Origin of the sequence: Propionibacterium ruminifibrarum (genome assembly GCF_900289195.1) — a bacterium.
GTDB classification, from domain to species: domain Bacteria; phylum Actinomycetota; class Actinomycetes; order Propionibacteriales; family Propionibacteriaceae; genus Propionibacterium; species Propionibacterium ruminifibrarum.
The window spans coordinates 1-49,487 of the sequence record NZ_OMOH01000014.1 but is presented as its reverse complement, the minus strand read 5'-3'; the positions used below and the strand labels follow the sequence as shown (position 1 = coordinate 49,487).

General features: G+C 68.5%; 44 protein-coding genes and 1 tRNA gene. 23 read left to right on the top strand and 22 right to left on the bottom strand.

Features of this window, described 5'->3' with window-relative positions:
- Positions 1–615: 615 nt before the first annotated feature.
- Together groL and PROPJV5_RS11850 are read right to left on the bottom strand one after the other, a co-directional pair.
- Positions 616–2,238 carry a chaperonin GroEL gene (gene groL, locus PROPJV5_RS11855; RefSeq protein ID WP_119716572.1) on the bottom strand — a complete coding sequence of 541 codons (1,623 nt, stop codon included), beginning with the start codon at positions 2,236–2,238 and terminating at the stop codon, positions 616–618.
- Between the two features lie 368 nt (positions 2,239–2,606).
- On the bottom strand, positions 2,607–2,885 hold the full coding sequence (locus tag PROPJV5_RS11850; protein ID WP_119716571.1) for a DUF3263 domain-containing protein: 279 nt from the start codon (positions 2,883–2,885) through the stop codon (positions 2,607–2,609).
- A gap of 188 nt (positions 2,886–3,073) precedes the next feature.
- Between PROPJV5_RS11850 and manA the strand changes: the two genes are divergently transcribed.
- The 3 genes from manA (at position 3,074) to PROPJV5_RS11835 (ending at position 7,132) form a co-directional block, all read left to right on the top strand.
- Complete coding sequence (gene manA, locus PROPJV5_RS11845; protein WP_119716570.1) at positions 3,074–4,264, top strand: mannose-6-phosphate isomerase, class I; 1,191 nt, start codon at positions 3,074–3,076, stop codon at positions 4,262–4,264.
- Positions 4,265–4,376: 112 nt separating this feature from the next.
- Positions 4,377–4,452 (top strand) — tRNA-Thr (locus PROPJV5_RS11840).
- A 418-nt stretch (positions 4,453–4,870) separates the two neighbouring features.
- Positions 4,871–7,132, top strand: coding sequence for an MMPL family transporter (locus tag PROPJV5_RS11835; protein ID WP_119716569.1), 2,262 nt, complete (start codon positions 4,871–4,873; stop codon positions 7,130–7,132).
- Between the two features lie 129 nt (positions 7,133–7,261).
- Here PROPJV5_RS11835 and PROPJV5_RS11830 read toward each other — a convergent pair whose 3' ends face one another.
- On the bottom strand, positions 7,262–9,004 hold the full coding sequence (locus PROPJV5_RS11830; protein WP_119716568.1) for a potassium channel family protein: 1,743 nt from the start codon (positions 9,002–9,004) through the stop codon (positions 7,262–7,264).
- A 7-nt stretch (positions 9,005–9,011) separates the two neighbouring features.
- Positions 9,012–9,395 carry a DUF6394 family protein gene (locus PROPJV5_RS11825; RefSeq protein ID WP_119716567.1) on the bottom strand — a complete coding sequence of 128 codons (384 nt, stop codon included), beginning with the start codon at positions 9,393–9,395 and terminating at the stop codon, positions 9,012–9,014.
- An 83-nt stretch (positions 9,396–9,478) separates the two neighbouring features.
- Between PROPJV5_RS11825 and PROPJV5_RS11820 the strand changes: the two genes are divergently transcribed.
- Complete coding sequence (locus tag PROPJV5_RS11820) at positions 9,479–9,997, top strand: O-acetyl-ADP-ribose deacetylase (RefSeq protein WP_119716566.1); 519 nt, start codon at positions 9,479–9,481, stop codon at positions 9,995–9,997.
- Between the two features lie 23 nt (positions 9,998–10,020).
- Here the strand turns inward: PROPJV5_RS11820 and PROPJV5_RS11815 are convergent, their stop codons facing one another.
- Positions 10,021–10,884: a DedA family protein gene (locus PROPJV5_RS11815; protein ID WP_239018497.1), complete on the bottom strand. Its 864-nt coding sequence runs from the start codon at positions 10,882–10,884 to the stop codon at positions 10,021–10,023.
- A gap of 245 nt (positions 10,885–11,129) precedes the next feature.
- On the opposite strand from PROPJV5_RS11815, the gene PROPJV5_RS11810 reads away from it, so the two are divergent.
- Genes PROPJV5_RS11810 through PROPJV5_RS11790 form a run of 5 tightly spaced genes read left to right on the top strand, consistent with a single transcriptional unit; the run spans position 11,130 to position 17,552 of the window.
- Positions 11,130–11,888 carry an energy-coupling factor transporter transmembrane component T gene (locus PROPJV5_RS11810; RefSeq protein WP_119716564.1) on the top strand — a complete coding sequence of 253 codons (759 nt, stop codon included), beginning with the start codon at positions 11,130–11,132 and terminating at the stop codon, positions 11,886–11,888.
- A gap of 1 nt (position 11,889) precedes the next feature.
- On the top strand, positions 11,890–13,374 hold the full coding sequence (locus tag PROPJV5_RS11805; RefSeq protein ID WP_119716563.1) for an ABC transporter ATP-binding protein: 1,485 nt from the start codon (positions 11,890–11,892) through the stop codon (positions 13,372–13,374).
- On the top strand, positions 13,371–14,015 hold the full coding sequence (locus PROPJV5_RS11800) for an MptD family putative ECF transporter S component (protein WP_119716562.1): 645 nt from the start codon (positions 13,371–13,373) through the stop codon (positions 14,013–14,015). Before PROPJV5_RS11805 ends, PROPJV5_RS11800 begins: the two co-directional genes overlap by 4 nt.
- Before the next feature lie 32 nt (positions 14,016–14,047).
- Positions 14,048–15,820 carry an ABC transporter ATP-binding protein gene (locus tag PROPJV5_RS11795; protein ID WP_119716561.1) on the top strand — a complete coding sequence of 591 codons (1,773 nt, stop codon included), beginning with the start codon at positions 14,048–14,050 and terminating at the stop codon, positions 15,818–15,820.
- On the top strand, positions 15,813–17,552 hold the full coding sequence (locus PROPJV5_RS11790; protein ID WP_119716560.1) for an ABC transporter ATP-binding protein: 1,740 nt from the start codon (positions 15,813–15,815) through the stop codon (positions 17,550–17,552). Before PROPJV5_RS11795 ends, PROPJV5_RS11790 begins: the two co-directional genes overlap by 8 nt.
- A gap of 84 nt (positions 17,553–17,636) precedes the next feature.
- Here PROPJV5_RS11790 and PROPJV5_RS11785 read toward each other — a convergent pair whose 3' ends face one another.
- From PROPJV5_RS11785 to PROPJV5_RS11765, 5 genes are all read right to left on the bottom strand, one after another.
- A complete protein-coding gene (locus PROPJV5_RS11785; RefSeq protein WP_119716559.1) occupies positions 17,637–18,827 on the bottom strand; it encodes a M20 metallopeptidase family protein in 1,191 nt (396 codons plus the stop codon).
- Positions 18,828–18,907: 80 nt separating this feature from the next.
- Positions 18,908–19,774, bottom strand: a complete 867-nt coding sequence (locus tag PROPJV5_RS11780) for a MetQ/NlpA family ABC transporter substrate-binding protein (RefSeq protein ID WP_119716558.1) — start codon at positions 19,772–19,774, stop codon at positions 18,908–18,910.
- A 114-nt stretch (positions 19,775–19,888) separates the two neighbouring features.
- Entirely contained in the window at positions 19,889–20,770 is an 882-nt protein-coding gene (locus PROPJV5_RS11775) for a MetQ/NlpA family ABC transporter substrate-binding protein (RefSeq protein WP_119716557.1), read from the bottom strand.
- A 35-nt stretch (positions 20,771–20,805) separates the two neighbouring features.
- A complete protein-coding gene (locus PROPJV5_RS11770; RefSeq protein ID WP_119716556.1) occupies positions 20,806–21,498 on the bottom strand; it encodes a methionine ABC transporter permease in 693 nt (230 codons plus the stop codon).
- A complete protein-coding gene (locus PROPJV5_RS11765; protein ID WP_239018496.1) occupies positions 21,495–22,607 on the bottom strand; it encodes a methionine ABC transporter ATP-binding protein in 1,113 nt (370 codons plus the stop codon). The genes PROPJV5_RS11770 and PROPJV5_RS11765 overlap by 4 nt, the downstream gene beginning before the upstream one ends.
- A 441-nt stretch (positions 22,608–23,048) precedes the next feature.
- Between PROPJV5_RS11765 and PROPJV5_RS11760 the strand changes: the two genes are divergently transcribed.
- From PROPJV5_RS11760 to PROPJV5_RS11750, 3 genes are all read left to right on the top strand, one after another.
- Positions 23,049–24,128, top strand: coding sequence for an ABC transporter ATP-binding protein (locus tag PROPJV5_RS11760; protein WP_119716554.1), 1,080 nt, complete (start codon positions 23,049–23,051; stop codon positions 24,126–24,128).
- Positions 24,129–24,291: 163 nt separating this feature from the next.
- Positions 24,292–25,479, top strand: a complete 1,188-nt coding sequence (locus PROPJV5_RS11755) for a trans-sulfuration enzyme family protein (RefSeq protein WP_220474431.1) — start codon at positions 24,292–24,294, stop codon at positions 25,477–25,479.
- A 22-nt stretch (positions 25,480–25,501) separates the two neighbouring features.
- The gene (locus PROPJV5_RS11750; RefSeq protein ID WP_119716552.1) at positions 25,502–26,947 is read left to right on the top strand and encodes a DUF4032 domain-containing protein; all 1,446 of its coding nucleotides are present in this window, start codon (positions 25,502–25,504) and stop codon (positions 26,945–26,947) included.
- Between the two features lie 32 nt (positions 26,948–26,979).
- Here PROPJV5_RS11750 and PROPJV5_RS11745 read toward each other — a convergent pair whose 3' ends face one another.
- The 5 genes from PROPJV5_RS11745 to PROPJV5_RS11725 all read right to left on the bottom strand — a co-directional run bounded on the left by PROPJV5_RS11745 (position 26,980) and on the right by PROPJV5_RS11725 (position 32,230).
- The gene (locus PROPJV5_RS11745) at positions 26,980–27,330 is read right to left on the bottom strand and encodes a hypothetical protein (protein WP_119716551.1); all 351 of its coding nucleotides are present in this window, start codon (positions 27,328–27,330) and stop codon (positions 26,980–26,982) included.
- Between the two features lie 177 nt (positions 27,331–27,507).
- Positions 27,508–28,164 (bottom strand): LutC/YkgG family protein, encoded by a 657-nt coding sequence (locus tag PROPJV5_RS11740; protein WP_119716550.1) that lies wholly within the window; start codon positions 28,162–28,164, stop codon positions 27,508–27,510.
- 2 nt (positions 28,165–28,166) lie between these two features.
- On the bottom strand, positions 28,167–29,699 hold the full coding sequence (locus PROPJV5_RS11735) for a LutB/LldF family L-lactate oxidation iron-sulfur protein (RefSeq protein WP_119716549.1): 1,533 nt from the start codon (positions 29,697–29,699) through the stop codon (positions 28,167–28,169).
- A 5-nt stretch (positions 29,700–29,704) separates the two neighbouring features.
- The gene (locus PROPJV5_RS11730; RefSeq protein ID WP_119716548.1) at positions 29,705–30,499 is read right to left on the bottom strand and encodes a (Fe-S)-binding protein; all 795 of its coding nucleotides are present in this window, start codon (positions 30,497–30,499) and stop codon (positions 29,705–29,707) included.
- A gap of 42 nt (positions 30,500–30,541) precedes the next feature.
- A complete protein-coding gene (locus tag PROPJV5_RS11725; protein ID WP_119716547.1) occupies positions 30,542–32,230 on the bottom strand; it encodes an L-lactate permease in 1,689 nt (562 codons plus the stop codon).
- Between the two features lie 213 nt (positions 32,231–32,443).
- Between PROPJV5_RS11725 and PROPJV5_RS11720 the strand changes: the two genes are divergently transcribed.
- The 5 genes from PROPJV5_RS11720 (at position 32,444) to PROPJV5_RS11700 (ending at position 38,348) form a co-directional block, all read left to right on the top strand.
- A complete protein-coding gene (locus tag PROPJV5_RS11720) occupies positions 32,444–33,238 on the top strand; it encodes a FadR/GntR family transcriptional regulator (RefSeq protein ID WP_239018495.1) in 795 nt (264 codons plus the stop codon).
- 85 nt (positions 33,239–33,323) lie between these two features.
- Positions 33,324–34,727, top strand: a complete 1,404-nt coding sequence (cysS, locus tag PROPJV5_RS11715; protein WP_119716546.1) for a cysteine--tRNA ligase — start codon at positions 33,324–33,326, stop codon at positions 34,725–34,727.
- Complete coding sequence (gene rlmB, locus PROPJV5_RS11710; RefSeq protein ID WP_119716545.1) at positions 34,724–35,650, top strand: 23S rRNA (guanosine(2251)-2'-O)-methyltransferase RlmB; 927 nt, start codon at positions 34,724–34,726, stop codon at positions 35,648–35,650. Before cysS ends, rlmB begins: the two co-directional genes overlap by 4 nt.
- Before the next feature lie 253 nt (positions 35,651–35,903).
- Complete coding sequence (locus PROPJV5_RS11705; RefSeq protein ID WP_119716544.1) at positions 35,904–37,352, top strand: amino acid permease; 1,449 nt, start codon at positions 35,904–35,906, stop codon at positions 37,350–37,352.
- 42 nt (positions 37,353–37,394) lie between these two features.
- Positions 37,395–38,348 (top strand): asparaginase, encoded by a 954-nt coding sequence (locus PROPJV5_RS11700; protein WP_239018498.1) that lies wholly within the window; start codon positions 37,395–37,397, stop codon positions 38,346–38,348.
- A 20-nt stretch (positions 38,349–38,368) separates the two neighbouring features.
- Here PROPJV5_RS11700 and PROPJV5_RS11695 read toward each other — a convergent pair whose 3' ends face one another.
- Positions 38,369–39,016 carry a class II aldolase/adducin family protein gene (locus tag PROPJV5_RS11695; protein ID WP_119716542.1) on the bottom strand — a complete coding sequence of 216 codons (648 nt, stop codon included), beginning with the start codon at positions 39,014–39,016 and terminating at the stop codon, positions 38,369–38,371.
- A gap of 16 nt (positions 39,017–39,032) precedes the next feature.
- A complete protein-coding gene (locus tag PROPJV5_RS11690) occupies positions 39,033–40,952 on the bottom strand; it encodes a BglG family transcription antiterminator (RefSeq protein WP_119716541.1) in 1,920 nt (639 codons plus the stop codon).
- Between the two features lie 255 nt (positions 40,953–41,207).
- Here PROPJV5_RS11690 and PROPJV5_RS11685 point away from each other — a divergent pair, with 255 nt between their 5' ends.
- The 6 genes from PROPJV5_RS11685 (at position 41,208) to PROPJV5_RS11660 (ending at position 46,843) form a co-directional block, all read left to right on the top strand.
- Entirely contained in the window at positions 41,208–42,266 is a 1,059-nt protein-coding gene (locus PROPJV5_RS11685; RefSeq protein ID WP_119716540.1) for an alcohol dehydrogenase catalytic domain-containing protein, read from the top strand.
- Positions 42,267–42,270: 4 nt separating this feature from the next.
- Positions 42,271–42,570 carry a PTS sugar transporter subunit IIB gene (locus tag PROPJV5_RS11680; protein ID WP_119716539.1) on the top strand — a complete coding sequence of 100 codons (300 nt, stop codon included), beginning with the start codon at positions 42,271–42,273 and terminating at the stop codon, positions 42,568–42,570.
- Between the two features lie 43 nt (positions 42,571–42,613).
- On the top strand, positions 42,614–43,864 hold the full coding sequence (locus PROPJV5_RS11675; RefSeq protein ID WP_119716538.1) for a PTS transporter subunit IIC: 1,251 nt from the start codon (positions 42,614–42,616) through the stop codon (positions 43,862–43,864).
- 74 nt (positions 43,865–43,938) lie between these two features.
- Positions 43,939–44,397: a PTS sugar transporter subunit IIA gene (locus PROPJV5_RS11670; protein WP_119716537.1), complete on the top strand. Its 459-nt coding sequence runs from the start codon at positions 43,939–43,941 to the stop codon at positions 44,395–44,397.
- 120 nt (positions 44,398–44,517) lie between these two features.
- Complete coding sequence (locus tag PROPJV5_RS11665; protein ID WP_119716536.1) at positions 44,518–45,078, top strand: PadR family transcriptional regulator; 561 nt, start codon at positions 44,518–44,520, stop codon at positions 45,076–45,078.
- 70 nt (positions 45,079–45,148) lie between these two features.
- On the top strand, positions 45,149–46,843 hold the full coding sequence (locus PROPJV5_RS11660; RefSeq protein WP_119716535.1) for an ABC1 kinase family protein: 1,695 nt from the start codon (positions 45,149–45,151) through the stop codon (positions 46,841–46,843).
- A gap of 23 nt (positions 46,844–46,866) precedes the next feature.
- On the opposite strand, the gene PROPJV5_RS11655 is transcribed toward PROPJV5_RS11660, so the two are convergent.
- The 5 genes from PROPJV5_RS11655 to PROPJV5_RS12760 form a co-directional block, all read right to left on the bottom strand.
- Entirely contained in the window at positions 46,867–47,760 is an 894-nt protein-coding gene (locus tag PROPJV5_RS11655) for a T6SS immunity protein Tdi1 domain-containing protein (RefSeq protein WP_182858711.1), read from the bottom strand.
- Positions 47,761–47,919: 159 nt separating this feature from the next.
- Positions 47,920–48,279: a hypothetical protein gene (locus PROPJV5_RS11650; protein ID WP_147385448.1), complete on the bottom strand. Its 360-nt coding sequence runs from the start codon at positions 48,277–48,279 to the stop codon at positions 47,920–47,922.
- A gap of 86 nt (positions 48,280–48,365) precedes the next feature.
- The gene (locus PROPJV5_RS12620) at positions 48,366–48,524 is read right to left on the bottom strand and encodes a hypothetical protein (protein WP_182858710.1); all 159 of its coding nucleotides are present in this window, start codon (positions 48,522–48,524) and stop codon (positions 48,366–48,368) included.
- Between the two features lie 327 nt (positions 48,525–48,851).
- The gene (locus PROPJV5_RS11645) at positions 48,852–49,157 is read right to left on the bottom strand and encodes a polymorphic toxin type 15 domain-containing protein (protein WP_119716532.1); all 306 of its coding nucleotides are present in this window, start codon (positions 49,155–49,157) and stop codon (positions 48,852–48,854) included.
- 44 nt (positions 49,158–49,201) lie between these two features.
- Positions 49,202–49,487: hypothetical protein (locus PROPJV5_RS12760; protein ID WP_220474430.1), on the bottom strand; the 286-nt coding region annotated here is incomplete at its 5' end.

Genomic DNA, 49,487 nt, shown 5'->3' with positions numbered 1-49,487 from the left:
CAAAAAGATTGGCACCCAATCAAAACAAAAAACTAGAAGCACGCTGTTGAGTTATCAAGAAACAACCACACACCACAACACCAGCACAAAACCAGCACCACGGCGGCAGCCCATTCATTGTAGACCTCGCGCAGCCGATTTCAAAATCGGATCTACCCGAGATCCAGCAGGACGACCAGCTCGAGATCAGCAGCCGAGAGGCACCTGAAACCCTTGCCGGAAGCCCTTCTTGAGTTGTCACACTGCCTTGCGGCAGCTCGGAGAACATTACCCCGATCACCACCGGGACGCAAGCCGAGTCCTCCATCAGCACCCCGGCCCACTGCAACAACCCAGCCAATACCCTAGTCAACCACCACTTTGTTGCCATCGCGGGCAAGGGTACGTGCCACGCGAGGCGGTCACGAACCGGCGTCCCTCCCGTGCCTCCCGGTCCAGGCCCTGCGCCCATCCACCCCGAGCCGCTGCCGCCCTCGACGACCGGGCGTCGAGAGTGGTCCTGCATCCAGCCGTCTGGGCTCGACCGATTCCCCGCCCGGTGAAACGCGTGAGAGACCGGCCCGCAGGCGGGCCGGCCTCTCACAAGGACTCAGCGAGTCATCTCAGGGTGGCGGATCAGTACATGCCACCCATGCCGTCGTCAGGGGCCGGAGTGGCGGGCTTCGGCTCGGGCTTGATGGCAATGACGGCCTCGGTCGTCAGGAAGAGCCCGGCGATGGAGGCGGCGTTCTGCAGCGCGGAACGAGTCACCTTGGCCGGGTCAATGATGCCCGCGGCGACCATGTCGACGTACTCCTCCGTCGCGGCGTTCAGGCCCTGGCCCTTGGGGAGGCTCTTGACCTTCTCCGCCACGACACCTCCCTCAAGACCGGCGTTCACGGCGATCTGCTTCAGCGGGGCCTCGACGGCGGTGAAGACGATCTGCGCACCGATCTCCTCGTCACTCGTGAGACCGGCGGGCAGCCCGGCGGCCGCTGCGGCCTGGATGAGGGCGACACCACCACCGGGGAGGATGCCCTCCTCCACAGCGGCCTTGGCGTTGCGGACGGCGTCCTCGATGCGGTGCTTGAGCTCGGAGGCCTCGACCTCGGTGGCGGCACCGACCTTGATGACGGCGACACCGCCGGCGAGCTTGGCCAGACGCTCCTGGAGCTTCTCGCGGTCGTAATCGGAGTCGGAGTTCTCGATCTCGACACGGATCTGCTTGATGCGCCCCTGGATCTGGTCCTTGTCACCGGCGCCGTCGACGATGGTCGTGGCGTCCTTGGTGACGTTGACGGAGCGGGCGCGGCCGAGCATCTCGATCGGCAGGGTGTCGAGCGAGAGACCGACGGTGTCGGAGACGACCTGACCACCGGTGAGGGTGGCGATGTCACCGAGCATGGCACGACGACGGTCGCCAAAGGCCGGGGCCTTGACGGCGACGGACTTGAAGGTGCCGCGGATCTTGTTGACGACCAGGCCGGCAAGGGCCTCGCCGTCGACGTCCTCTGCGATCACCAGGAGCGGCTTGCCGGTCTGCTGAACCTTCTCGAGGATGGGCAGCAGGTCCTTCAGGGACGAGACCTTGCCGTCGACGATGAGCACGTAGGGGTCGTCGAGGACGGCCTCCATGCGCTCGGTGTCGGTGACGAAGTAGGGGCTGATGTAGCCCTTGTCGAAGTTCATGCCCTCGGTGAGCTCGAGTTCGAGGCCGAAGGTGTTGGAGTCCTCGACGGTGATGACACCTTCCTTGCCGACCTTGTCCATGGCCTCGGCGATCTGGTCGCCGACAGCCGGGTCGCCGGCGGAGATGGAGGCGGTCTGAGCGATCTGCTCGCGCGTCTCGACGTCGATGGCCAGCTTGCTCAGCTCGGCAGAGATGGCCTCGGTCGCCTTCTCGATGCCGCGCTTGAGCTCGATCGGGTTGGCCCCGGCGGTGACGTTGCGCAGGCCCTCGTGCACCATAGCCTGGGCGATGACAGTGGCGGTGGTGGTGCCGTCACCGGCGATGTCGTCCGTCTTCTTGGCGACCTCCTTCACCAGCTCGGCGCCGATCTTCTCGTACGGATCGGAGAGTTCGATCTCCTTGGCGATGGAGACGCCGTCGTTGGTGATCGTCGGGGCGCCCCACGACTTCTCCAGGACGACGTTGCGGCCCTTGGGGCCGAGCGTCACCTTCACCGCATTGGCGAGGGTGTTCATGCCCTCTTCGAGGCCGCGGCGAGCCTCGCTGTCGAATTCAATGAGCTTTGCCATGTTCGGTGGGAATCCTCCCGCGCCGGTCGCCCGGCGCTTCGTTGTCCGCGTCGGCCGGGCCGGCGCTTCGTTGTCAATGTGAGACGGATCGACGATGCCCGCGACGGACGGCTCTTGCGAGCCTCACCCCCGATCCTCGGGTGGCACTCAGCCACACCGAGTGCTGACCACATTTTTAGCACTCGAACATGGCGAGTGCAAAAGTTTTTGATCGCAGAGTTGAGCCTCCTTGACTCAATCCGCAGAAGCCTAGTGGGCGCAGGGGATGAGACAGATGAGTCTGGCCCCCGGCGCCGCTGCTCGCGCAGACGCGCGGGACCCCGCCGACAGGGGAGCGACCAGGAGCCGGGAGAAAGGAAGAGGAGGGGTCAGCGAGCCAGCCGGTGAGCCGAGCGATCACGGTGACGCTGTTCACGCAGGCGACGCAGGCGCTTGACCAGCAGGGGGTCGTGCTCGAGGGCCTCGGGGCGGTCGATGAGGGCGTTGAGGATCTGGTAGTAGCGGGCCGATGACAGACCGAAGCGGTCGCGGATCTCCTGCTCCTTGGAGACACGGGCCGTCCACCAGGACTTCTCGAAGTCGAGGATGGCGGCGTCGCGCTCGGACAGGACGCCGGCCCGGTCGGTCTCGTGCATCACCTGGGACATGCCCCGATTCTAGCCCACCGGAATGACACCGCTGTCATTCATGGCTGCCCTGGCAATGCCCCCCGCATGGGCGTCCCGCATGGCGAAGCAAGTGGGTCCGTGACACTATAAGCGGGAAGACCTGACACAGGCGGTCCAAGGGGGTCGGTCGGTCTGTGACTGCGCGCCACATCAAGGAAGGACCACTCATGCGACCACTGACGGGCGTCGTGAAGAACTACGCCTGGGGTTCCCCTGACGCCATCCCGGCGATTCTCTGCAGGGAACCCGACGGCATGCCTCAGGCCGAGTACTGGCTGGGCGCTCACCCCACCAGTCCGGCGGTCGTCGGCGACACGACACTCGACCAGGTCGTCGCCGCCAGACCCGAGGTCCTCGGGGCGGCCCGGGAACGCTTCGACGGGCAGTTCCCCTATCTGCTGAAGATCCTGGCGGCGGCCCGTCCGCTGAGCCTCCAGGCCCATCCCTCGCACGACCAGGCACTCGCCGGTTTCGCGGCCGAGGAGGCCCTGGGCATCCCGATCGACGACCCCACGCGTACCTACAAGGACACCTGGCCCAAGCCGGAACTGCTCGTCGCGCTCGGTCCCTTCGAGGCCCTGTGGGGCTTCCGTGACCCGCTCAGGACGGCCGAGCTCTTCGACGCCCTCAAGCCACGCGAGTCGCTGGAGCCGCTGATCGGTCCCCTGCGCCATCGTGGCGCCGAGGCCGGCCTGGCCGAGGTCTTCCTGGAGTGCCTGTGCCCCGACGAGGCGCACCAGGCCATGATCAACGGCGTACTCAGCGCGGCGCTCGACCACGCCGACGACAAGGGGCCGACGGGGGACTTCGCGCGCCTGGCCATCCACCTAGACGAGTTCTACCCCAGCGATCCGACGATCCTCGCCGCGCTCCTGCTCAACCACGTGCACCTGAGCGCCGGACAGGGGCTGCACGTCCCGGCCGGCGTGCTGCACGCCTACCTGAACGGCACCGGAATCGAGATCATGGCGAGTTCGGACAACGTCGTGCGCGGCGGCCTGACCCCGAAGCACATCGATGTCGACGCCCTCGTCTCGCTGCTGCGTTTCATGCCGGGAGAGCCCGACATCATCACGGCATCCCCCATCGGAGCCGGCATCGCGTACTACCCGACCGACGACCCCGAGTTCTCGCTGTGGCGGGCCGAACTGGCGCTGGACCGCCCGGCCGAGCTGCCCGGCGCCGGCCGCGCGCGGATCCTGCTCGTCATCGAGGGCCACGTCATGATCCAGGACGGACAGGGCGGCGACCTCGGCGAGATACACCAGGGACAGTCGGTCTTCTTCGAGGCCGACGAGCAGATCCGCCTGCGCGGCAACTGCCTGGCCTTCATCGCGGCCTCCGGCGAACCCGACTGAGCAGGACCCCGCACGGCCGTAGCCGTCGGCGATTGGCCGGATCCGGTGCGGGACGGCACAATGGTTCTTGCTCGCCGGCCCCGCCGAGCGGGCAGCCGGCCAGTCCGGCGACGCCTCCGTAGCTCAGCGGCCAGAGCATTCGCCTTGTAAGCGAAGGGTCGAGGGTTCGACTCCCTCCGGGGGCTCCACGACATGGGACGGCCCCATCGCTGGGATGCCTGCTCGGATGAGACGCCCTTCATCGAGCACAAGATCTGGTCCGCACCCCGCACAGTGTGCGCTCGATGGGCGATGATGTTTCGGTCGCCGGTACTTGCTTCAACCTGGGTGGCCGCCGTCGCCCTGGCAGCCCTCGCACGCCAACGCATCACCGGCACCCAACCCCCACACTGACCGCTGTCCGAGACATGAGGCCTCGGTGCTGCGGACCGGTGTGAGCCTGCCCAGGTGCAGCGCACTCTCCGGCCCGGTTTCGGGACTCACGGCGGGCAGGCCGGACGCCCAAGCCGTCGTGCCCGGGAACCGGGCACGACGAGACCTAAGGGGCAGCGATCCTGCGCCCTGGCCGCTGCGATAATGCTCGGGTAGCCAGACAAGGGAGCCGCCATGTTCACCCGTATCGGCCGCGTCGTGTCCGGTCACCCGGTGGGTTTCGTCATCGGGTGGGCGGTGCTGCTGGCGGTCATGACCACCCTGGCCGTCCAGGGGTTGGGCACCGGTGGTCTCTTCGACCGGCTGGCGAGCACGGAGGCCACGACGCCCGACAGCGACTCCGAGGTCGTCTACTCGCTGACCCTCTCCGACGACGACAGCGGCGAGACGGTCATCGTCGTCGCCGGCGGGGTCGACGTGGCGGGCGACTGGCCGGGGGTCGCGGCGGCGGCCACCGCGGCCCGCGGCGAGCTGGCCGGCATCGACGGCGTCGCCTCCGTCCATGACGCCTTCATGCTGCCCGACCCCACATCGCAGGAGGCCCTGGCGCTGCTGTCGAGCAACGGCGACGGCTTCGCCACGCTCGTCACCCTCGACGAGGGGCTCGGCGACCACGAGTCCCAGGACGCCAACGAACGGGTCGCCGAGGCCGCCCAGGGGGCCTGGCTCGACGCGCTGCACGAGTACGACGCCACGGCGAACGCGCACACCGTGTCGACCACCCTCATCGCCGACTCCATCACCGACCTGGTGCAGGAGGACCTCGTGCGAGGTGAGTCGGTGAGCCTGCCGGTGGCGCTCGTCCTGCTGGTGATCGTCTTCGGCGGCCTGCTCGCCGCGGGGCTGCCGCTGGTCGGGGCGGTCGTCTCGATCCTCGTCGGTCTGGGCGCACTGTGGTGCCTCACCTTCGTCCAGGACGTCAACTCCTTCATCCTCAACGTCATCTCGATCATCGGACTGGCCCTGTCGATCGACTACGGCCTGCTGCTCGTCAGCCGTTACCGCGAGGAGGCGGCCGCCCAGCTGGCCGGGGCGGGCGGCGAACTGCCCGCCGGGGACGAGATGAAGGCCCTCGTGAGGGCCACCGTCGTGCGCACGGTCGCCACCGCGGGCCGCACCGTCTCGTTCTCGGCGCTGACCATCGCCTGCTCGATCGCCGGCCTGTTCGTCATGCGCTCCCCCATCCTCAGGACGATCGGCGCCGGCGCGGTCATCGTCACCCTGCTCGCCGTGTCGTGCACGCTCACGCTCGTGCCGGCGATCATCACGCTGCTCGGCGCCCGCCTCGTCCGCCCCAGCGCCCTGAGCCGGGTGCCGGGGCTGCGGCGCGTGCTCGCCGCAGTGGGCGACAGCTCGTCCGACGACGGCGTGTTCAGCCGCCTGTCGCGCCGCGTCGTGGCGCACCCGTGGATCGTCATGCTCGCCGTCGTCGCGCTGCTGGCCGCCATGGCCTCCCCCATCGGCTCGCTGCGCCTGCGCACCAACTTCGCCGAGTACATGCCCGCCGGCTCCGACGTGCACGCCGGCTACGACATCCTCCAGGAGGACTACCCGGCGCTGGCCAGCCCGACGATCAGCATCGTCGCGCAGACCGACCCGCCCGACACGGCCGGGTTCGTGTCAGACCTCGGCGCCATGGACGGCGTCACCCACGTCACGGCCACCGATCTTGCCGACCACGAGCACATGACGCTCATCAGCGTCCTCATGGACGTGGACGACCCGGTCGGCCCGCGAGCCACCGACGCCGTCGACCAGATCCGCGCGATGGACCCCGGCTACCGGGTCTGGGTGGGCGGACAGGCAGCCCAGCAGACCGACTTCACCGACTCGATCGCACAGGGCGCGCCCTGGGCGGCGCTCATCGTCGTCGCGGCCGTCCTCGTGCTGCTGTTCTGCATGACCGGCTCGTTCGTCGTCCCGCTGAAGGCGCTCATCATCAACACCTTCTCGCTGGTCGCCTCACTGGGGGCGACGGCCTGGCTGTTCGAGGGCGGCCACCTGGGGCTGCCGCGCACCGCAGGTCTGGAGACCTTCATCGTGGCCTGCCTCATGGCCTTCGGCTTCGGCCTGGCGATGGACTACGAGGTCTTCCTGCTGGCCCGCATCGCCGAGTACTGGCAGGCCGGCTACGACAACGACGAGGCAGTCGCCCGCGGCCTGCAGCGCTCGGGGCGGATCATCACCTCGGCGGCCGCCATCATCATCGCCGTCTTCCTGGGTTTCGTCTCGGGCGAGATGATCGCCATCAAGCAGATCGGGGTGGGACTGGCCATCATGGTCGCCGCCGACGCCACCCTCGTGAGGCTGCTGCTCGTGCCGGCGACGATGACGGTGCTCGGGCAGTGGAACTGGTGGGCCCCCGAGCCGCTGGCCAGGCTGTACCGGCGCCTCGGCGGGCAGGACCGGGTGAAGGACGGCGCGGCGCAGCAGTGACATCCCTCGCCCGGCCCCGCCGGGGACGGCCGGGACTTACCACGGCGAACACCAGGAGAGGAGAGCGACAGCCCCCCGCCCCGAGCGGGGCGGCCGGGGCAAGGACGTCATCGCAGCAGCGATGTCCCGTCAGCCGTTGCGCCTGCGGCGGGCCTGGCTGATCCTCCGCCACAGGGCACCGCCGGTGCCCTCCTGCCCGGTCTGCACGTAGCAGAGCGCGTTGGGGTTGCGCAGCACGACCTCGACGTCGATGCGCCCGCGCACCGAGCCGGCGACGAGCAGCCGGTCGCCGGTCTTCAGTTCGAACTCGGGACCCGGCCGGTCGATCGTCTTGGCGCCGCGCCGGATCATGAGGACGACGGCCTCGCTGCGCCAGCCGCGCGAGGTCGGATCCGTCAGCAGGTGCTCCACCGTGACGGTGCGGCCCTGAGCCAGCACCTCGCAGACCGCCTCGGCGCCGTGGTGGCGCAGTACGACGTCCCACAGCTCCGGGATGCGGCCGCGCCCGTAACGGGCCAGCCGGTCGCACAGCAGCTTGCACTCCTTCTCGGAGTACTGGCTGATGCGCTTGAGGTACTGGCCGAGCAGGGGCGTGGTGATGCGCGCCAGGAACTCCTGGGCGACGATGTGGCTCGGCACCATGGACAGGTCATCGGTGAAGGCGTCGAACAGCGGTGCGTTGGCGGTCTGGTTCTGGCGGGTGACGATGAAGATGTCGGGGTTAAGGTCGCGGGCGGTCACGGCGATGGCGAGGTTCTTCGTGTCGGACGCGTTGCCGGCGACGAGGCCGTCGGCCTCCTTGACGCCGGCGGCGAGTAGCGACTCGGAGTCGATGCCCGAACCGCGCACGTCCACGCCGCCCTCGTCGTAGTGGGCGATGTCGATGACCGACACCTCGATGCCCGAACCGCGCAGCTCCTCGACCATGGCGTGGCCGAAGCGCCCGAACCCGCACATGATCCACTTGCCGCGCGGCGGCTGGCGGGGTTCTGGCATCGGCTCGCCCTTGAGCCCGACGAGGGTCTCGCGGAGCCGGTAGCGCTCGGGGGTCGTGATGGCGGCGGTGAGCTGGCGCGCGAACCGTTCGAAGGGGTTGACGACCAGGTCGCCGCCGAAGACACCGACATGGGTCTCGGTCTCCTGGTTGCGGATGCGCGCCAGGACGGCGACGCGCGGGGCGAGCAGCCGGGTGGTGACGGCGATGGCCTGGTTCTTCTCGTCGTCGTCGGTCAGGGCCATGACGCCGCGGCAGTGCGGTGCGAGCAGGCCCGCGTTCGCCAGCACCTGCGGCTGGGAGGCGTCGGCGGCGATGAGCGGCGGGTCCTGGTGGAACTCCTCCAGCCGCAGCCGGGCCAGCCGTTCATCGTCGCGTTCGATGACGACGAACCGCAGGTTGAGACGGTCGAGGCCGTGGCAGACGAGCGTGCCGGTCTCGCCGGCGCCGACGACGATGTAGAAGGGCTCGCGGATCGAGTAGATCTTGCGGACGCCGCGGGACTGGCGCACGGCGTTCTGGAAGGAGTTCTCCTGCAGCAGGGCCAGGATGCTCACCAGCGAGTAGTACCAGCCGATGACGGTCGCGTAGATCGTGCCGAGCATCCACAGTCGCTGGGCCGTGGAGTAGGCCTCCGGGATCTCGCCGAGCCCGATCGTCGTGCCGGTGAAGCTCACGACGTAGAAGGCCGTGAACATGTCCATCGGCTCGGTGGGATTGCCCTGTGCGTCGACGCCGGGGATGAGGCTCAGCCCGATGGTGCACACCGCGTAGATCCCGACGAGCAAGAGCAGCGGGAACCGCATCCTTCGCAGGATGAGGAAGAAGACGTCGGTCAACGCCCCTTGGCGGCGCGTCCGCGTTGAGCTTGCGGGCATGGCGGACTCAACGCCTGATCTGGATGATCTCGCTGATCAGGAGGACGACCGAGATGAGATTGGCCAGCAGGGCGCCGCCCGACATCGAGACGATGAGGGAGATGTGCTCGGACGTCATCGTCGTCGCGGCGATCTGGGTCGCCCACACCCAGATGATCGCGGCGGCCGCCAGCTGAAGGTCCGCGACCAGCGAGGTGGCCAGGTGGACGGCGCCCAACTGGGTGCGGTCGCCGAACTTCAGCACGGTGGTGATGAGGCTCACGACCAGTGCCGCTGCCAGCTCATAGCCGTTGTGCTGGGCCGGGTCGTCGATCCGCCCCAGGAAGAAGCCGAGGTTCAGTGTGGCGGCAAGGGTGACGAAGAAGCCGAAGACGACTTTTTCCAGGTTCATGACACTCCGATCCTGACGCTCTCGCCCACATTATTACCGACCCGCGTCGTGACCAATCGATCCCTCCGCGTCACAATGACCTCATGGACATTCAGGTCGTGCGCGCAGACATCACCACGGTAGCGGCCGATGCCATCGTCAACGCCGCGAACCCATCGCTGCTGGGCGGCGGCGGGGTGGACGGCGCCATCCACCGGGCAGGCGGCCCGGCCGTGCTGGAGGCCTGCCGAGAGTTACGGGCGACGAGCCTGCCCGACGGGCTGCCGCGCGGGCAGGCCGTGGCGACGACGGCCGGGCGGTTGCCGGCGCGCTGGGTGATCCACACCGCCGGCCCGGTCTTCTCCCGCACCCAGGACCGTGCGCAGGTCCTCGCCGACTGCTACCGCAACTGCCTGGCAGTGGCCGACGAGCTGGGCGCGGCCAGTGTCGCCTTCCCCACGATCTCGGCCGGTGTCTACGGGTGGCCGACGGCGGACGCGACCCGCATCGCGGTGGACACGCTCGCCGAGACGCCCACGCGGGTGGGCACGGCGATCCTCGTGGCCTTCGGCGACGAGGCGTACGAGGGCTACCTACGGGCGCTGGCGGAACGCCGGGGCTGAGGACGGGCGGCGCCGGGGCGGCGTCAGGCCCGCGCCGCTTCCCTGCTCTTGCGCCAGGAGCTGCCGAAGGCGACGACGAAGACGACCACGACGAGGGCGATCGCCACGTAGTTGGCGATCCTGGAGTAGACATCGAGCACCGCGGTGATGGGTGCGCCGACCAGGTAGCCGATGCCGGTGCAGCCGAGCAGCCAGATGAGGCAGACGGTGCAGTCCATGGCGAGGAAGCGCCGCACGCTCATCCGGTTGGCCCCGGCCAGGACGAAGACGACGGCCATGAGCGGCAGCGGGATGGGCACGTAGGCCAGGAACATGCCGAGCCAGCCGGCCTTGTCGGCCCAGCGTTCGACCCTCTCGTAGCGGCGCCGGGCGCGTTCGGAGCGGCCGGCCCAGACCTCGATCATGCCGCGGCCCCACAGCTTGCCGGCCCACCAATACACCCAGTCGAACTTGCAACTCGTGACGGTGCCGGCCACCAGGACGAGCACCCAGGGGATCATCGAGCGGTAGCCGCCCTCGCTCATCACGGCGCCGAACGTGGCGGCGCCAGTGCGTGAGCCGGTGACGGCCACCAGCACGGGGATGCGGCCGACGGCGCCGAGCAGCCAGGCCCGCAGCGGCATCATGGCGAGGCCGACGACACCGATGACGCCCATCCAGGCGAGACAGGCGATGTCGGACCTGCCGGGTTTGTGCCGCCAGGGCATGGCGGGGTCGTCCCACCAGTCCTTCTCCTCATCGGCCGGGACGGCGGCCAGGGCATCACCCGGCGCCCCGGCGGCCCGGGTGGAGGCTCCGGGATGCTCGTCGGCGGCGCCATGCGGGGCGAGAAGGTCGGCGGGCGCATCCTGGACGGGCTCGGCGGCGCGCCTGGGCTCATGACTCACGTGGCCTAGGCTACCTGCGCGCCGGAGCACGATGACGGGTTCCAGCTGCTGGGCACGGCTCCGTCCAACTCTGACGGGGCGGGCCCCGGGCATCGCTTTCGCCCGCGGGATCGTCTCCCGGCCACCAGAACGGGGATTACCCGGCGAACAAGGTCTTACGCCCGGTCACGACAGTAGCCACGCCGACATTGAGCAATACGACATGCATATAGCGAAGGCTCACCTAAGAAGGTAACGTCGGATCGGTGGATCTGATAACCAGCACAGCGCAGGCGCTGTCGCCCACTCACCGCGACACCACCCAGGCCGCGGCCCCTGCCAAGCCCGATCTGAGGGCCGGCCTCGTGATGATCGCGGCGATGGCCGTCGAGTCGGCCGTCGTCCGCACCGGCCTCGGCTCGGTGCTTGCCACCCTCTTCGCGCTCACCCTGTGCCTCCTGCTCGGCGCGGCCCGGGGCGCCTGGAAGCTGGGCGCCGTCTACGCGCTCCTGCTGATCGCCCAGCGGCTGTGCACCATCGGCGGCGCCATCCCCCTGGTGCCCTTCCTCGGCATCGCACTCACCCTCGTCGTCAAGGCCTACCCGATCTACGTCACCGGTTGGCTCGTGTTCCGCTCGCTCCCGATGGGCGAGGTCATGGCGGCGATGCAGAAACTGCTCGTGCCCGGAACGCTCCTGGTCGTCCTCATCGTCGTCTACCGCTACGTGCCCACCCTCGTGGGCGAGATCCGCGTGATCCGCTCCGGCGCACGGCTGCGCCACGCCCAGCCCGCCTGGCGGCGCTGGGTGCGGCACCCGGTCACCCAGTGCGAGCATCTCGTCGTCCCGGTGCTCATGCGCACCGGCCGGATCGCCGACGAGCTGGCGGCCGTCGCAGTCTGCAAGGGGCTCGACCCAGACGCCCGCCGCACCGCCCTGGTCGCGCCGCGCGTCCAGCCCGTCGACGTGGCGCTGGCGGGCGCCTGCGTCGCGGCCGTCGCCGGGCTGAAGGTGCTGGTCGGCTGAGATGGGCATCGAGTTCCAGCAGTTCCGCGTCGCCTACCTGGGCGACGACGGCCCCCTGCCGCCGGCCCTGGAGGGCATCGACCTGCTGATCCCCGACGGGCAGACCGTCCTGCTCACCGGCCCCTCGGGGTGCGGCAAGACCACCGCCCTGCGCTCGATCAACGGGCTCGTTCCCGGGTTCCATGAGGCGCAGACACGCGGCGGGGTACTCGTCGACGGCTCGCCGGTGGCGCAGTACACCACGGCCGAGCTGGCGTCCCGTGTCGGCTACGTCTTCCAGGACCCCCGCTCGGAATTCTTCACCTTCGACGTGCGCAGCGAGCTGGCCTTCCCCTGCGAGAACGCGGGCATCGAGCCGGCCGAGATCACCCGGCGGATCGACGAGACTGCGGCGGCGGTGGGCCTCGAACACCTGCTGGGACGGGGGCTCGCGAGACTGTCCAGCGGCGAGAAGCAGAAGGTCGCCATCGGCGCCGCCCTCATGATGCGCCCGCGCATCCTGCTCTTCGACGAGCCCTCGGCCAACCTCGACACCGAGGCCCTGGCGATGCTCACCGGGGTGATCGGCTCGCTCAGGGCCCGCGGGGTGACGGTGGTTGTCGCCGACCACCGCCTCGGCTACCTGGACGGCGTCCTCGACCGTGTCGTCGTCATGGACCACGGCCGTGTCGTCACCGACCTGGGCGCCGACGACATCGCCGCCCGGGACGCCCAGTGGTTCACCGACCGGGGCCTGCGCCGGCTGCACCCGCCCGCCCTCGAGTCGCGCCCGTGCACCGGGCCGATCCCGGACGGCGGCCTGCACATCGCCTCGGCCCGCTTCGCCCACCCCGGCCACGACGTGCTGTGGAGCATCGACGACCTTCACCTGCCCGCCCGCGGCGTGGTGGGCGTCACCGGCGCCAACGGCTGCGGCAAGACGACGCTCGTCAGGTTCGTCCTCGGCCTGCTCGCCTGCCGGGGCGCCCGTGTCCGGCTCGGCGGCTCCGACTGGCCGCGCCGCCGGCGCACCCGCCAGTGCGCCTACGTCATGCAGGACGTCGAGTACCAGCTGCTCGGCGAATCGGTGCGCGCCGAACTGCTCATCGGCCCCGAACCGGGCGAGCGGACCCGACGGCGGGCCGACGAGCTGCTCGCCCGGATGGGGCTCGACGCGCTGGCCGGGCAGCACCCCCTGACCCTCTCCGGCGGCCAGAAGCAGCGCGTGGGCATCGCCCTGGCCTGCATGAAACAGGCCCCGGTCATCTGCCTCGACGAACCCACCAGCGGCCTCGACGCAGCCGCCATGCGCGCCCTCTCGGGACTGCTGCGGCAGGTCGCCGAGGAGGGCGCGCTCGTGCTCGTCATCACCCACGACACCGAGTTCGCCGCCGAGACCTTCGACCACGTGATCCGCATCGGCGACCGCCGGATGCGGCTGGAAGCCGTCACCTGCGGCCCGCACGGCGGCACCCGGCAACCCTCGACAGAACGGAGACATCCATGAGCCAGACCGAACCCGACACCGCCCAGGGCCGCACGGCGCCCCAGGAGCGGGCCCGGTACAAGAACTCGGCGGTCCGCGACTACGTGACGATGGGCGTGTTCATCGCCCTGTACATCGTGCTGTTCATGCTGTGCGGCATGGTCATGGCCGCCGTGCCGATCATCATGGTGCTGCTGCCGGTGATCTTCGGCCTGTTCGGCGGCCTGGTCTTCACCGTCCTGCTCGGCAAGGTGCAGCGCCCCGGCTCGTTCCTCATCACCGGCCTCATCCTCGGCCTGTGCCTCATCACGATGGCCCCCGGCGGCTCCATGTGCTACATGACGATCCTCGGCGGTGTCGTCGCCGAACTCATCTACTCCCGGCTCGGGCGCCGCTCCTTCCGCGCGATGACCGTCGCCTACAGCGCCTTCATCGCCTGCTACGCGATCGGCGAGTACATCCCCTTCGTCTGGATGAAGCAGGCCTACCTGGACCAGTACGCCGACAACGCCGCCCTCGAGGTGGCCCGCGCGGGCACGGAGCTGCTGAACCCGCTGACGATGGCCGTGTTCTGCGTGCTCGGCGTCGTGGCCGCGGTCATCGGCTGCCACTGGGGCCGCGCGCTGACGAGGAAGCAGTTCAAGCGGGCCGGCATCGTCTGACCGGCCCCGCCCGTCGAGGAGGGAAGCGTTCCATGAGCACACCACCACCTGCGGCCGGCAGGCCGCCGAAGAACGTCTGGGAGCTGACCGCCGGCGCGCACCGCTCGATGCTGCTCGGCGGCCTGGCCGCCTTCATCGGCTCGGCCCTGAAGATCGTGCCGTACATCGGGCTGGTCGAGATCGCCCGGGGGCTCTGGTCGGGCGCGCCACGGGCCCACCTGTGGGGCTGGGTCGTGGCGTCCGCCGCCGCCATGGTCGTGCACGGGGTCGCCTACACGGGCGCCGTCGGCGCGAACCACCGCACCGAGGCGGCGCTGCGCTACGAGCTGCGGCTGCGCCTGGTCGACAAGCTCAAGCACGTGCCGCTCGGCTGGTTCAACGACCGGTCCAGCGGCGTGGTCCGCAAGGCGATCACCTCGGACACCAGCTCGATCCACTCACTCGTCACGCACCTGTCGGGCGACCTGGCGAACACCCTGGGGGTCGTCGTCGTGGGCTTCGGCTATCTGCTGTGGCTGGACGCCCGCCTCGCCGGGGCGCTCATCGCCGGCTGGCTGCTGCTGCTCGCCCTGTGCATGCTGCCGAGCCTGCGGGCCATGGGCAGGAGCTTCGAGGACTACTCGGCCGCCGAACGCGAACTCGCCGCGGTGACCGTCGAGATGGTCGACGGCATCAAGGAGGTCAAGAACTTCGGCATGACCGCCACGGTGTTCGGCCGTTTCGACGCCGCCCGCAGGCGGCACGCCGACGTCTCAATGGAGTGGATGAACTCCTCGGGAATCGGGGTGGCGATCGTCGGCGCGGCCATGCAGCCGGCCACGATCCTGGCCCTCACCACCGGCATCGGCTACTGGTTCGTCCGCATGGGATGGACCCAGCCCCTCACGGTGCTCGCCTTCGCCCTCGTCTGGGTGGGCATCCCCGAGGGCCTCATGGCGCTGGTGCAGATCTTCCAGCAGGTCTACGCGGCGGCCGAGGCGGCGCGGTCAACCCTCGACGTACTGTCAGCCGAGGAACTGCCCGAGCCGGCCGCCCCGGCCGTGTACACCGCCGACCGCTCCCTCATCGAGCTGGAGCACGTGTCCTTCTCGTACGAGCCCGGCACACCGGTCATCAAGGACGTCAGCCTCACCTGCCGTCCCGGCACAGTGACCGCGCTCGTCGGCCCCTCCGGCGGTGGCAAGTCGACGCTGGCCAAACTCATCGCCCGCTTCTGGGACGTCGACTCGGGCCGGATCAAAATCGGCGGCGTCGACGTGCGCGACCAGACGAACCAGCAGCTCATGAGCTCGATGTCGCTCGTCTTCCAGGAGATCATGACCGCCACCGACACGGTCGCCCAAAACATCGCCCTGGGCAGGCCCGATGCCACCCGCGATGAGATCGTCGAGGCAGCCCGGGCGGCGCACATCCACGAGAGGATCATGACGCTGCCCGACGGCTACGACACGATGCTCGGGGAGGGCGCCGGTTTCCTGTCCGGCGGCGAGGCGCAGCGCCTGACCATCGCCCGCGCCTTCCTGGCCGCTCCCCCGATCCTCATCCTCGACGAGGCCACGGCCCAGGCCGACGCCCACTCCGAGCTGGAGATCCAGCGGGCCATCACCGCCCTGGCCCGGGGCAGGACGGTCGTGATGATCGCCCACCGGCTGTCGACCATCCGCAGCGCCGACCAGATCGCCGTCGTGGACGGCGGGCGAGTCGCCGAGGTCGGCACCCACGACCAGCTGCTGGCGGCCGGCGGGCAGTACGCCGAGCTGTGGGCCGCGCAGAACCAGACGATGACAGGAGCCCGGCATGCTTAGACGCTTCAACACCTTCTTCGACCGGCCCTCGACGATCTACCTGCTGATCGCCGGCTACGTCGTCGCGGCCGTCCTGCAGGGCATCGCCTTCAGCGCGTTCATCGGTTTCCTGCGCGCCTTCCTCGGACCCGACCCCTCCCGGGCGTGGGGCCCGATGTGGGTACTCATCGGGTTCGGCGCGGCCTCCTTCGTCGTCCAAGCCGCCACCCTGATCCGTGCGAACAGGGTGAGCGCCTACGACGTCTGCGGCAACGCCGTCGCACGGATCGGTTCGCGCGTCGTGCGGCTGCCGCTGGGCTGGTTCGACTCGGGTTCGGTCGGGCGGGTCTCCTCGGCCATCTCGACAGAGACCGACAACCTGTCGCACCTGGCCCCCGTCGTGCTGCCGCAGTTCATCTCGGGAATCGTCACCCCGCTCACGGTGATGGTCGTCACCTTCTGCTACGAGTGGCGTCTCGGCCTCATCATGGCCCTCGTGGTGCCGGTCGTCGTCCTGCTGTGGAACTGGGCCTCGCGGCTGCTCATGACAGAGCACCAGGAGGCGCCCGCCATCGCCGCACGGACCGCCTCGGCAACCATCGAGCACGCCCACCTGCAGCCGGTGCTGCGCGCCCAGGGCATCTCGGGCACCGCCTGGCCGCCCCTCGCGAAGGCCCTCGACGACGAGAACCGCGGGCTGGACGCGATCATGACGGCCCAGGGACGCCCGGCCATCGCCTTCGGCCTGCTCGGCCAGGCCTTCTTCGCCGCAGTACTGGCCGCCGGCCTGGGCGTCGTGCTGGGCGGCGGGCTCGACGTCGCCGCCTTCGTCGCCATCGGCGTCATGGCGGCCCGATTCACCACGCCCATCTCGCAGTCGGTGTTCTACGCCGCCGCCCTGCAGCAGGACATGGTGAGCCTCGACACGATCGAACAGATCGTCCAGACCCCGGCCCTGCCCGAGCCGGCGCACCCCCGGCACCCGTCGGGCACCGGCATCGTCCTGGACGATGTGGGTTTCGGCTACGAGGCCGACGACACGCTCTTCGAGCACCTGTCACTGCGCGCCGACGAGGGCCGGATCACCGCGCTGGTGGGCCCGTCGGGCTGCGGCAAGTCGACGATCGTCAAGCTCATCGCCCGCTTCTGGGACGTCGGCTCGGGCTCGATCAGTGTCGGCGGCGTCGACGTGCGGCGCATCGACTCCGCCGAGCTCATGGGCATGGTCTCGATGGTCTTCCAGGACGTCTACCTGTTCGACACGACGATCGCCGAGAACGTGCGCCTGTCCCGCCCGGACGCGAGCGAGGCGGAGCTGGCCGCAGCCATCTCGAGGGCCGGGCTGGACGCCGTCGTCGCCGCCCTGCCCGACGGCCTCGACACCCGGGTCGGTGAGGGCGGGCTGCGGCTGTCGGGGGGCGAGCGGCAGCGGGTCTCGATCGCCCGCGCCTTCCTGAAGGACTCCCCCATCCTGCTGCTGGACGAGATCACCTCGGCGCTGGACGCCGAGAACGAGTCGGCCATCACGCAGACGCTGGCCGAGCTGGCGGCCGGGCGGACGGTCGTCGTCATCGCCCACCGCCTGTCGACGATCATGAACGCCGACCAGGTCTACGTCCTGTCCGGGCGCGAGCACGGCGGCCCGACCCGCATCGTCGAGCAGGGCTCCCCGGCCGAGCTCGCCGCAGGTGACGGCATGTTCGCCGCGCTGGTGCAGGACTTCTGGCGGACCGCCCGCTGGAGCGTGCGCTGAGCGTCTCGCCCCTGGGGTGCGCGAGGCCCCGCTACCCGTCGGATTGTCGGGTGCGGGGCCTCGATCGGTTCGGTACGGGGCGGGTCAGCCCTCGTAGCCGCCGGCCAGCCAGCGCAGCGTGTAGCCGGCGTGCAGCTCTGCGGCGATCGGCAGGGCCGCCTCGTCGAGCGCGAACTCGTAGGTGTGGTGCGGGTGGCTCGTGGCGGGGGTGCCGCCGGAACCGACCCGGGCGTAGACGCCTGGCGCATGGTGCAGGAAGACCGCGAAGTCGTCGCCGCCTGCGCTCTTGGGGCTGTTGGTGACGACCTGCTCGACGCCCGGCACCTCGAGGGCCACCCGGGCGGCGAAGCGCGCCGCCTCGGGGTCGTTGTCGAGGACGTCGGCGTAGACGGTGCGGGTGAACTCGGCGGTCGTGTTGTGGGCACGGGCCGTGGCGTCGGCGATGCGTTCGAGCGAGGCCAGCACGGTGGCGCGCACCTGCTCGTCGAAGGCGCGCACGGTGCCCTCGATGTGCGCCGACGAGGCGATGATGTTGTAGTTCTCGCCCGAGGTGAACGTGCCGATGCCCACGACGGCCTCGGCGAAGGGGTCGAGTTCGCGGGACACGATCTGCTGGGCCTCGACGACGATCGAGGCGCCCGCGACGAGCGCGTCACGGCACAGGTGCGGCCTGGAGACGTGGCCGCCCTTGCCGTGCACGTCGATCGAGAAGTGGTCGACGCTGGCCCACTGGGGGCCGGCGGTCGCGCTGACCGTGCCCACCGGGAGTTCGGAGGACAGGTGGAGGCCGAAGACCTGGTCGAGGCCTTCGAGGACGCCCTGCTTCTCGAAGATGAGGCCGCCGGCTCCGATCTCCTCGGCCTGCTGGAAGGCGAACTTGATGGTGCCGTTGAAGTCGGCGCGGTGCGCCGCGAGCACCTCGGCGGCGGCCAGCAGGGCGCTGACGTGGCCGTCGTGTCCGCAGGCGTGGTTGGCCTCGCTGGTCGTGTTGGCCCACTCGGCGCCGCACCCGTCGCGCAGCGGCAGGGCGTCGATGTCGGCGCGCAGCATGAGCGTCCTGCCCGGGCCGGCGCCCTCGAGGGTGCCGAGCACGCCGGTCTCGCCGACCTTGACGTGGCCGATGCCCAGCTCATCGAGACGGTCGGCGATGTACTTCGCCGTGCCGAACTCCTTCAGGCTCGTCTCGGCGTGCTGGTGAAGATGACGCCGGTCGGCGATGATGCGCCCGGTGAGCGCCTCGATCTCGGCGTGGATGCCCTGCTGGGTGAAACTCATGGTGTCTTCCGTTGCTGTGGTGACCCGGGCCTGCGGGGCTCCCGCCGGCCCGGGCCGCCGGATGGTTGTGAACGCGCCGGTCAGGCCGCCGTGCTCTGCGCGGCGCTCGGGCTGAGGGACGGGGCGCCCTCCCACACGGGGAACTGCGAGCCCTTGTAGGCGTCGGCGATGGTCTGGGCCACCTCCTCGGTCTGGAAGTACTCCACGACCTTCTTGTAGGTCTCGTTGTCGGTGTCCTCGGCGCGGGCCGCGATGACGTTGTAGTACGGCGCCGACTCCTCACCGACCTCCTCGCGCAGCAGCGCGTCCTCGCTGGGCAGCAGGCCGGCGTCGACCGCGATGTCCGCGTTGATGGCGGCCAGGTCGCTGTCGCTCAGGGAGCGGGCGGTCTGCGCGGCGTCGAGCTCGGTGATCTGCAGGTTCTTCGGGTTGTCGGTGATGTCCTCCTTCGTGCCGGTCACGCCGGCCTCGGGATCAACGGTGATGAGCCCGGCCTTCTCGAGCAGCTTGAGGGCCCGGCCCCCGTTGGAGACGTCGTTCGGGATGGTCACGGTGGCCCCGTCGGGCAGCGCGTCGAGGTCGTCGTAGGTGTTCGAGTACAGGCCCATGGGCTCGATGATCGTGTAGCCGATGGAGGTGAGGTCGGTGCCGTGCTCGGAGTTGTAGGTCTCCAGGTAGATCTGGGTCTGGAAGCTGTTCAGGTCGACCGAACCGTCCGACAGGGCCTGGTTCGGCTGCACGTAGTCGGAGAACTTCACCAGCTCGATCTCGATGTTCTCGTTCTCCTCCAGGTTCGCCGCGGCGGTCTCCCACGGCTCGTTGTTGTCACCGTAGACACCGACCTTGACGGTGGTGGTCTCCTCACTGTCCGAGGACGATCCGGAGCAGCCGACCAGGCTGACGGACAGGACGGCGGCCAACCCTGCGGCCGCGAGCTTGAGCTTCATGACGGTTCCTTCCCTGCGATGTGCTGTTCGGTTTCGTGCGATGCGATGTCCCGGGTGACGGGCCCGCCGCGGATCCGCTGGGCGACGAGCCGGTCACGTGCGGGACGAGTCGTGTCAGGCCGCTGTGCTCTGCGCGGCGCTCGGGGAGGCCGACGGGGCACCGTCCCAGACGGCGATCTGGGAGCCCTTGGTGGACTCGGTGATGGTCTGGGCGACCGCGTCACTCTGGTAGTACTCCACGACCTTCTTGTAGGTCTCGTTGTCGGTGTCCTCGGCGCGGGCCGCGATGACGTTGTAGTACGGCGTGGACTCCTCACCGACCTCCTCGATGAAGATCGAATCGGTGCTCGGGATCAGCCCCGCGTCGACGGCCATGCCGGAGTTGATGACCGCGGCGTCCACGTCCTCCAGCGAGCGGGCGGTCTGCGCGGCGTCGAGCTCGGTGATCTGCAGGTTCTTCGGGTTGTCGGTGATGTCATCGGTGGTCGGGGTCAACCCCGCGGCGGGGTCGACGGTGATGAGCCCCGCCTTCTCGAGCAGCTTGAGGGCCCGGCCCCCGTTGGAGGCGTCGTCCGGGATGGACACGGTGGCCCCGTCGGGCAGCTCGTCGACCGAGTCGACCTCGTTGGAGTAGATGCCGAGCGGGGCCATGAGGGTGTAGCCGATGGAGGTGAGGTCGGTGCCGTGCTCGGAGTTGTAGGTCTCCAGGTAGATCTGGGTCTGGAAGCTGTTCAGGTCGACCGAACCGTCACTCAGCGCCTGGTTCGGCTGCACGTAGTCGGAGAACTTCACCAGCTCGATCTCGATGTTCTCGTTCTCCTCCAGCGCCTCGGCGGCGGTCTCCCACGGTTCGTTGTTGTCACCGACGACACCGACCTTCACGGTGACCCGCTCCTGGTCCGCCCCGGACGAGGAGTCCGAGGACGAGCCGGAGCAGCCGACCAGGCCGACGGACAGGACGGCGGCCAACCCGGCGGCCGCGAGCTTGAGCTTCATGAGTTCTCCTTCACGATAGAAGTTGTCGAGTGTGTTCAGTGGGTGACGCGCTTGACCAGGAAGTCGGCGATCGCCTGGGAGACGTAGACGAGGACGAGGATGACGAGCGTGCAGACGATGGTGACGTCGGTCTGGAATCGGTTGTAGCCGCGGGAGATCGCCAGATCGCCCAGGCCGCCGCCGCCGACGATGCCGGCCATCGTCGTGAGTCCGATGAGGCTGATGATCGTCAGCGCCGAGACGCGGATGATGCCGGGCCGGGCCTCGCGCAGGTAGACGCGGAAGATGATCTCCATCGGGCCGGAGCCCATCGCCTGGGCCGCCTCGATGACGCCCGGGTCGACCTCGAGCACCGCGTTCTGGATCTGGCGGGCGTAGAACGGCACCGTGCCGATGACGAGCGGGACGAGGGCGGCCGTGGTGCCGATCGTCGTGCCCGTCAGGATGCGGGTGAGCGGGCCGACCAGGGCGATGAGGATGACGAACGGGATCGAGCGGAACAGGTTCACGAGCTTGTCGAGCACCCAGTACAGCACCGGGTGCGGCAGGATGCCGCGCCGGTCGACGACGACCAGGAGCGTGCCCAGGATGATGCCCAGCACGCCGGCGATGAGCGCCGAGACGGCCGTCATGTAGCAGGTCTCGACGGTGGCGTCCCACAGGTCGCCGGGTCTGCTCGAAACGTTCGGCAGGAGGACGTGCGCCGCGTTGGTGAGCCAGTCGATCATCGCTGTTCCTCCTGGTCGTCGCCGGGGGTTCCGGGTTCATCGGTGGCGCGGCGCCGGATGGATTCGATCTCGGCCTCGCTGTAGTTGTGGACGCGCACGCCGGAACGGGCCAGCCAGGCCTCCGCCGCGTCCAGGTCGGGCTGGGCGCCCGACAGGCTGAGCAGCAGATTCCCCACCGGCGTGCCCGCGATGACCTCGACGTTGGCGAACAGGATGTTCGCGTTGACGTTGTAGTCGCGGGCCAGCGTGGCGACCATCGGGTCGCCGGTGGAGCCACCGGCGAACTGCAGGGAGACGAGACGGTCGCCGTTGCCGAGCCGGATCAGGTCGGGGTGGGTGATGACCGTCGTGATGCCGGCGTCGACGTGGTTCGCGGTGTCGATGAAGTCGCGGGTGAGCGGCTGCTGCGGGTTCGTGAAGACGTCGACGGCCGAGCCCCGCTCGATGATGCGGCCGTCCTCCATGACGGCCACGTCGGAGCAGATCTGCTTGATGACGCCCATCTCGTGGGTGATGAGGACGATCGTCAGCCCGGTCCGGGCGTTGAGCCGGCCGAGCAGGTCGAGGATTCCGCTGGTGGTCTTCGGGTCGAGGGCGCTGGTGGCCTCGTCGCAGAGCAGCACCGTGGGATCGTTCGCCAGGGCGCGGGCGATGGCCACGCGCTGGCGCTGGCCGCCGGACAGCTGACTCGGGTAGGCGCCGACCCGGTCGGCCATGCCGACCAGGTCGAGCAGGTCCATGACGCGGGCGTGGATCTCGCTCTTCGTCCGGCCGTTGCCCCTGAGCGGGTAGGCGACGTTGTCGAACAGGGTGCGCGATCCCAACAGGTTGAAGTGCTGGAAGATCATGCCGATGCGTTTGCGGGCGGTGCGCAGCTGGGTCGGCGTGAGCATGGTCATCTCCTGCCCGTCGACCCTGACCGAACCCGACGTGGGGCGCTGCAGCAGGTTGATCGTCCGTACGAGGGTGGACTTGCCTGCCCCTGAGTAGCCGACGATGCCGTAGACGTCACCGTCGTTGACGGTCAGATCGACGTCGCGTACCGCGTGGATCCGCTCCCCGGGACTGTGCCCGGGGAAGGTCACGTTGACGCCGGTGAGTTCGATCACCTGTACTACCTCCCGTTGAGGCCACACTGCGGCCGTGATGGATTGTCGAAGAAGGGATGTGGGACGGCCCGCAGCCGCACTCGTCCTTGGGCAGGGGATCGGCAGGGGCGGATGCCTCTGGGCCTTGACGCCATGTGTCAACGCGCCGGTCGGCCCGACCAGGCGCGACAGCCGGGTCAGCAGATGTGACACATGGCGCTGGTCATTCGACAACCAGCGGCGAAGGTGCGCATCAGAGGAAATTCCACGGGACAATGATGCCCGAGAGCGACGGATGTGGCAAGAAAGCTCTGGGTGAGGGGTGGGGGGACCGAGCGCCGCAGCTCTCATGACCGGCCGCCCGCCGTATGCGAGAATACGGGTGCGGACGAAGACGTCCTTCGTCCTGCTCTACTACGGATCGTCGGGCACGTTCCTGCCCGTGGAAAGGTGTGGTGGCTCATGGCCACTGTCAGTTACAAGGACGCTACCCGTATCTATCCCGGCGCCGACCATGCGGCGGTCGACAAGCTCAACCTCGAGATCGGGGACGGCGAGTTCATGGTGCTCGTCGGCCCGTCCGGCTGCGGGAAGTCGACATCGCTGCGCATGCTCGCCGGGCTGGAAGAGGTCAACTCCGGCTCGGTGTGGATCGGCGACCAGGACGTCACCGGTCTGGCACCGAAGGACCGCGACGTCGCCATGGTCTTCCAGAACTACGCGCTCTACCCGCACATGACCGTCGCGGACAACATGGGTTTCGCGCTCAAGATGAAGGGCGTGGCCAAGGACGAGCGCGAGAGCCGGGTGCTCGAGGCCGCCAAGCTGCTCGGACTCGAGGACCTGCTCACCCGCAAGCCGAAGAACCTGTCAGGCGGCCAGCGCCAGCGCGTCGCCATGGGCCGCGCGATCGTCCGCGACCCGCAGGTCTTCCTCATGGACGAGCCGCTCAGCAATCTCGACGCCAGGCTCCGCGTGCAGACCCGCACCCAGATCGCCGCCCTGCAGACCCGTCTGGGCGTCACCACCGTCTACGTCACCCACGATCAGGTCGAGGCCATGACGATGGGCGATCGTGTCGCGGTCATGAAGGACGGCAAGCTGCAGCAGGTCGACCGCCCGCTCGCCCTGTACGACAGCCCGAAGAACCTCTTCGTGGCCGGTTTCATCGGCTCGCCCGCGATGAATCTGCTCCCGGCCAGGGTCGTCGACGGCGGCGTCGAGCTCGGCGATCTTGTGCTCCCCGTTCCGCGGGAGACCACCGAGCGCGCCACCGGCGCCGATGTGGTCCTGGGGGTGAGGCCGGAGAACTTCGAGCTCTCGCCCACCGGCGAGGGGCTCACGATGACGGTCAATGCGGTCGAGGAGACCGGCGCCGACTCGTACCTGTACGGCTCGCTGACCGGCGTCCCCCACGACCAGCAGGTCGTCGCCCGGGTCACGACCCGCACTCCCCCGTCCCGTGGCGAGCGGGTCCTCCTGCACATCGACCCCGCGAAGGTGCACGTCTTCGACAAGACGACCACCGAGAGGATCTCCTGATCCCCGACACAACAACTCGCCCGGCCGCATGAGGGGCGGGCCCGCTTGGTCCGGGCCCGCCCCTCATGCTGTCCTCCTGGTGAACCCGTCGGCGCGGCGGGGGCCGGGCGGCTATCGTCGGATCAGGGCGTCGGCAGCGCCCATGCACGACCAGGAGGCACCCATGAGCCAGGAAGAGCCCGCACTGTCCCCCCTCGCCCGCGCCGTGCGCGCCGGCTTCGACACGGACACCCAATACGGTTCGGTGACCCCCGTCCTGTACCCGAGCACCAACTACCGTTTCCCCTGCCTCGGCCAGGGGAAACCGCCCTTCGACTACGCCCGCACGACCAACCCGACCCGCTCCCTGCTGGCCCGCGCGCTCGCCGACCTGGAGCACGGCGTCGACGCCACCGTCACCGCCTCGGGTCTGGGCGCGATCACCACCACCATTGAGGCGCTCGTCGGGCCGCGGGGACGCGTCGTCGCCCCCGCCGACTGCTACGGCGGCACGTGGCGGCTGCTCGACCACCTGGCCTCCCGCGAACGGATCGAGATCGACTTCATCGACATGGCCGATCCCGGCCAGGTCCAGGCCGCCCTGGCCGCCCCGGCCGAGCTGGTCCTGGTCGAGACGCCCTCGAACCCGCTCCTGCGCATCACCGACATCGCCGCCACCGCCGAACTCGCCCACGCCCACGGCGCGCTCCTCGTGGCCGACAACACCTTCTGCTCGCCGCTGCTGTCGAACCCCATCGACCTGGGGGCCGACGTCGTGCTGCACTCCACGACGAAGTTCATCAACGGCCATTCCGACGTGGTCGGCGGCGTGGTCGTCTCCTCGACCACCGAGCTCGGTGAGCAGGTGCAGCACTGGGCCGGCACCCTCGGGCTGACCGGCGGCTCCTGGGATTCGTGGCTGACCCTGCGCGGGCTGAGGACGATCGACGCGCGCCTGCGCGTCCACCAGGAGAACACGGCCGCCGTCGTCGAGCTGCTGCAGGCCAGCGACATGGTGCCGGTCGTCAACTACCCGGGCCTGCCCGATCATCCGGGCCATGAGCTGGCCGCCCGCCAGCAGAACGGTTTCGGCTCGCTGCTCAGCTTCGAGCTGGACGGCGGCTTCGAGGCGGTCAAGGCCTTCGCCGAGGGCCTGGTCGCCATCGACCTGGCGGAGTCCCTCGGCGGCACCGAGTCACTGCTGGCCCACCCGGCGACCATGACCCATGTGGGCATGACGCCCGAGGCGAGGGCGGCGGCGGGTATCAGCGACTCCCTGCTGAGGCTGTCGGTCGGCATCGAGCCCATCGGTGATCTCACGGCCGACCTGACCGCCGCCCTCGAGCGCGCGGCACGGGCCGCGCAGGCCTGACCGGGGCCATGACCCTGCGCTGATGCGGCGTCCAGCGGGGCGAAACGCCCCGCTGGACGCCGCCGGGTGGCACACTGGTCCCGTGCCACGATTTCTGTCAGCGAAGCCGGATGCCCGGCTCATTCCCCTGCCCTGGGGCACACCGCTGGCTGAATGGCCGGTTGAGCATCTCGTCGCGCTTCCGCGCGGCATCTCACGCCACGTCGTGCGGTTCATCAAGGTGGGTGACCAGGTCTACGGCGCCAAGGAGGTCGTCGAGCACGTGGCCATCCACGAGTACCGTCTGCTACACGATCTGAGGCGTCTCGGCACCCCCTCGGTGGAACCCGTCGCCGTGGTCAGCGGACGCGTCGACGCCGACGGCGTCCCGCTCGACCCCGTTCTCATCACGAGACACCTGGACTTCGCGTTGCCCTACCGCTCACTGTTCAGCCCCGGCGTGCGCCACGACACCGTCATGCGCCTGCTCGACGCCATGGTCGTCCTGCTGGCCCGCCTCCACCTGCTGGGCTTCATGTGGGGGGACGTCTCCCTGTCGAACATCCTCTTCCGCCGCGACGCGGACACCTTCGCCGCCTACCTCGTCGACGCGGAGACCGGTGAGCTGCACGACCAGCTCACCGACGGTCAGCGCTCCCACGACCTCGAGATCGCGCGCGTCAACATCTTCGGCGACTTCTGCGATCTCGAGGCCGGCGGCCTGCTGGACGAGTCGCTCGACCCGCTCAGCCTCGTCGAGACGATCGAGTCGCGGTACCACGAGTTGTGGGACGAGTTGACCGGTCTCGAGGAGTTCTCCGACTCGGAGCTGTACCGCATCGAGTCCCGCGTGCGCCGCCTCAACGCCCTGGGCTTCGACGTCGCCGAGCTCGACATCCAGACCAGCCCCGACGGCCGGACGATCTCGATCCAGCCGAAGGTCGTCGACGCGGGACACCACTCCCGGCGCCTCATGCGCCTGACCGGGCTCGACACGGAGGAGAACCAGGCCAGGCGGCTGCTCAACGACCTGGACACCTTCCGGGCGCGGATGCAGTTGCAGGACGCCGACGAGTCCGTCGTGGCCCACCAGTGGCTCACCGAATGCTTCGAACCGGTCATCAGCGCGATTCCGCCCGAGCTGAGCGGCAAACGCGACCCCGCCCAGATCTACCACGAGGTCCTCGACTACCGCTGGTACATGTCCCAGCGGGAGGACCGCGAGGCGCCCCTGGTCAAGGCGACCAAGGGCTACGTCCGCGATGTGCTGAACACGCTGCCGGACGAGGCGATGAGCAGGGACGTGCTCGTGACGGTCGACGGCGGCGATCACCGGCTGATCAACCCCTACGACCCCTCCCTGGGATTCGTCGATGACCTGGAGGGGGACGAGGGCCCCGTCCACGATCCGTGGGAGGAGGCCGCCGAGGGCATCGACGCCGGCCAGGCGGAGGTCTTGGACGTCGACGCGTTGCGCAGGCGGGGCTGAGCCCCTCGGCCGTCACGCGCCAGGCGCGCCGGTCAGGGTTCGATGTCCTCGTCGTCCCAGAACTCGTCGTCCTCGTCCCCGTCACCGGGGGCGTCCTCGGTGCGGATGACCCTGGCCAGCCGGCCCAGCTGGTCGGCGCCGAGCGTGATGAGTCCCGGCTGGTCACCGGCACGCAGCGTGTACCCGCCCATCGGGTCGGCGGCGGCACCGATGATCGGGGCCTCGTCGAGTTCGGGTTCCGGAGCGGTCACGAAGGGGTCGTCGCCGGCGGCGGGGCTCTCGTCGTGGTCCGGAGGGTTCACGCGCGGCACCCCGCCGATGGCCTCCCTCACCCGCTCGCCGATGCTGCTGGTGCGGGGGTTGTGCTTGCGTGTCTCGGCCATGGACGGGGGCTCCTTGCGTGATTGATCGGGGCGGTGGCACCGGACCGTGCCGTTCCCGGACGGGCGTCATTCAACCCTAACCAAGGCGGCGCGGACGCGCATGTCCGACAACGCGGCGGGGCCGGCACGCCCAGTGGGTGTGTCGGCCCCGCCGCGGTCGGTTGGTGTGAGGAAGGCTCAGTCCTCGACGAGCACCACGTAGAGGGTGCGGGGACCGTGCACGCCGTCCACGCGGGACAGCTCGATGTCGCTCGTGGCCGAGCCGCCGGAGATGAAGGTCAGCGGGTGGCCGGCCTCGACCGAGGGGCGCAGGTTCTGCACCGACTCGGGGACGTCGGAGACCACCTGCGAGGCCTTGACCACGCAGACGTGCCGGTCGGGTACCAGGGACAGGGCGCGGCGGCCCTGGTCCTCGGTGTGGTCGAGCACGATGGTGCCGGTGTCGGCGATGCCGGAGGCGGCTGCCGTGACGACGGCGTCGGTCTGGTCGAGGGTCTCGTGGGAGAGCTGCGGCTCGTCGACACGGACCTCGAAACCGGCGGCGGTCATGGCGTCCTGCCAGGACTTCTCCAGCCCGGCGGGGACGACGACCGAGTCCGTGGCGCCGGTGGCCTTCAGCCCGGCGACGACGGCCTCCGGCACGCCGGCCGGCTTCGACCGCACGACGGTGGCGGAGTAGTCGATGACCTTCTGCTCGAAGGTGCCCACGACGTCATCCATCTCGATGCCCAGGCCGTAGGTCCAGTTGACGGGCTGGTCCTTGACCGGGTCCTTCTCGGTGACGTCCACCGTGGCCCGGCGGATGCGAGCGAGAATCTCCTGCTTGGCGTCCATGGTCACTTCTCCTCTCCGCGGTTGGCCTTCCACCAGTCGCGGAACGTCTGGCTGGGAATGTGATCGACGTTGCGGTAGTCGAGCCACCGGTTGGCGACCGGCACGGGCAGCGGGCCGATCTTGTGCTTGCCCACCACGCGGCCGGCGGCGCGGGTGGCGTACATCGTCGTCTCCCAGTGCTTGTAGTCGCCGAGCACCCAGGCCGCGGCCTTCATGAGGGCCTTCTCGGCGGCAACCTCGACATCGGTCGAGAACTCCTTGCGCTCGGCGTCGGCGACGCGGTTGCGCAGGTGGACGATGATGTCGGTGAACGGGATCTTGACCGGGCAGACCTCGACGCAGGCCGCGCACAGGGTGCAGGCATAGGGCATGCCGCGGTCGACCGGGTCATCGATGCCGCGCAGCTGCGGGGTCAGCGTGATGCCGATCGGGCCCGGGTAGACCGAACCGTAGGCGTGGCCGCCGGCCCGCTCGTAGACCGGGCAGACGTTGATGCAGGACGCGCAGCGGATGCAGCGCAGCACCTCGCGGCCGACCGGATCGGCGAGCACGTTCGTGCGGCCGTTGTCCATGAAGACCACGTGCTGCTCCTGCGGGCCGTCGTTCGGGGTGACGCCGCTCCACACGGAGTTGTACGGGTTCATGCGCTCACCGGTGGCCGAGCGCGGCAGCAGCTTGAGGAAGATCTCGAGGTCGTCATAGCTCGGCAGGACCTTCTCGATGCCGACGAGCGAGATGAGCGTGTCGGGCAGGGTCAGGCACATGCGGCCGTTGCCCTCGGACTCGACGATCACCAGCGACCCGGTGTCGGCGAGGATGAAGTTGGCGCCGGAGACGGCGACCTTGGCGCGCAGGAACTTCTCGCGCAGGTGCAGGCGGGCGGCGTTGGCCAGTTCGGGCGGGTTGGACGTGATGTCCTCGGGGCACGGGCGGCCGTAGTTCTTCATCTCGCGCAGGAAGATCTCACGGACCTCGGCGCGGTTGCGGTGGATGCCGGGAACCACGATGTGGCTGGGACGGTCGTGGCCGAGCTGGACGATGAGTTCGGCGAGGTCGGTCTCCCAGGCGGCGATGCCCTGCTCCTCGAGGTGCTCGTTCAGGTCGGTCTCCTGCGTGGTGATCGACTTGATCTTCACGACCTCCTGGACGCCCTTGGCCTTGGCGATCTCACCGACGATGCGGTTGGCCTCCTCGGCGTCGCGGGCCCAGTGCACGTGGACGCCGTTGGCGGTGAGGGACTTCTCGGCCTGCTCCAGGTAGTAGTCGAGGTGACGGCCGACGCGGTTCTTGACCTCGTAGGCGGCCTGACGGATGTCCTCCCAGTTGGGGGTCTCGGTCACGCGCAGGGCGCGCTTGTTGCGGATCGTCGTCGTGGCGTTGCGCATGTTCTTGCGCTGGACGACGAGCTTGAGCTCGTTCTTGACGGCCTTGGGGAACTTCGGCTGTCCCAGGAAGGTGCCGCCGTGCTCGGGCGCGGGCGTCAGGCGGGCGACGCCGTAGTTGCCCTCGGTGATGCGACGCAGTTCAGTGGTCATGGCAGTCAGTCCTCCTCGGTGTTGGCCAGGATCTCCACCATGTGGATGGCCTTCACGCCGGCGTTCTGGCGGGAGAGGACACCACCGATGCTGAGCAGGCAGGAGTTGTCCCAGCCGACGACGTACTCGGCGCCGGTCTCACGGATGTGACGGGCCTTGTCGGCCGTCATCGTGGAACTCATGTCAGGGTTCTTGACGGAGAAGGTGCCGCCGAAGCCGCAGCACTGCTCCGCGGCGGGCAGGTCGACCGTCGTCATGCCCTTGACGTTCTCGAGCAGCTTGAAGGGGCGGTCGCCCAGCTTCAGCAGGCGCATGCCGTGGCAGCTCGGGTGGATGGTAACCAGGTGCGGGAAGTAGGCGCCCACGTCGGTGACGCCCAGGACGTCGACCAGGAACTCGCTGATGTCCAGCGAGATCTTGCTGGTGTGCTCGACGTCGCGCATCAGGCCCTTGTCACCGGCGTGCTCGGCCAGCATGGGGTGCTGGTCGCGCACGGCGGCGATGCAGGAGCCCGATGGCGCGACGACGTAGTCGTAGTCGCTGTAGGCCTTCACATACGACTCCACCATGCCCATCGACTCCTTGAAGTAGCCGGTGTTCGTGGTGAGCTGCGCACAGCAGGTCTGCTCCTTGGGGAAGTGGACCCTGCAGCCCAGACGCTCCAGCAGCTTGGTCATGGCGATGCCGGTCTGCGGGAACAGAACGTCATTGATACACGTGATGAACACCGCGACGTCCAGACCGGCGCCGGGAAGACCCGACGTACCGGCCCGGGTGCCGGGCGAGGTGGTGGTGGTCATGGAAGAACCTCCGTTGACATTGATGGGCGAGAGGAATCAGCTTCAGGGAAGCAGCCAGCTGAGGATCGGGGTCGACATCAGACCGGCGATGATGCACATGAACACGATGAGGATGATCGAGTACTTGAACACCTTGCGCAGAATCGTGGACTCGCCGCCGGCGAGGCCGATGGCGGTGGCGGCAACGGTCAGGGACTGGGGCGAGATCATCTTGCCGACGACACCACCGGCGGCACCGGAGCCGACGAGCAGGGAGCGCATGCCGTCCAGACCGAGGGCGTGCGCGGCGCCGACCTGCTCACCGATGCCCGACTGCAGGCCGGAGAACAGGATGTTCGCCGAGGTGTCGGAGCCGGTCACGTAGGTGCCGATCCAGCCGAGGATCGGGGCGAGGAACGGGTAGACGGCGCCGGCGCCGGCGATGAACAGGCCCAGGGCCAGCGTCTGGCCGGAGTCGCCCATGACGTAGGCGAGGGCGACGACGAGGCCGATGGTGATGAGCGAGAACTTCATCTTCTTGAGGTTGACGAGCAGCTCGCCGAACAGGTCCTTGGCCGAGACCTTGTAGATGATGCCGACCAGGATGGCGACGATCATGAGCAGGAAGCCGGGCGTGCTCAGCCACTGCCACGTGTAGGTCTGGTGGGCGTTGGCGGCGCCGGTGGTGCTCAGCAGGTCACCCAGGCCGGGCCAGGCCATCTTCACGTCGGCCTTGGCGAGCAGGGCCTTGACCGAGGGGAGGGCGGCGATGCCGAAGATCACGATGACGAGGATGTAGGGGACGAGGGCCATGAGGATGCGACCCGTGGTGAGCTTGGCGCCGCTCTCCTCGCTCTTGGTGACGGGCTCGGTCTCGAGTGCCGGGTCCATGGGGATGCCGATGCGCTCGGCGGCCTCGGCGCCGCCCTTGGGCTTCCAGAAGCGCAGGAAGATCATGGCCAGGCCGACGGAGATGACGGCGGCGAAGATCTCGGTGAGGTTGTACAGGCCGGTGCCGGCGATGACCCACTTGACGGCGCCGAAGATGACGCCGACGAAGAGGCCGAAGGGCCAGCACTGCTTGATGCCCTGCTTGCCGTCCATGATCCCGAGCATGAGGAAGGGGACGACCAGACAGAGGATGGCGCAGATGCGCGCGGTGACCGGGGCGACCTGGGAGACCTCGAGACCGCCGGTGCGGGCGGCCATCAGAACGGGCAGGCCCACGGCGCCGAAGGCGACGGGGACGGTGTTGGCGACCAGGGCGGTGACGGCGGCGCGCAGCTTGCCGAAGCCGACGGCGATGAGCATGGCCGCGGCGATGGCGACGGGGGCGCCGAAGCCGGCGAGGGCCTCGAGCAGACCGCCGAAGCAGAAGGCGATGAGGATGCCCAGGACGCGCGGGTCGTCGGAGATGAGGAAGAAGGTGCGCCGCAGGTCGTCGAAGCGGCCCGAGATGACGGTGACCTGGTACATCCAGATGGCGGCCAGCAGGATCCAGCCGATCGGGAAGAGGCCGTAGAGGAAGCCCTCGGCGCTGGAGGCGACCGCCATGCCGACGGGCATGTGGTAGGCGGTGACGGCGATGATGAGAGCAAGCCCCCACGACGCGAGACCGGCCCAGTAGGCCTTCCAGCGCAGCGCCCCGAGCGTGATGAGCATGCAGGCGATCGGAATGAGGGCCACGAGGGCCGAGGCCCACTGGTGACCGAGTGGGTTGGTGCTGGGAGTGAACGCTTCGAGCAGTACCACGAGAGTCCCCCGTTCGATGTTCTTGGACGATGAATGATGAGTCTCTCCACTGAGACGCGCACCATTCTGGAACGACAATAGGTCCTACCAATTGCCGGGGTCAAGAAACACGCTCTGCCTAGGGCATATTTTGGGACTGCTGCCGACCGAAACTACCGGACGGGGTGTCTCGATCCTCTTTCGCAAGCTTGACTCATCGACCACAATGGCCTCATGGCCAGGACGCGTGAGGCGAGGGCCGACCTGAACCGGTCCGAGCGCTGCCACGACTGCGCCATCCTGCAGGCCAAGGGCATGTCGGGCTTCGACGTGGCGTTGCACCACATCGAGTCCGAGATCCTGGCCGGCAACTACGTGGCCGGGATGCAACTGCCCCCCGAGCGGGAACTCGCCGCCCGCCTGTCGGTCGGCCGCGGAGCCGTCCGCGAGGCCATCCGCGTGCTGCAGGCCCAGGGCATCGTCGTCTCCGGCACGGGGCCGGGCAACGGCACCCGCATCCGCACCACCCCGGGGGACGCGCTGGGTCGCATGCTCCGGCTCCAGCTGGCTCTCGACGTCACCTCGGTCGAGGACCTGACCGAGACGCGCGTCGTCGTGGAGAAGGCCGCCACCGTCGCCGCGGCCCGTCAGGGGCCCGGCGCGGCGGTGCGCCGGGCCGAGATGCTCGTGGGGCAGATGGATCACCAGAAGGACCCCGATTCGTTCAACGAGCTCGACACGTCCTTCCACATCGCCATCATCGAGGCGAGCGGCAATCACATGCTGTCGATGCTGTCATCGGCCATCCGCCACACGCTGTCCGGCCCGATCCGTCAGGCCGAGGAGCACCTGGACAACTGGGACGAGGTGCGCGCCCAGCTCGTCGCCGAGCACCGGGGCATCCTCGCGGCCGTCAGGGTCCGCGACCCGGCCCTGGCGTCCGAGCTCGTCGAGAGGCACATCCGGCACTCCTACGAGGTGCTGCTGCCCAGTGGCTCCACCATCAATGCCGACCACACCCACGGGTGAGCCCATCCGTCACCGCACGCGAACCCGACGCAGTCCTCGCAGTGGAGCCCCGCGCCCGCGAGCCGGTGCTCGGTAGACTGCCGACGTGACGTTCCAGGTCTATGACGAGTCCACCGGCACCGTCGTGCCGTTCACCCCGCTGGTCGAGGGGACGGTGTCGATCTATCACTGCGGCCTCACCGTGCAGAGCCCGCCGCATCTGGGGCACATCCGCAAGGAGGTCGTCTTCGACGTCCTGCGCCGCTGGTTCACGGCGAACGGCTACCAGGTGAAGGTCGTCGCCAACATCACGGACATCAACGAGAAGATCTGGGCCAATGCCGAGGCGGCCGGCCTGGAGTGGTACGAGCTGGCCTACGCCATGGAACTCGAACTGCACCGCGCCTACACCGCGCTCGGCTGCATCCCGCCCGACTACGAGCCTCGTGCCACCGGCCACATCAGCGAGATGATCGAACTCACCCGGCGGCTCATCGAGCGCGGGCACGCCTACGTCGCCGAGGACGGCTCCGGCGACGTCTACTTCGACGTGCGCAGCTGGCCGGAGTACGGGTCCTTGTCCAACCAGCGCATCGAGGACATGGCCCCCGACGAGTCCGCCGACGAGCGCGGCAAGCGCGACCGCCGCGACTTCGCGCTGTGGAAGGGCAGCAAACCCGAAGAGCCCGCCACGGCGAGCTGGCCCAGCCCGTGGGGGCCAGGCCGCCCGGGCTGGCACCTGGAGTGCTCGGCGATGAGCCTGAAGTACCTCGGCGAGACCTTCGACATCCACGGCGGGGGCCTCGACCTGCGCTTCCCCCACCACGAGAACGAGCAGGCCCAGTCCCGGGCGGCCGGCTACGGCTTCGCCCGCTACTGGATGCACAACGCCTTCGTCACGATGGCGGGCGAGAAGATGAGCAAGTCGCTGGGCAACGGCGCGCTCGTCAGCGAGGTCACGAAGAAGTTCCCGCCGCGTGCCGTGCGGCTCTACCTGGCCCAGCCGCACTACCGCTCCACCATCGAGTACTCCGAGAACTCACTGGCCGAGGCCACCGCCCAGCTCGAGCGGATCGACACCTTCCTGAAGCGGGCCGGCGCCGCCGGCCCGGTCGACTTCGCCGCCGGGGACCTTCCCGGGGCCTTCGTCGAGGCCATGGACGACGACCTCGGCACCCCCGGCGCCTTCGCCGTCCTGCACGAGTCGGTCAGGGCGGGCAACAAGGCCCTGGACGCCGGCGACGAGGGCGGCGCCGCAGACGCCCTTCGGCAGGTGCGCGCCATGCTCCACGTGTTCGGCCTCGACCCGCACGACCCGCAGTGGGCCGGTGAGGGCGGCGCCGACTCGTCCGTCGTGGACGGTCTCGTCCGCCTCGTGCTGGAGCAGCGCCAGGCGGCCCGGTCGCGCAAGGACTACGCCGCGGCCGACCGGATCCGTGACGCGCTCACCGAGCTCGGGGTGCGCGTCGAGGACACGCCCGGCGGGACACGCTGGAGCGTGAGCAGGTGAGCCCGGCGCGCAAGGGGTCCGGGGGCAAGGGCCGCCGCAGGCTGTCCGGCCGCGGCCCCACCCCCAAGGCCGAGGACCGCGTCTACCACAAGGCCTACCGGGCCAAGCAGGAACGCCAGGCGCACCCCGAGAGCCGCGGTCCCAGGACGAGCCGGCCGAGCGGCTCCGGCCGCGGCGCCGGCCCCGACTGGGTCGTCGGACGCAATCCCGTGCTCGAGGCCCTGGAATCAGGCCTGCCGGTGCACCGCGCCTTCGTCGCCGAGGGGTCCGAGCGCGATGACCGGTTGCGCGAGATCTTCAAGTACGCCGCCGCGCACTCGCTGACGATGCTGCACGTGCCGCGCGCCGAGCTCGACAGGCTCACCGGCGGGGCCGTTCACCAGGGGGTGGCCATCCAGCTGCCCGAGTTCGAGTACGCCGACCTCGCCGACGCCATGGCCGCCGCGCTGGGCCGCGACGACGACCACGGCCTGCTCGTGGCCTGCGACGGCATCACCGACCCGCACAACCTCGGCGCGATCATCCGGTCTGCCGCCGCCTTCGGCGCCGACGCCGTCGTGATCCCCGAGCGCCGCAGCGCCTCGATGACCGCGGCCAGCTGGAAGTCCTCCGCCGGCGCGGCGGCGCGCCTCCCGGTCGTCCGCGTGAAGAACCTCAACCGGGCGCTCGAGCAGATGTCCGGCGCCGGGTTCACCGTCGCGGGGCTGGCCGGCGAGGGCGACACCGATGTGGCGGGCACCCCGGGCGTGAACGGGCCCCTGGTCCTGGTCGTCGGCTCCGAGGGGCAGGGCCTGTCGCGGCTCGTGCGCGAGCACTGCGACGCGCTCGTGGCGATACCGATCACCAGCGCCGTCGAGAGCCTCAACGCCTCGGTCGCCACCGCCATCGCGCTGTACGAGGTGAGCCGCTGCCGCGCGGACTAGCCGCCCCGGCGACGTTCGGTCCCCGGGTGAACCGCGGCACGGGCCGGTGCGGCCGGCGCCCGGGGCCGCTGCGGTCTCGACCCTCGTCACCCGGCAGCTCCCGGGCCCTCGTGGCGGCGGCCCGCTGAACGAGCCGCCGTCATGAATCGTGGCCCGCTCCCGCCCGGCCACGCGGGGTGCCTCCGCCCGGGACGGCAGAGTAGCCTGCTGTCACAGAAGGACGAGCAGAGCCGCTCGTCAGGGAAGGACCACCATGGCTGACAGCTCACCGGCACCCACCCCGGAGACCCACACCGTGGACAAGGGGGACGTCGGCTACAACAAGGCCTTGAAGAACCGCCACCTGCAGATGATCGCCATCGGCGGCTCCATCGGCACCGGCCTGTTCCTGGGTGCCGGCGGACGCCTGGCCCAGGGCGGTCCGGGCCTGGCGCTGGCCTACGCCATCTGCGGCATCTTCGCGTTCCTCATGGTCAGGGCCCTGGGCGAGCTGGCCATCCGCAGGCCCTCGTCGGGCGCGTTCGTCTCGTACGCCCGCGAGTTCCTCGGCGAGAAGGGCGCCTACGTCACCGGCTGGTTCTTCTTCCTGGACTGGGCCGTCACCGTCATGGCCGACATCACGGCCGTCGCGCTCTACCTGCACTACTGGACGCTGTTCCGGCCCATCCCGCAGTGGGTGCTGGCGCTCGTCGCCCTGGCGCTCGTCTTCGTGCTCAACATGCTCAGCGTGAAGATGTTCGGCGAGGCGGAGTTCTGGTTCGCCCTCATCAAGGTCGCGGCCATCGTCCTGTTCATGCTCATCGCCATCTGGGCGATCATCGTCGGCGCCCCGGTCGGCGAGTCGACCGCCGGCTTCCACAACGTCACCGAGAGCGGCGGCTTCTTCCCCATGGGCATCACCCCGGTCTTCGCGCTGACCCTGGGCGTCATCTTCGCCTTCGGCGGCACCGAGATGGTCGGCGTCGCCGCGGGCGAGGCGGCCGAGGCCAGCCGGGTCCTGCCCAAGGCCATCAACTCGATGATCCTGCGCATCTTCATCTTCTACGTCGGCTCGGTCATCCTCATGGCCCTGGTGCTGCCGTACACCGCCTACTCGTCGAACGAGTCGCCGTTCGTCACCTTCTTCACCGGCATCGGCATCCCGCACGCCGGCGACATCATCCAGGTCGTCGTGCTCACCGCGGCGCTGAGCTCGCTCAACGCCGGCCTGTACTCGACGGGCCGGACGCTGCGTTCGATGGCCGTCGCCGGCGAGGCCCCGGGCTTCGCCGCCCGCCTCAACAAGCACCAGGTGCCCTCCGGCGGCATCATCATCACCTCGGCGCTGGGCCTGTTCGGCGTCGCCCTCAACGCCTTCCTGGCCGAGGACGCCTTCGAGATCGTCATGAACCTGGCCGGCATCGGCATCGCCGGCACGTGGGCGATGATCCTCGTGACCCACCTGAGCTTCCTCAAGAAGGTCAGGGCCGGGCAGGACCAGCGGCCCGCCTACCGCCTGCCCGGAGCGCCGTTCACGAACTACCTGTCGCTGGCGTTCTTCATCATCGTCGTCGCCTCGAACCTCACCTCGGCCTCCGGCCGCTGGACCCTGCTGCTGTTCGTCATCGTCGTGGCGGCGATGGTCATCGGCTGGTTCGCGGTGCGCAACAACATCAAGGCCGATCTGCTCGACACCATGATCGCCACCGACGAGGAGGGCTGAGAAGTGCGCACCCACGTCCTGTACACCGGCGGCACGCTGGGCATGGTCGAGACCCCGCAGGGCCTCGCCCCGGGAGCGGACCTGGACCGCTGGCTCGGCAATCTGCTGGACGGCACCGACATGGCCGGCACCGTCGAGGTGACGCAGTTCGAACACCTCATCGACTCGTCGAACGCGACCCCTGACGACTGGCGGGCGATCGTCGACGACCTGTGGGCCCACCGCGACGCGGCGGACGCCTTCGTCGTCCTGCACGGCACCGACACGATGGCCTACACCTCGGCGGCCCTGTCGTACGCGCTGACCGGCTTCGGCAAGCCGGTCGTCCTCACCGGGGCCCAGTACCCGCTGGGGGTCGTCGGCAGCGACGCGGCGCCGAACGTGACAGGGGCGCTGCGCGCCGCGGCGAGCGGCCGGCTCGACGGGGTGGCCGTGTTCTTCGGCCACAAGCTGCTGCGCGGGAACCGGGTGACGAAGGTCTCGTCGTGGGCCTTCGAGGGCTTCGACTCCCCCGGCGTGCCGGCGCTGGCGCTCGCCGGGGCGCCGTGGCAGTGGAACGAGCCGGGGCAGTCCGGCTGCGGATGGGCGGACCCCGAGCCGTACGGGCGCCACGACGTGCTCGTGCTCGACCTCGCGCCGGGCATCAGCGCCCAGCGCCTGGCGGCCGTGCTCGACCCGGCACCGGAGGCGGTCGTCCTGCGTGCCTTCGGCACCGGGAACATGCCGAACGAGGAGCCGGGCCTGGCCGACGTGCTCACCCAGACGATGGCGGCCGGTGTTCCCCTGGTCGTCGCCTCCCAGTGCGTGCAGGCCGATGTGCTGCTCGGCCACTACGAGGCCAGCCACGCGCTGGCCTCGGGCGGGGCGATCAGCGCCCGCGACATGACCCTCGAGGCGCTCTACGCCAAGCTCGTCTTCCTGCTCTCGCAGGGGGTGCGCGGCGCCGAACTCGCACGCTGGATGGGCGCGAACGTTGCCGGGGAGCTGACCCTCTGACCGGCGGGCCGAGGCGGACTTCAGCGGTCGATCCGTGTCGGCACGTAGGTCTTCAGCCCGTCGAGGACCTGGGCCATCTGGGCCTCGTCCAGCGTCTTGACGGCCGCCCCGGTCGCCATGGCGCGCAGCTGGATCTCGCAGACGTACTCCAGGTAGGGCAGCAGCGAGAAGGCCTTCGTCAGGCTCGGCCCGATCGTGATGGCCCCGTGGTTCGCCATGAGCGCGCCAAGGCGACCCTGCAGGGCGGCGCAGACGTTGTCGGCGAGCTCATCGGTGCCGAAGCGGGCGTACGGTGCGACGCGGATCGGGCCGCCGAACATGCCCGAGTAGTAGTGCGAGCACGGCACCTCGTCGACGACCAGGCCGAGCGCGGTGGAGGCCGGCGCGTGGTTGTGGGTGATGGCGCCGGCGCCGGTCCCGCGGTAGACGGCGAGGTGCAGGGGCAGCTCGCTCGACGGTTTGAGCGCGGCGTCGACCACGGCGCCGTCCAGGTCGTGCACGCCGACCATCTCGGGCGTCAGGTCCTGGTATTCGACCGCCGACGGGGAGATGGCGACCCGGTCGCCCACCCGCATCGAGACGTTGCCGGCGGTCCCGACGACCAGACCGAGCCGCTGCATGTCCTGGCAGGCCCGCACGACCGCGCGGCGTTCTTCCTCGAGAATCATGATTCTCCCTTCCGGATCAGCCCAGCTGATCCCTGTTGGGGGCAACGAGTTGGCTGCCCAGCAATTGCGCGAAGGCCTCGAAATCGGTGACCCTTTTCAGCTCCGAGAAGAGCCGCGGATCGTAGAGGAGGCTGATGAGTGGCTGATAGAACTGGATGAATTCGTCGTAATCGGCACCGTTGATGGCGAGCATGAAGACAAGGCTGACATCGGCCGTCTCCCACGGTATGGGCGAGGACGGGATGAGCACGGCGACCTTCGTCTCGTGCGCCATGAAATCCATGGAGTGCGGCAGCGCGAATCTGCGCGCGAAGGCCGTCGGGGAATAGGTCTCGCGCAGCAGGACGCTGTCCTCGAACTCCTCCGGGACGTATCCCTTGTCGCGCAGGGCGCCGGACAGGAAATGGATCGTGCTCGTCGCGTCCGGGAAGGAGGGGCCGACGAAGAACAGGCCGGGGTCGAGGAATTTCGACATGATGGCGGCCATGCGGGTGCGCATCTTCGCGGAGAATTCGCGCAGGATCGCGGCGTCGACGGCTGTGCAGTCCAGTTCCGACAGCACGGCACTGATCCGCACGCTCGGGTGCACGCCGGGGGCCTCGTCGGTCGTGGTGATGACCAGGTCGCACTCGATGGCGTCGGCCTCCCGGTTGCTCGCCACGATGTCGACGATCCGCAGCCGGTCGGGGAATCTCTCGACGAGCTCGGCCAGCAGCCAGTCCTGGAGCGCGTGGTAGCGCGGGCAGACCACCACCGCCGAAATGGCGCGTTCGTCGGTTGGAGGCTGCTCGGTGTGCAGCCCCAGGTAGATGACGAGCAGGCCGATCTCGTCGTCGGAGAAGTTGATGGTCAGCGCCTTCGACAGCCTGTCGGCCAGGTAGACGGCCACGTCGTACAGGAAGGGCGAGCGGGCCCGCAGGGATTCCTGCAGGTTGTTGCGGAAGTAGGGCAGCTTGCGGGGGCGGGCCACCAGGCGCAGCACGTGGTCGCAGATGTTCCGGGACAGTTTCCCGTAGTCGACCTCGAGGTTGAAGTGCCCGATGGTCTCGTCGAGGCAGGCCCGGATGGCTTCCGCCGCGCCGCTGTCCTCGGCGTCGGGCCGGCCGCCGGGAGATGTCACGCCATGGTCGAGGGCGAGGCCGAGGAGGGCCCGCACGTACTCGCGGTCCGATGGCGCGAAGGTCCTTTCCGGGTAGGCCCTCCCGAGCCTGGCGAGAAGCCGCCCGGTCAGTTCGTCGGCCCCGGTGCCGCTGGCGCGCGGCACGTGCGGCGCGGCCGGTGGGTGGTCGAAGCGTTGCAGGCAGATCGCGAGGCTGACGACGGTGTTGGAGAGCTGGATGTCGTTGATGTCGGCGCGGGTCTCCTCGACGGCCGCGCGCAGCTCGGCCTCCACCACGGACAACTCGACGTCCGGCAGGTAGCGCTTCATCTTCTCGGTACGCCCGACGGCGACGTCCATCGCATTGTGGACGAGCTCGCCGAGCAGCCGCCGCAGATCGAGTTCGTCGCCGGACAGCTCGACACGCGCCCCCGAGGTCGTGAGGGACAGGCCGTACTCGGCCGCCTTCGGAACGAGGTGCTGCAGTGCCGCCCGCGTGACGGACTCGCTGAGATAGCAGTCGCGCATGATGTCGTAGACATCGGTGACCGGGGCGTTGAAGAGGTACAGCAGAATCCGTTCCTGGTGCCCCAGCTCGGTGCCCAGGTCGGAGTTCCTGGCGACCAGGTCGTAATAAACCGGACGATTCAGGCGATATCCCTTGGGAGTCGCCTCGATGACCTCGGCCTTGGCCATTCCATTGGTCCGGGAGATGTCGTACCGCAATGTCCGTGCACTCACCCCGAGAAGATCGGCGAGTTCACGGCCGGTGATGACGTGATCGAGCTCGCTGAGCAATTCCAGTAGAAGAGACTGGCGTTCGGAGAAAAGGATCACCTGTGACACCTCCCGGGCTCACGGTAGCAACGCCCCCGGTCTGCTCGGCACACGATTGTTGCCGCCCCGCAAGGAACAATCATCTGCCGCGGGCGTGGCAATCAGTCGTTGCAGCCCCTGCGGCAGAAACAAGTATGCGACATGGTCACCGCAACACAAGGATTGTGTCGTGCCCCGGGCCGCACGGATCGGTGCCGGAACACGAAAACCCAGAAGACGTGCCGTCGACGGCGACGGCGGACGAGGAGCTCATCGATGACAGACGTGATGGACGCGGCCGTCATGCACGGTCCCGGCGACATCAGGTTCGAGCAGGTGCCGAGGCCGCAGTGCCCCGACGGCGGGTTCGTCCTCCGGGTTGACGCCGTCGGCCTGTGCGGGTCAGACATCAGGAACCTGACGACCGATTCCCGCAGGGGCGCCTACCCCCACATCTACGGGCACGAGGTGGTGGGCACGGTGGCCGAGGTGTCGCCCGGGGTCACCGCCTACGAGCCGGGCCAGCGGCTCTACGTCTACCCCGAGGCCCACTGCCTGAAGTGCGACTACTGCCGGGCCGGCCACCACGAGCACTGCACCGACGTCGAGTCCTACACCAGCCGCCCGGGCGGTTTCGCCCAGTACATCGCCTACACGGCCAAACGGGTGGAGCGCGGCGCAACCTTCACCCTGCCCGCCGGCGTCGACCCCGTGCGGGCGAGCCTGGCCGAGCCCCTGTCGAGCACCTACGCGTGCGTCGAGAACATCGACGTGAGGCTCGGGGACACCGTGGCGATCCTCGGCGCCGGTCCGATCGGCGTCTTCCTGGCGGTGCTGTCGAGGATGCGCGGGGCCTCGAAGGTCATCCTCATCGACGTGACCCAGGACCGCCTGGACAAGTCCGGGGCCTTCGACATCGACCACCGCATCAACTCGAGCACGGTCGAGCCCGTCGAGGAGGTCAGGCGGCTCACCGGCGGGCTGGGCGTCGACAAGGCGATCTCGGCCAACCCGACGACGGCCGGCCAGCAGCAGGCGCTGGCGATGACCCGGCCGTGCGGCACCGTCGTCTTCTTCGGCGGCGTCCCCAAGGGGGCGCTGACCGAGATCGACTCGAACACCGTGCACTACAACAGCCTGTGGATCTACGGCCACTACGGCGCGAACAGCATGCAGGTGCAGCGCGCCTTCGAACTCGCCATCGACCCGGCGTTCCCGGCCGAGGCGATCATCACCCACGTCCTGCCCCTGAACCACATCAACGAGGCAATCGACCTGACCCGCACCGGAGAGGCGCTCAAGGTCGTTCTGAAACCCAACCCCGAGGAGAAGTGAAGCAATGAACAAGGAAGTCAAGATCCTCATCGCCTGCGGCAGCGGCATCGCCACGAGCACCGTCGCCCAGGAGAAGGTGAAGAAGATCCTCGCCGAGGCGAACATTCCCGCCAAGATCACCAAGGGAACCGTCTCGCAGATCCAGTCCCTGGCGAACAGCGTCGACATCGTCATGGTGACGACGAAGTACCCCGGCACGATCGACAAGCCCGTCGTGCAGGTCTTCGGCCTCATCTCCGGGATCAACGAGGACAAGGTCGCCCAGCAGGTCGTGGACACCTGCCGGGCCGTCCTCGACGCCTGAACCAGCCACTCACGAATTCTGATCACACCGAAGGAGAACAACCATGCTCAGCGTCGTTCAGGGCATCATGAACCTCGGCGCAGCAGTGATGCTCCCGATCGTCATGACCATTCTGTGCCTCATCTTCCGCATGGGCATCGGGAAATCGATCCGCGCCGGCCTCATGATCGGCATCGGTTTCTCCGGCCTGGTCATGGTCATCAATGCCCTCATGGCCACCGTTGAGCCGGCCATCGAGTACTACCGCGGTCTGCAGGGCGGCGGGTTCACCACCGTCGACGTCGGCTGGGCCGCGGTCGGCGCGGCCTCGTGGGCCGCCCCCTTCGCGGCGCCAGCCGTTCTCATCATCGTGGTCATCAACATCATCATGATCGCCCTGAAGTGGACCAATGTGCTCAACGTCGACATCTGGAACTACATCCACTTCCTCATCCCGGGCAGCATGGCCTACGCCCTGACCGGAAACCTGTGGATCGGGCTGGGGATCGTACTGGTCCTCGCCATCATCACACTGGTGCTCGCCCAGGTCATCGCCCCGTACTGGCAGGAGTACTACGGCTTGGAGGGGACGACCTGCTCAACCCTGTCGTTCATCTCGTTCGCCTGGCCGTTCGGCATCGTCTTCAACAAGCTCATCGACCGCATCCCCGGGTTGCGCAAGATCGATCTGTCGATGGAGAAGGTCGGGGAGAAACTCGGTTTCTTCGGCGATCCGGCGTTCATCGGTGTCATCGTCGGCGTCTTCCTCGGTCTGCTCACCCGCCAGAGCTGGCAGGGCGTGCTCGCCATGGGCATCGGCATCGCCGCCGCGCTCGTCCTGCTGCCGCGCATGGTCTCGGTCATGATGGAGGGTCTGAGTACTGTCGGCGAGGGTTCGCAGGCCTTCATGAAGCGTCATCTCGGTGAGGACCGGGAACTCAACATCGGCATGGACGTCGCCCTTGCCCTCGGTGATCCGACAGCAATCACGACGACCGTTCTCATGATCCCGTTGTCAATCGTGTTCGCCTTCGTCATCCCCAACATGACTTATTTCCCGGTCGGCGTACTGACAGTCATCGTCTACATGGTCCCGATGATCGCACTGGCCTGCAAGGGGAATCTGTTCCGCACCCTGATCACCAGCGCCATATTCCTGTTCTTCGTCGAGTGGCTGGCCAACATCTTCGCACCCGAGGCGACCGCCATGATGACGACGATGGGCGTGGAGGTCAACGGCATGGTCACTGACGCCTTCTTCGGCTACAACCTGCCGAACATCATCATCGAGACCATCCACCACATCTTCGGGTGAACACCTGGTAGCCCATGACTGAATGATGGTCCATGAGCCGGCCAATATGACATCCAGACGAAAGATCCAGCACCGTGACTGCCCTCATCTCCCCGGAACTCGTCCATGTACACCTGTCAGTCGCCGACAGAAAAGAACTCCTCACGATCATGGCCGCACGCCTGGAAGACCTAGGCCATGTGCACAGCACCTTCCTCCAAGGACTGTTGACACGCGAGAGTAGATTCCCCACCGGGCTGCCCATCAGCGGCGGGGTAGCCATTCCCCACACCGATCCGGAGCACGTCCGCACCAGCGCCATCTCGGTCGCAACCTTGGCCACTCCGGTCGGGTTCGGCGCTATGGCAGGTGACGGGGACGAGGTTCCCGTGCGCTTGGTCATCATGCTGGCGTTGCAGGGTTCCAGCGACCATCTGGGGGTGCTCCAAAAATTGATGAAGAGCCTGCAGGACACGGAGTTCGTCCAGGATCTGCTCACCTCCGACTCGGCGCAGGACGTCGCGGAGCGAGCCGCAGCGGCCTTCGATCTGTGAGGCGCCCGGCAGGGGCCATGGTCGCACCACCGAGTTCCCACACCTCTCGATCAGCGATAGATTCCGATGTATCGTTGATGCCGTAACCCGGCCCCGAGCCGGACCAGGAGAGGAGCCATCATGTACTCGACATTCCCCATGGGCGGGCGTCCTGGGCGTCATGGCCGCCGCGGCGACAGAATGTTCCCCTTCGACGCGATCGAGGACCAGCTGAGGGATCTGACGGGGCCTCGCGGCGGCCGGGCCGGGCGCGGTGACGTGCGGGCGGCGGTGCTGGCGCTGCTGGCCGAGGAGCCGATGCACGGCTACCAGATCATCCGCGAGATCACCGAGCGCAGCGCCGGCGTGTGGAAGCCGAGCGCCGGCTCGGTGTACCCCACCTTGCAGATGCTGGCCGACGAGGGCCTGGTGGAGGTGGCAGAGCAGGACGGCAAGAAGGTGTACAACCTCACCGAGGCCGGCCGCGCCGAGGCCGAGGCCGCCAGTGGTCGCCCGGCACCCTGGAAGAGTGCGGCAGAGCAGGACGTGCCCGAGTCGATGGTGCTGCCGAGAGCGGCGATGCGGCTGGTGCAGGCCGTCGCACAGGTCGCCACGAGCGGCACCCCCGTGCAGGTCAGGGCCGCCACCGACGTCATCGACGAGGCGCGCCGCCGGATCTACACGGTTCTCGCCGAGGATTGAGCGACGGCCTGGGGCCGTGCGAAAGACTGGGGGCGGGGCCGGACCGTGACCCGGTGCCCGTGGAGGTCAGATGAGCGGCAGCAGACATCTTCGAGCCCGCTACCGGAGGATCCTGGGCTTCTTCGCCCGGCTCATCGCGCAGCTGTGGTTCTTCGACGCCGTGCTGCCGCGCCTCGGCCTTCACCGGCTGTCCGAGCGGGGCCGGGAACGACGGCTGCGCAAGGCGGCGGTGGGGTTCCACGATCTCGCCGCCGACTTGGGCGGGCTCATGATCAAGGTGGGCCAGTTCATGTCGACCCGCCTGGACGTGCTGCCGCCCACCGTCACCGACGAGCTCTCGGGGCTGCAGGACGAGGCCCCGCCGGTGCCCTACGAGCAGGTGCTCCCCGCGGCCGAGGCGGCGCTGGGCATGCCCCTGTCGGAGGCCTTCGAGTACTTCGAGCCCGAGCCGCTGGCGGCGGCCTCGCTGGGGCAGGTCCACCGGGCCCGGCTGACGCGGTCAGAGGCCCGCGACGTGGGTTTCCGCGACGTGGTCGTGAAGGTGCAGCGCCCCGGCATCGAGCAGGTGACCGACGTGGACCTGGCGGCACTGCGGCGGGCGGCCGGCTGGATCGCGCACTACCGTCCGATCGCCGAGCGCGCGGACATGCCCGCCCTCGTCGAGGAGTTCGCCCGCACGACGGCCGAGGAACTCGACTACCTCAACGAGGCGGGGAACGCCGAGCGGTTCGCCGAGAGTTTCGCCGACGCCCCGCAGGTGGGTTACCCGCTCGTCGTGTGGGAGCGCACCTCGCCGCGGGTGCTCACCCTGTCGGACGTGACGGCGATCAAGATCAGTGACGTCGAGGCGATCGAGGCGGCCGGCATCGACCGGCGCGAGGTGGCCTTCGCGGTGGCCGACGCCTACATCGAGCAGGTCTTCAACCTGGGTTTCTTCCACGCCGACCCGCACCCGGGCAACCTGTTCATCACGCCCCTGCCCCGGGCACAGGCCGCCGAGGCCGGACGGAGCTGGCGGCTCACCTTCGTCGACTTCGGGATGATGGGCCAGGTGCCGGACAACCTGCGTGACGAGCTGAAGGAGGTCGTCGTCGCGGTGGGGCTGCGCGACAGCCACCGGCTGCTGGGCTGCATGCAGGACCTCGACATGCTGCTGCCCTCGGCCGATCTGGCGCTCATCGAGCGGGCGGTGAGCCAGCTCTTCGACCGTTTCGGCGGCATGAGCCTGGCGGACATGCGCACCGTCGACCCGAAGGAGTTCGTCGCCTTCGGCATGCAGTTCCGCGATCTCATGGCCACGATGCCCTTCCAGCTGCCGCAGAACTTCCTGCTGCTCATCCGCGCGGCCTCGCTCATGAACGGCCTGTGCGTGGAGCTGTACCCCGAGTACAACCTGTGGGACTCGGTGGAGCCCTACGCCCGCAGTCTCGTGACCGGCACGCCCGGCTCGCAGCTGGGAGTGGCGCTCGAGGAGTCCAGGTCGATGGCCTCCCTCGCCGTCGGACTGCCGCGTCGCATCGACCGGGTGCTCACGATGGTCGAGCGGGGCCAGCTCAGCGTGCAGACCCCGGACGCGGTGAGGCAGATCCGCCGGGCCGAGCAGGGCCAGGACCGGACGGTGGCCGCGGTGGTGTTCGCCGGGATGCTCGTCGGCGGCATCGTGCTGCGCGGCAGCGAACCGGTGTGGGGGCTGACGTTGATGGGGCTCTCGCTGCTGCCGCTGGGCAAGGCGCTGCTCGGCGGACGGGGGCCGTGGGCGCGGTGATGAGCAGCTGACGGATGCCGGTATCAGGGTTCTTTGGGCGTGCCGGTTGCCTGGGCGATGAAGTCCAGGTGCGTCCACATCTCGCACGGGTCGAGCCGGTTCACGTCCTCGGGCCCGCCCAGCCGCAGGAGCGGTACGTAGGCGAAGCAGTCATCGACGTCGAGGATGCCGTACCGGCAGGCGACCTGCCGGTAGGTCTGGCCGTCCATGAACTCGTTGCGGAAATCCTCGCTGTGCAGCATGTACAGGGCCACCAAAGCATTGGACTCCAGCTCGCCGGAGGTCCTGTGCCGGTAGTCGTAGAACACGAACCGGCCGGCCCGCCAGTAGACGACATCGCCCAGGGCCGTGGTGAAGACCGGCACCATGTCGTCGCCGGCAGGGGCCACGCGCTGGAGCCGGTTGACGGCGTGGGCCGGGTCGACCAGCCGCACCATGCCGTCATCGAAATAGGCCACGCCGTACTGGCTCCACAGGTCCCCGATCGCCTCGGGCACGAGGGGCCGGTAGTGCTCCAGCACCTGGTCGTCGATCTTCCTCACGCTGGTCACCTCGTCGCGGCGCTGCCCGTGGCTGGCCAGCCAGGTTGGGGTGCGCCCATCATCACGGGGGAACAGTTCCAGTTCACGGGCGCAGTCCTGCGCCGTGTAGGGGGGATCCAGCTGGGGCTCGCGGCTGTCCTGCCGCATCGTCATACGGGTACCGGTCCCCACCTCCACGACGAACTTGGCGTAGGTGAACGCGCCACTGCCGGGCTCGGCCAGCACGCTGCGCAGCGCGATCATCTGATCGTACAGCTCGGCCGGTGCCACATTGTCGTAGGGCCGATTGTCGTGGTACGAACGGATCCAGCCGCCGTGCCGCTCGCCCACGGCCTGCACCACGGCCTGCAAGTAATCGGCTCGGTTCTCCCGCATCCACCCGACCAACCTCTGGTACAGGGCCTTGATCTTCTCTTCCTTGGCATCAGGACCAAAACCCGGCACAGTCATTCCGATACACCTCTCTCCCGGCCCGAAGCCAAGTACTCCTCGTCCCTTTTGACAATCCTCATCATTGACGACCAGTACCCGCGCCTACGCCTCATCCGGCAACGGCCTGCTTATGTCCATACCCTCGGGCAACACCGACGACAAGTCCACACCAGCCTTCACGAACGGACGCAAGAGAACCTCAACCGCCCACACCGGCAACCGGTCAGCAATACCCACGATATATGGGGCAATGGACTTCGCATAACAGACCCCTTCACGAGTGTACCGGCCAACAGACTCATCGTCATACTGGGGCTGGTAACAATCTCCCAGTGCAACCAACATTCTTTCAGTGGTAGCAGAAATGCCTGTTTCCAGACACTGCTCAAGAGCCCAAGCATACTCATCGAAATCAAGATCATCCTTTGTCTCGCCGACCACGACCCACTGGTCGTGGGACATGGAATCCATCAAGCCGACAAACGCTACGACCTCACAACCCCGCGGACCATACTTCTCCCACGGTTCACGCACTCGTTTACCGACCATCACTCATCAACCGGCGAGTCATCATCACCGACGTGCGGCAGCGGACGGCTTATGTCCATGCCCTCAGGCAACACCGGGGACAGGTCCACACCAGCCTTCACGAACGGACGCAGAATCACCTCAACAGCCCACGCAGGCAGCCGGTCGGCAATACCCACGATATACGGCGCAATGGACTTCGCATCACGGACCCCCCACGCGTATACCGACCTACAGCCTCATCATCATACTGGGGCCGGTAACGATCACCCAAAGAAGACAACGCCTTTACAACAGTAGCGGAAATACTTATCTTCTTGCATTCCTGAAGAGCACCCATGTATTCATCAAAAACGTTATTCTTCTCAGTCTCGCCAACAGTAACCCATTGATCATGAGACATTGAATCCATCAGCCCAACGAATGCCTCAACCTCTCGACCCCGCCGACCGTACTTCTCCCACGACTCGCGCACCCGTTTACCAGCCATCTCATTTCTTCCTTCATCACGGCAGGCCAATGAAATTAGTCGTCTTACCATTCACCAGAAACTCCGTATTCACCCGAACATCACCGCGCAACTCTTCCGGAATATCAGAAACTGCGTCCTCCATGCGGCGATTATAGCTTCGTACGGTATCGGAATTTGACCAGTGTCGGCCCATTTCTGAGTTGGCGGTGTTGCCGGGGACGGTTTCGGTGCCGAAGCCAGTGAAGTTGTCGGGGTTGCCGCCGATGACCCGGTCGGGGCCGTGCAGGGCCTCGTGGTGGGAGAGCACATCCTTTACCCGTGACCTCGCTTCCTGTCCCACAGGAGATCAGGGAAGACAACTGAGCCCAAGGCTGGGTCTGGGTTTCAACCTTTGAAGATTCGGGTTAGTTCGGTTCTCAGCACATCTTCGTCGCCTGAGTACATGTCGTCCTCCCAGTCGCTGGCCAGGTAGTTGGGTGGGGCGTCGTGGTAGGACACGAATCTCATCTCGGGGGGCTGGCGGGTCATTTTCACTGCCCCGAACAGCGCCCCGGGTCGGCCGTCCCGGTATGCCCGGGCATGCCATGTCCCGGCGGCCGCTGCGAGTTCCTCGGCATACCGGCCGGCAGGCCAGCCCGTGATCTCGCCGCCGTCGGCCAGGGCCCTGATC

Coding starts and splice junctions, on each gene's coding strand:
- PROPJV5_RS11680 (WP_119716539.1), top strand. CDS start 42,271: ATGAACAAGGAAGTCAAGATCCTCATCGCCTGCGGCAGCGGCATCGCC.
- PROPJV5_RS11705 (WP_119716544.1), top strand. CDS start 35,904: ATGGCTGACAGCTCACCGGCACCCACCCCGGAGACCCACACCGTGGAC.
- PROPJV5_RS11740 (WP_119716550.1), bottom strand. CDS start 28,164: ATGGACGCCAAGCAGGAGATTCTCGCTCGCATCCGCCGGGCCACGGTG.
- PROPJV5_RS11745 (WP_119716551.1), bottom strand. CDS start 27,330: ATGGCCGAGACACGCAAGCACAACCCCCGCACCAGCAGCATCGGCGAG.
- PROPJV5_RS11665 (WP_119716536.1), top strand. CDS start 44,518: ATGTACTCGACATTCCCCATGGGCGGGCGTCCTGGGCGTCATGGCCGC.
- PROPJV5_RS11805 (WP_119716563.1), top strand. CDS start 11,890: ATGGGCATCGAGTTCCAGCAGTTCCGCGTCGCCTACCTGGGCGACGAC.
- PROPJV5_RS11800 (WP_119716562.1), top strand. CDS start 13,371: ATGAGCCAGACCGAACCCGACACCGCCCAGGGCCGCACGGCGCCCCAG.
- manA (WP_119716570.1), top strand. CDS start 3,074: ATGCGACCACTGACGGGCGTCGTGAAGAACTACGCCTGGGGTTCCCCT.
- PROPJV5_RS11695 (WP_119716542.1), bottom strand. CDS start 39,016: ATGATTCTCGAGGAAGAACGCCGCGCGGTCGTGCGGGCCTGCCAGGAC.
- PROPJV5_RS11820 (WP_119716566.1), top strand. CDS start 9,479: ATGGACATTCAGGTCGTGCGCGCAGACATCACCACGGTAGCGGCCGAT.
- PROPJV5_RS11795 (WP_119716561.1), top strand. CDS start 14,048: ATGAGCACACCACCACCTGCGGCCGGCAGGCCGCCGAAGAACGTCTGG.
- PROPJV5_RS11830 (WP_119716568.1), bottom strand. CDS start 9,004: ATGCCCGCAAGCTCAACGCGGACGCGCCGCCAAGGGGCGTTGACCGAC.
- PROPJV5_RS11825 (WP_119716567.1), bottom strand. CDS start 9,395: ATGAACCTGGAAAAAGTCGTCTTCGGCTTCTTCGTCACCCTTGCCGCC.
- PROPJV5_RS11730 (WP_119716548.1), bottom strand. CDS start 30,499: ATGACCACCACCACCTCGCCCGGCACCCGGGCCGGTACGTCGGGTCTT.
- PROPJV5_RS11660 (WP_119716535.1), top strand. CDS start 45,149: ATGAGCGGCAGCAGACATCTTCGAGCCCGCTACCGGAGGATCCTGGGC.
- PROPJV5_RS11650 (WP_147385448.1), bottom strand. CDS start 48,279: ATGTCCCACGACCAGTGGGTCGTGGTCGGCGAGACAAAGGATGATCTT.
- PROPJV5_RS11770 (WP_119716556.1), bottom strand. CDS start 21,498: ATGATCGACTGGCTCACCAACGCGGCGCACGTCCTCCTGCCGAACGTT.
- PROPJV5_RS11735 (WP_119716549.1), bottom strand. CDS start 29,699: ATGACCACTGAACTGCGTCGCATCACCGAGGGCAACTACGGCGTCGCC.
- PROPJV5_RS11850 (WP_119716571.1), bottom strand. CDS start 2,885: ATGTCCCAGGTGATGCACGAGACCGACCGGGCCGGCGTCCTGTCCGAG.
- PROPJV5_RS11780 (WP_119716558.1), bottom strand. CDS start 19,774: ATGAAGCTCAAGCTCGCGGCCGCAGGGTTGGCCGCCGTCCTGTCCGTC.
- PROPJV5_RS11655 (WP_182858711.1), bottom strand. CDS start 47,760: ATGCGGGAGAACCGAGCCGATTACTTGCAGGCCGTGGTGCAGGCCGTG.
- PROPJV5_RS11685 (WP_119716540.1), top strand. CDS start 41,208: ATGACAGACGTGATGGACGCGGCCGTCATGCACGGTCCCGGCGACATC.
- PROPJV5_RS11790 (WP_119716560.1), top strand. CDS start 15,813: ATGCTTAGACGCTTCAACACCTTCTTCGACCGGCCCTCGACGATCTAC.
- PROPJV5_RS11785 (WP_119716559.1), bottom strand. CDS start 18,827: ATGAGTTTCACCCAGCAGGGCATCCACGCCGAGATCGAGGCGCTCACC.
- groL (WP_119716572.1), bottom strand. CDS start 2,238: ATGGCAAAGCTCATTGAATTCGACAGCGAGGCTCGCCGCGGCCTCGAA.
- PROPJV5_RS11700 (WP_239018498.1), top strand. CDS start 37,395: ATGGTCGAGACCCCGCAGGGCCTCGCCCCGGGAGCGGACCTGGACCGC.
- PROPJV5_RS11675 (WP_119716538.1), top strand. CDS start 42,614: ATGCTCAGCGTCGTTCAGGGCATCATGAACCTCGGCGCAGCAGTGATG.
- PROPJV5_RS11775 (WP_119716557.1), bottom strand. CDS start 20,770: ATGAAGCTCAAGCTCGCGGCCGCCGGGTTGGCCGCCGTCCTGTCCGTC.
- PROPJV5_RS11760 (WP_119716554.1), top strand. CDS start 23,049: ATGGCCACTGTCAGTTACAAGGACGCTACCCGTATCTATCCCGGCGCC.
- PROPJV5_RS11750 (WP_119716552.1), top strand. CDS start 25,502: ATGCGGCGTCCAGCGGGGCGAAACGCCCCGCTGGACGCCGCCGGGTGG.
- PROPJV5_RS11720 (WP_239018495.1), top strand. CDS start 32,444: ATGGCCAGGACGCGTGAGGCGAGGGCCGACCTGAACCGGTCCGAGCGC.
- PROPJV5_RS11755 (WP_220474431.1), top strand. CDS start 24,292: ATGAGCCAGGAAGAGCCCGCACTGTCCCCCCTCGCCCGCGCCGTGCGC.
- PROPJV5_RS11835 (WP_119716569.1), top strand. CDS start 4,871: ATGTTCACCCGTATCGGCCGCGTCGTGTCCGGTCACCCGGTGGGTTTC.